62 protein-coding genes (1 of these 62 cut by a window edge) are annotated in these 56,005 nt (G+C 45.8%); 21 read left to right on the top strand and 41 right to left on the bottom strand.

What is annotated here, in order from left to right; translation table 11 throughout:
- Window positions 1-23 precede the first annotated feature (23 nt).
- The 3 genes from ICN43_RS06135 to ICN43_RS06125 are packed head-to-tail and all read right to left on the bottom strand — an operon-like array spanning window position 24 to window position 2,659.
- Complete coding sequence (locus ICN43_RS06135; protein WP_216197846.1) at window positions 24-1,241, bottom strand: aminoacetone oxidase family FAD-binding enzyme; 1,218 nt, start codon at window positions 1,239-1,241, stop codon at window positions 24-26.
- A 3-nt stretch (window positions 1,242-1,244) separates the two neighbouring features.
- Complete coding sequence (locus ICN43_RS06130; RefSeq protein WP_216197844.1) at window positions 1,245-1,760, bottom strand: hypothetical protein; 516 nt, start codon at window positions 1,758-1,760, stop codon at window positions 1,245-1,247.
- A gap of 41 nt (window positions 1,761-1,801) precedes the next feature.
- On the bottom strand, window positions 1,802-2,659 hold the full coding sequence (locus tag ICN43_RS06125) for an LOG family protein (protein ID WP_216197842.1): 858 nt from the start codon (window positions 2,657-2,659) through the stop codon (window positions 1,802-1,804).
- Window positions 2,660-2,853: 194 nt separating this feature from the next.
- On the opposite strand from ICN43_RS06125, the gene ICN43_RS06120 reads away from it, so the two are divergent.
- Window positions 2,854-3,066, top strand: a complete 213-nt coding sequence (locus ICN43_RS06120; RefSeq protein WP_216197839.1) for a hypothetical protein — start codon at window positions 2,854-2,856, stop codon at window positions 3,064-3,066.
- 92 nt (window positions 3,067-3,158) lie between these two features.
- On the opposite strand, the gene ICN43_RS06115 is transcribed toward ICN43_RS06120, so the two are convergent.
- Window positions 3,159-4,574, bottom strand: coding sequence for an MBL fold metallo-hydrolase RNA specificity domain-containing protein (locus ICN43_RS06115; RefSeq protein ID WP_216197836.1), 1,416 nt, complete (start codon window positions 4,572-4,574; stop codon window positions 3,159-3,161).
- A gap of 62 nt (window positions 4,575-4,636) precedes the next feature.
- Here ICN43_RS06115 and ICN43_RS06110 point away from each other — a divergent pair, with 62 nt between their 5' ends.
- The 3 genes from ICN43_RS06110 to ICN43_RS06100 all read left to right on the top strand — a co-directional run bounded on the left by ICN43_RS06110 (window position 4,637) and on the right by ICN43_RS06100 (window position 7,311).
- Window positions 4,637-5,518 carry an NAD(P)H-hydrate dehydratase gene (locus ICN43_RS06110; RefSeq protein WP_216197834.1) on the top strand — a complete coding sequence of 294 codons (882 nt, stop codon included), beginning with the start codon at window positions 4,637-4,639 and terminating at the stop codon, window positions 5,516-5,518.
- Window positions 5,519-5,524: 6 nt separating this feature from the next.
- On the top strand, window positions 5,525-6,505 hold the full coding sequence (locus ICN43_RS06105; RefSeq protein ID WP_216197832.1) for a DMT family transporter: 981 nt from the start codon (window positions 5,525-5,527) through the stop codon (window positions 6,503-6,505).
- Window positions 6,506-6,660: 155 nt separating this feature from the next.
- Entirely contained in the window at window positions 6,661-7,311 is a 651-nt protein-coding gene (locus tag ICN43_RS06100) for an FABP family protein (protein WP_216197830.1), read from the top strand.
- Window positions 7,312-7,338: 27 nt separating this feature from the next.
- Here ICN43_RS06100 and ICN43_RS06095 read toward each other — a convergent pair whose 3' ends face one another.
- The 6 genes from ICN43_RS06095 to ICN43_RS06070 form a co-directional block, all read right to left on the bottom strand.
- A complete protein-coding gene (locus ICN43_RS06095; protein WP_216197827.1) occupies window positions 7,339-8,487 on the bottom strand; it encodes an aminotransferase class V-fold PLP-dependent enzyme in 1,149 nt (382 codons plus the stop codon).
- A gap of 54 nt (window positions 8,488-8,541) precedes the next feature.
- Window positions 8,542-9,498, bottom strand: coding sequence for a tripartite tricarboxylate transporter substrate binding protein (locus tag ICN43_RS06090; RefSeq protein WP_216197819.1), 957 nt, complete (start codon window positions 9,496-9,498; stop codon window positions 8,542-8,544).
- 1 nt (window position 9,499) lies between these two features.
- Complete coding sequence (locus ICN43_RS06085) at window positions 9,500-10,438, bottom strand: fumarylacetoacetate hydrolase family protein (protein ID WP_216197817.1); 939 nt, start codon at window positions 10,436-10,438, stop codon at window positions 9,500-9,502.
- A gap of 17 nt (window positions 10,439-10,455) precedes the next feature.
- Window positions 10,456-11,601 (bottom strand): tricarballylate utilization 4Fe-4S protein TcuB, encoded by a 1,146-nt coding sequence (gene tcuB, locus ICN43_RS06080; RefSeq protein ID WP_216197815.1) that lies wholly within the window; start codon window positions 11,599-11,601, stop codon window positions 10,456-10,458.
- The gene (tcuA, locus tag ICN43_RS06075) at window positions 11,588-12,997 is read right to left on the bottom strand and encodes an FAD-dependent tricarballylate dehydrogenase TcuA (protein ID WP_216199947.1); all 1,410 of its coding nucleotides are present in this window, start codon (window positions 12,995-12,997) and stop codon (window positions 11,588-11,590) included. The genes tcuB and tcuA overlap by 14 nt, the downstream gene beginning before the upstream one ends.
- 68 nt (window positions 12,998-13,065) lie before the next feature.
- Window positions 13,066-13,989 (bottom strand): DMT family transporter, encoded by a 924-nt coding sequence (locus tag ICN43_RS06070; RefSeq protein WP_216197813.1) that lies wholly within the window; start codon window positions 13,987-13,989, stop codon window positions 13,066-13,068.
- 148 nt (window positions 13,990-14,137) lie between these two features.
- Between ICN43_RS06070 and ICN43_RS06065 the strand changes: the two genes are divergently transcribed.
- From ICN43_RS06065 to ICN43_RS06050, 4 genes are all read left to right on the top strand, one after another.
- Window positions 14,138-15,283: an L-lactate dehydrogenase gene (locus tag ICN43_RS06065; protein ID WP_216197811.1), complete on the top strand. Its 1,146-nt coding sequence runs from the start codon at window positions 14,138-14,140 to the stop codon at window positions 15,281-15,283.
- 85 nt (window positions 15,284-15,368) lie between these two features.
- Window positions 15,369-16,085: a hypothetical protein gene (locus tag ICN43_RS06060; RefSeq protein WP_370623160.1), complete on the top strand. Its 717-nt coding sequence runs from the start codon at window positions 15,369-15,371 to the stop codon at window positions 16,083-16,085.
- Entirely contained in the window at window positions 16,082-16,273 is a 192-nt protein-coding gene (locus ICN43_RS06055) for a hypothetical protein (protein ID WP_216197809.1), read from the top strand. The genes ICN43_RS06060 and ICN43_RS06055 overlap by 4 nt, the downstream gene beginning before the upstream one ends.
- 49 nt (window positions 16,274-16,322) lie before the next feature.
- Window positions 16,323-16,472 (top strand): hypothetical protein, encoded by a 150-nt coding sequence (locus ICN43_RS06050; protein WP_216200095.1) that lies wholly within the window; start codon window positions 16,323-16,325, stop codon window positions 16,470-16,472.
- Window positions 16,473-16,541: 69 nt separating this feature from the next.
- Here the strand turns inward: ICN43_RS06050 and ICN43_RS06045 are convergent, their stop codons facing one another.
- Entirely contained in the window at window positions 16,542-17,642 is a 1,101-nt protein-coding gene (locus tag ICN43_RS06045; RefSeq protein ID WP_216197807.1) for an alkene reductase, read from the bottom strand.
- A 273-nt stretch (window positions 17,643-17,915) separates the two neighbouring features.
- Here ICN43_RS06045 and ICN43_RS06040 point away from each other — a divergent pair, with 273 nt between their 5' ends.
- The 3 genes from ICN43_RS06040 (at window position 17,916) to ICN43_RS06030 (ending at window position 19,866) form a co-directional block, all read left to right on the top strand.
- Window positions 17,916-18,401, top strand: a complete 486-nt coding sequence (locus ICN43_RS06040; protein WP_216197805.1) for a rubrerythrin family protein — start codon at window positions 17,916-17,918, stop codon at window positions 18,399-18,401.
- A gap of 63 nt (window positions 18,402-18,464) precedes the next feature.
- A complete protein-coding gene (locus ICN43_RS06035) occupies window positions 18,465-18,632 on the top strand; it encodes a rubredoxin (protein WP_046330356.1) in 168 nt (55 codons plus the stop codon).
- Between the two features lie 64 nt (window positions 18,633-18,696).
- Window positions 18,697-19,866, top strand: a complete 1,170-nt coding sequence (locus ICN43_RS06030; protein WP_216197803.1) for an NAD(P)/FAD-dependent oxidoreductase — start codon at window positions 18,697-18,699, stop codon at window positions 19,864-19,866.
- Window positions 19,867-19,950: 84 nt separating this feature from the next.
- Here the strand turns inward: ICN43_RS06030 and ICN43_RS06025 are convergent, their stop codons facing one another.
- From ICN43_RS06025 to ICN43_RS06010, 4 genes are all read right to left on the bottom strand, one after another.
- On the bottom strand, window positions 19,951-20,544 hold the full coding sequence (locus tag ICN43_RS06025) for a urate hydroxylase PuuD (protein ID WP_216197801.1): 594 nt from the start codon (window positions 20,542-20,544) through the stop codon (window positions 19,951-19,953).
- 38 nt (window positions 20,545-20,582) lie between these two features.
- On the bottom strand, window positions 20,583-21,161 hold the full coding sequence (sodB, locus tag ICN43_RS06020) for a superoxide dismutase (protein ID WP_216197799.1): 579 nt from the start codon (window positions 21,159-21,161) through the stop codon (window positions 20,583-20,585).
- Between the two features lie 127 nt (window positions 21,162-21,288).
- A complete protein-coding gene (locus ICN43_RS06015; RefSeq protein ID WP_216197796.1) occupies window positions 21,289-22,065 on the bottom strand; it encodes a 3-hydroxybutyrate dehydrogenase in 777 nt (258 codons plus the stop codon).
- Between the two features lie 52 nt (window positions 22,066-22,117).
- A complete protein-coding gene (locus tag ICN43_RS06010; protein WP_216197794.1) occupies window positions 22,118-22,621 on the bottom strand; it encodes a YqaA family protein in 504 nt (167 codons plus the stop codon).
- Window positions 22,622-22,808: 187 nt separating this feature from the next.
- On the opposite strand from ICN43_RS06010, the gene ICN43_RS06005 reads away from it, so the two are divergent.
- Both ICN43_RS06005 and ICN43_RS06000 read left to right on the top strand, forming a co-directional pair.
- The gene (locus ICN43_RS06005) at window positions 22,809-23,978 is read left to right on the top strand and encodes an acyl-CoA dehydrogenase family protein (protein ID WP_216197792.1); all 1,170 of its coding nucleotides are present in this window, start codon (window positions 22,809-22,811) and stop codon (window positions 23,976-23,978) included.
- A 12-nt stretch (window positions 23,979-23,990) separates the two neighbouring features.
- Window positions 23,991-25,175 carry a CaiB/BaiF CoA-transferase family protein gene (locus ICN43_RS06000; RefSeq protein ID WP_216197790.1) on the top strand — a complete coding sequence of 395 codons (1,185 nt, stop codon included), beginning with the start codon at window positions 23,991-23,993 and terminating at the stop codon, window positions 25,173-25,175.
- Here the strand turns inward: ICN43_RS06000 and cls are convergent.
- From cls to ICN43_RS05985, 3 genes are read right to left on the bottom strand one after another with little or no spacing between them, the layout of a single operon-like run.
- Window positions 25,172-26,647, bottom strand: a complete 1,476-nt coding sequence (gene cls / locus ICN43_RS05995; protein WP_216197787.1) for a cardiolipin synthase — start codon at window positions 26,645-26,647, stop codon at window positions 25,172-25,174. The genes ICN43_RS06000 and cls overlap by 4 nt on opposite strands.
- Entirely contained in the window at window positions 26,644-27,396 is a 753-nt protein-coding gene (locus ICN43_RS05990; RefSeq protein ID WP_216197786.1) for an endonuclease/exonuclease/phosphatase family protein, read from the bottom strand. The genes cls and ICN43_RS05990 overlap by 4 nt, the downstream gene beginning before the upstream one ends.
- The gene (locus tag ICN43_RS05985) at window positions 27,396-27,596 is read right to left on the bottom strand and encodes a hypothetical protein (RefSeq protein ID WP_216197783.1); all 201 of its coding nucleotides are present in this window, start codon (window positions 27,594-27,596) and stop codon (window positions 27,396-27,398) included. The genes ICN43_RS05990 and ICN43_RS05985 overlap by 1 nt, the downstream gene beginning before the upstream one ends.
- 65 nt (window positions 27,597-27,661) lie before the next feature.
- Here ICN43_RS05985 and ICN43_RS05980 point away from each other — a divergent pair, with 65 nt between their 5' ends.
- Both ICN43_RS05980 and ICN43_RS05975 read left to right on the top strand, forming a co-directional pair.
- Window positions 27,662-28,357, top strand: coding sequence for an ABC transporter permease (locus ICN43_RS05980; RefSeq protein WP_216197782.1), 696 nt, complete (start codon window positions 27,662-27,664; stop codon window positions 28,355-28,357).
- A complete protein-coding gene (locus tag ICN43_RS05975) occupies window positions 28,350-29,060 on the top strand; it encodes an ATP-binding cassette domain-containing protein (protein WP_216197780.1) in 711 nt (236 codons plus the stop codon). The genes ICN43_RS05980 and ICN43_RS05975 overlap by 8 nt, the downstream gene beginning before the upstream one ends.
- Here ICN43_RS05975 and ICN43_RS05970 read toward each other — a convergent pair whose 3' ends face one another.
- The 12 genes from ICN43_RS05970 to ICN43_RS05915 all read right to left on the bottom strand — a co-directional run bounded on the left by ICN43_RS05970 (window position 29,061) and on the right by ICN43_RS05915 (window position 40,010).
- Window positions 29,061-29,330 carry a hypothetical protein gene (locus tag ICN43_RS05970; RefSeq protein ID WP_216197778.1) on the bottom strand — a complete coding sequence of 90 codons (270 nt, stop codon included), beginning with the start codon at window positions 29,328-29,330 and terminating at the stop codon, window positions 29,061-29,063. It lies immediately after the preceding gene.
- Window positions 29,331-29,340: 10 nt separating this feature from the next.
- Complete coding sequence (locus tag ICN43_RS05965; protein ID WP_216197777.1) at window positions 29,341-30,396, bottom strand: formate dehydrogenase subunit gamma; 1,056 nt, start codon at window positions 30,394-30,396, stop codon at window positions 29,341-29,343.
- Between the two features lie 47 nt (window positions 30,397-30,443).
- Complete coding sequence (locus ICN43_RS05960) at window positions 30,444-30,680, bottom strand: hypothetical protein (RefSeq protein ID WP_216197776.1); 237 nt, start codon at window positions 30,678-30,680, stop codon at window positions 30,444-30,446.
- Window positions 30,677-31,336 carry a formate dehydrogenase FDH3 subunit beta gene (gene fdh3B, locus ICN43_RS05955; protein ID WP_216197775.1) on the bottom strand — a complete coding sequence of 220 codons (660 nt, stop codon included), beginning with the start codon at window positions 31,334-31,336 and terminating at the stop codon, window positions 30,677-30,679. The genes ICN43_RS05960 and fdh3B overlap by 4 nt, the downstream gene beginning before the upstream one ends.
- Window positions 31,337-31,363: 27 nt before the next feature.
- Complete coding sequence (locus ICN43_RS05950) at window positions 31,364-34,348, bottom strand: formate dehydrogenase subunit alpha (RefSeq protein WP_216197773.1); 2,985 nt, start codon at window positions 34,346-34,348, stop codon at window positions 31,364-31,366.
- 62 nt (window positions 34,349-34,410) lie between these two features.
- Window positions 34,411-34,632 (bottom strand): formate dehydrogenase, encoded by a 222-nt coding sequence (locus ICN43_RS05945; protein ID WP_216197772.1) that lies wholly within the window; start codon window positions 34,630-34,632, stop codon window positions 34,411-34,413.
- A gap of 115 nt (window positions 34,633-34,747) precedes the next feature.
- The gene (locus tag ICN43_RS05940) at window positions 34,748-35,392 is read right to left on the bottom strand and encodes a molecular chaperone (protein WP_216197770.1); all 645 of its coding nucleotides are present in this window, start codon (window positions 35,390-35,392) and stop codon (window positions 34,748-34,750) included.
- Window positions 35,389-37,479, bottom strand: a complete 2,091-nt coding sequence (locus tag ICN43_RS05935; RefSeq protein WP_216197768.1) for a 4Fe-4S binding protein — start codon at window positions 37,477-37,479, stop codon at window positions 35,389-35,391. The genes ICN43_RS05940 and ICN43_RS05935 overlap by 4 nt, the downstream gene beginning before the upstream one ends.
- Window positions 37,480-37,489: 10 nt before the next feature.
- Window positions 37,490-38,050, bottom strand: coding sequence for a DUF3306 domain-containing protein (locus ICN43_RS05930; RefSeq protein WP_216197766.1), 561 nt, complete (start codon window positions 38,048-38,050; stop codon window positions 37,490-37,492).
- The gene (locus tag ICN43_RS05925) at window positions 38,050-38,589 is read right to left on the bottom strand and encodes a DUF3305 domain-containing protein (RefSeq protein WP_216197764.1); all 540 of its coding nucleotides are present in this window, start codon (window positions 38,587-38,589) and stop codon (window positions 38,050-38,052) included. The genes ICN43_RS05930 and ICN43_RS05925 overlap by 1 nt, the downstream gene beginning before the upstream one ends.
- A 6-nt stretch (window positions 38,590-38,595) precedes the next feature.
- The gene (gene apbC, locus ICN43_RS05920) at window positions 38,596-39,684 is read right to left on the bottom strand and encodes an iron-sulfur cluster carrier protein ApbC (protein ID WP_216197762.1); all 1,089 of its coding nucleotides are present in this window, start codon (window positions 39,682-39,684) and stop codon (window positions 38,596-38,598) included.
- Window positions 39,685-39,815: 131 nt separating this feature from the next.
- The gene (locus ICN43_RS05915; protein ID WP_216197760.1) at window positions 39,816-40,010 is read right to left on the bottom strand and encodes a heavy-metal-associated domain-containing protein; all 195 of its coding nucleotides are present in this window, start codon (window positions 40,008-40,010) and stop codon (window positions 39,816-39,818) included.
- A 75-nt stretch (window positions 40,011-40,085) separates the two neighbouring features.
- On the opposite strand from ICN43_RS05915, the gene ICN43_RS05910 reads away from it, so the two are divergent.
- Window positions 40,086-42,383: a cation-translocating P-type ATPase gene (locus tag ICN43_RS05910; RefSeq protein ID WP_216197758.1), complete on the top strand. Its 2,298-nt coding sequence runs from the start codon at window positions 40,086-40,088 to the stop codon at window positions 42,381-42,383.
- On the opposite strand, the gene ICN43_RS05905 is transcribed toward ICN43_RS05910, so the two are convergent.
- Complete coding sequence (locus tag ICN43_RS05905; protein WP_255533437.1) at window positions 42,376-43,152, bottom strand: DUF3047 domain-containing protein; 777 nt, start codon at window positions 43,150-43,152, stop codon at window positions 42,376-42,378. The two genes, ICN43_RS05910 and ICN43_RS05905, sit on opposite strands and share 8 nt — an antisense overlap.
- A 77-nt stretch (window positions 43,153-43,229) precedes the next feature.
- Between ICN43_RS05905 and ICN43_RS05900 the strand changes: the two genes are divergently transcribed.
- Genes ICN43_RS05900 through ICN43_RS05880 form a run of 5 tightly spaced genes read left to right on the top strand, consistent with a single transcriptional unit; the run spans window position 43,230 to window position 48,768 of the window.
- Window positions 43,230-44,726 carry a glycosyltransferase family 39 protein gene (locus tag ICN43_RS05900; protein WP_216197756.1) on the top strand — a complete coding sequence of 499 codons (1,497 nt, stop codon included), beginning with the start codon at window positions 43,230-43,232 and terminating at the stop codon, window positions 44,724-44,726.
- Between the two features lie 48 nt (window positions 44,727-44,774).
- Entirely contained in the window at window positions 44,775-45,818 is a 1,044-nt protein-coding gene (locus tag ICN43_RS05895) for a lysylphosphatidylglycerol synthase transmembrane domain-containing protein (RefSeq protein WP_216197754.1), read from the top strand.
- An 18-nt stretch (window positions 45,819-45,836) separates the two neighbouring features.
- The gene (locus ICN43_RS05890) at window positions 45,837-47,096 is read left to right on the top strand and encodes a glycosyltransferase family 9 protein (RefSeq protein WP_216197752.1); all 1,260 of its coding nucleotides are present in this window, start codon (window positions 45,837-45,839) and stop codon (window positions 47,094-47,096) included.
- A gap of 5 nt (window positions 47,097-47,101) precedes the next feature.
- Complete coding sequence (locus ICN43_RS05885) at window positions 47,102-47,899, top strand: phosphatase PAP2 family protein (RefSeq protein WP_216197750.1); 798 nt, start codon at window positions 47,102-47,104, stop codon at window positions 47,897-47,899.
- A 2-nt stretch (window positions 47,900-47,901) separates the two neighbouring features.
- Window positions 47,902-48,768, top strand: coding sequence for a 23S rRNA (adenine(2030)-N(6))-methyltransferase RlmJ (locus ICN43_RS05880; RefSeq protein ID WP_216197748.1), 867 nt, complete (start codon window positions 47,902-47,904; stop codon window positions 48,766-48,768).
- A gap of 158 nt (window positions 48,769-48,926) precedes the next feature.
- On the opposite strand, the gene ICN43_RS11165 is transcribed toward ICN43_RS05880, so the two are convergent.
- The 10 genes from ICN43_RS11165 to ICN43_RS05835 form a co-directional block, all read right to left on the bottom strand.
- On the bottom strand, window positions 48,927-49,058 hold the full coding sequence (locus ICN43_RS11165) for a hypothetical protein (protein WP_255533436.1): 132 nt from the start codon (window positions 49,056-49,058) through the stop codon (window positions 48,927-48,929).
- Between the two features lie 98 nt (window positions 49,059-49,156).
- Window positions 49,157-49,561, bottom strand: a complete 405-nt coding sequence (locus ICN43_RS05875) for a BLUF domain-containing protein (protein WP_216197747.1) — start codon at window positions 49,559-49,561, stop codon at window positions 49,157-49,159.
- An 81-nt stretch (window positions 49,562-49,642) separates the two neighbouring features.
- Window positions 49,643-50,212 (bottom strand): heme-binding protein, encoded by a 570-nt coding sequence (locus ICN43_RS05870; protein WP_216197745.1) that lies wholly within the window; start codon window positions 50,210-50,212, stop codon window positions 49,643-49,645.
- A gap of 72 nt (window positions 50,213-50,284) precedes the next feature.
- Entirely contained in the window at window positions 50,285-51,229 is a 945-nt protein-coding gene (locus ICN43_RS05865) for an LD-carboxypeptidase (RefSeq protein WP_216197743.1), read from the bottom strand.
- Window positions 51,226-51,681, bottom strand: coding sequence for a tRNA adenosine(34) deaminase TadA (gene tadA / locus ICN43_RS05860; protein ID WP_216197741.1), 456 nt, complete (start codon window positions 51,679-51,681; stop codon window positions 51,226-51,228). Before tadA ends, ICN43_RS05865 begins: the two co-directional genes overlap by 4 nt.
- Before the next feature lie 8 nt (window positions 51,682-51,689).
- Entirely contained in the window at window positions 51,690-52,154 is a 465-nt protein-coding gene (gene queD / locus ICN43_RS05855; protein WP_216197739.1) for a 6-carboxytetrahydropterin synthase QueD, read from the bottom strand.
- 41 nt (window positions 52,155-52,195) lie between these two features.
- A complete protein-coding gene (gene queE, locus ICN43_RS05850) occupies window positions 52,196-52,849 on the bottom strand; it encodes a 7-carboxy-7-deazaguanine synthase (RefSeq protein WP_216197737.1) in 654 nt (217 codons plus the stop codon).
- A 28-nt stretch (window positions 52,850-52,877) separates the two neighbouring features.
- Complete coding sequence (locus tag ICN43_RS05845) at window positions 52,878-53,606, bottom strand: hypothetical protein (protein ID WP_370623159.1); 729 nt, start codon at window positions 53,604-53,606, stop codon at window positions 52,878-52,880.
- Window positions 53,582-54,280: a hypothetical protein gene (locus ICN43_RS05840; RefSeq protein WP_216197735.1), complete on the bottom strand. Its 699-nt coding sequence runs from the start codon at window positions 54,278-54,280 to the stop codon at window positions 53,582-53,584. Before ICN43_RS05840 ends, ICN43_RS05845 begins: the two co-directional genes overlap by 25 nt.
- Before the next feature lie 46 nt (window positions 54,281-54,326).
- Window positions 54,327-56,005: the 3' portion of a radical SAM protein gene (locus ICN43_RS05835; protein ID WP_216197733.1), read on the bottom strand. It continues 217 nt past the right edge of the window; 1,679 of the gene's 1,896 nt are visible here — the last part of the coding sequence; the start codon falls outside the window, past its right edge; the stop codon is at window positions 54,327-54,329.

Below are 56,005 nucleotides of genomic sequence, written 5' to 3'. Positions count from 1 at the left end.
AGTTAATCTCAATACACTATAAATTAAATTGCTTGGGCGCAGGCAAAACCACTAGACCAAGCCCACTGGAAATTATGACCGCCAAGATGGCCAGTGACATCGACACACTCCCCAATGAAATATAAACCAGGATGATTGCGAGACATCATAGTTTGACCATTGAGATCTTTAGTATCTACACCGCCTAGCATTACCTCAGCCTTTTTCCAGCCCAGCGTACCAGCCGGCTTTACTGACCAATTAGTAATGAGTTCTTTGAGGGCTTGCCGGTCTTTTTTAGAAACCTCAGCCCACTTTTTACCCAATAAATTTTTCTGCTGAGCGAATGCTTTTGCTAAACGTAATGGCATGACTGAGGCTAAGATATTCTCAGTCAGTTTGAGGTGGTTACCTTCCATATTAAATAATTCATCACAACTAAATTGTCCATTAGCCTCAACTGCACCAAGCCAATCAATATGAATAAGTTCCCCCTCAGTCCAATAGCTACTAGCCTGTAAGACTGCTGGTCCCGAGAGGCCTTTATGCGTTAAGAGAAGATCTTCATTAAAACGACAAGCACCATAGCGATTACCTTTGGATCCAGCGCCAATGCGAACCGGCAAACTGAGGCCAGACAACTCAATCAGATTATCAAACTCACCTGACGTAAATGACAGGGGCACCAAAGCAGGACGAGGATCAACTACCTTTAACCCGAATTGCTTGGCAATATCTAAGGAATAGGCAGTTGCACCAATTGCAGGAACCGGCAAGCCTCCTGTTGCCATCACCAAAGAAGTGGATCTTTCTATACCCGAGCTAGTTTTAACGATCCATGTTCCAGCCTCATTGGAGATCAAATCTACTGTAATTGGATGTCGAATAACAACATGTCCTTTAGCGCACTCCCCTAACAACATCTCGATAATTTGTTTGGCAGAGTCATCACAAAACAGCTGACCTTGATGTTTTTCGTGATATGCAATTCGATAAGATTGCACCAGCTTGATGAATTCTTTTGCTGGATAGCGCGCCAAGGCACTTTTTACAAAACTTGGATTTAGAGAGAGGAAGTTCGCTGGGCTGCTATGCAGATTGGTGAAGTTACACCGACCGCCGCCACTAATACGAATTTTTTCACACAAGACATCAGCGTGATCTAGTAATAGGACTTTTTTTCCTAACTGACCGGCAACGCCAGCACAAAAGAGCCCAGCTGCGCCTCCACCAATCACGATGGCATCCCAAATTTTACTCATGATTTACTTGAAGCGCTCAATTACTTCGTTCGGTAACTTCAGCTTTTGCATATGTAAGTGGGTATAGGCTTGACGGAAATTCTTTGTCATAGAAATCATGACTGATGCGGTCCAAGCAAAAGCAAACATCCCAGAGAACGCGATGATGATGGCCAACATCTTCCAACCGCCTGGTAACGGGTCATCCATAAATCCCATTGCGGTATAGGTGCTGCCGCTAAATAAAATACTCTCACCCAAAGTCGGCAGAAGATTAAATACTTTTAGCGAGATACCCCAGAGAATGATCTCAAAAATATGAATTAGAAATAAACACAATATGCTGATATAAAATACAAAGGCAACTGAAGAGTACTTTTTCTCAGCAAGGTAGAGAAAAGACTTCACCTCATAACGTTTGGCAATTTGTAGCAAGGCAAGCCCATGCACCAACATCACAATTAGAAGCATAGTGATGCCAAACAAGTAGGCTGGTAAATCTAACTCAGAAGTAAAGGTATGGTTATTAGCAATAGTCATAGTATTTGTCTGGTATTTTACAGATCTTGTGATTCGGTCTCTTAAGCTAATTGATAGCAATCGCGAATTACCGCCCAAGCCTCTGGGGCAGTATCAACAAAGTGAATTAAGTCTAAATCGGCCTGATCTATGACTCCGTGGTCAAGCATCTGCTTAAAGTTGAAGACCTCCTGCCAGAATAAGTTTCCCACCAAAATAATCGGAAACCGCTCAACTTTTTTTGTTTGCATTAGGGTGAGCACCTCAAAAAGCTCATCAAAGGAACCAAAGCCTCCTGGATAGGCCACTATCGCCCTCGCCCTCAACATGAAATGCATTTTTCGAATGGCAAAATAATGAAAGCGAAAACTTAAGCCGGGCGACAGATAGGGATTCGGATACTGCTCCCTTGGCAAGCTAATGTTAAAGCCAATCGTTCTATCCCCCGCTTCAAAGGCGCCGCGGTTAGCTGCCTCCATAATTCCAGGACCTCCGCCAGTAGCGATGTGGAGTTTATTGCGACTCTCAGATTGTGTTGCATTGTAAGCAGCCACAATTGCACCAAATTCCCTAGCTGAATCGTAGTATTTGCAATGAAGCAATGCTTGCTTGGCTTGAGCAATAGCCTCTGGGGTGTTGGCGTTCTTTTCTAGCTCTTGTGCTTTATCGCAACTAATAAAGCGAGTGGAGCCAAAAACGGTAATCGTGTGTTCAATACCATGCTCATGCAAGAGGATATCCGGCTTTAGTAATTCCAACTGAAAGCGTAGACCTAAAGTTTCACGGCGAGCTAAAAAAGCTTGATCATCAAAGGCAAATCGATAGGAGTCTGTGGAATTATCTTCCGCCAATTGGCTCTTCTGAAGATTCAGAAAATCAGTGATAGTTTGAGAATTATTTAGAGGTAGTTTTAAACTCATATTGACACCGTTATTCCAAGCTTTCAAGCAGTCTACTTTGAATCTGGAACTTGATTAGGCCGAAGGATATACCCCTCAGATCAGTATTACTACCTAGAATATTCCATTAATTAGGGATCTAGGGCTTATTCGGATATACCAATAGCGCTTCAGGAGTTAATATGGGGATTATTAACCAAACCGAAGGAAATGCAATGAGCAACAGATCAATCATCATCATGGTACTAGTATTAATTTCTGCTACAGCCTACTTACTGATTAAAGGCGATGGCGATATTGATATGGGTGGCGAGAAGCATGGTGCTGAAGCGGTTCATATAGAAGAAGCGAAAAAAGATACTCCGGCAGCAGCCCCCGCTGCACCTGCAGAGGCTCCAGCAGCTCCAGCAACTGATGCTAAGAAATAATTTCTTTTAGGGAAAAATAAAGCCGCGGTTCGCCGCGGTTTTTTTACGGCTTTTTCATCTAGCTCCATTTTTACAAAGAAGAGCCTGCAAACTTAACAAGAATAAGTATGTAGGCGCTCTGGAATAATGACATTATTCCATTCCAGCTCTTCACGAATGCTTTGCGCTAAGACAGCAGAGGCCTCAGGTTCACCATGAACGACAAAAATAGATTTGGGTGGAGATTGAAAACTCCGCAGCCAATCTAGTAATCCCGCTTGATCGGCATGAGCAGATAAACCGCCAATCGTATGAATAGATGCGCGAACTGGGACCTCTTCACCAAAGAGGCGTACTTTAGTCGCCTTATCTACCAAGCGACGCCCTAAGCTGCCATAAGCCTGAAAGCCAGTGATCACAATTGCATTTTGTGCTCGTGGCAAATTATTCTGCAAATGATGAACAATACGGCCAGCATCACACATGCCACTTGCAGAAATAATGATGGCTCCGCCCTTAATCTTATTGAGCGCTTTGGATTCTTCTACGTCAGCAATAAATCGCAGGTCTACTGCACCAGGATTCTGTTGCAACCACGCCAAAGTTGACTGCGAATCTTTGTCTAGTTGAGAAAAGAATCGCTGAGTTAAATGGGTAGCTGAGGTTGCCATTGGGGAATCAACCCAAATACTCAGATGGGGTAATGCATTGCGCCTCACTAAGTCAATCAGTAAAAATAGTATCTCTTGTGTGCGGCCCACAGCAAATGCGGGAATAATAATATTTCCGTGGGCGTTCAGAGTATCACTTACCACCTCAATAAGTTCAGCCTCGGTATCCACTAGTGTTTTATGCAGCCTATCACCATAAGTTGACTCGACTACCACGATATCCGCCTGCGCGATCACGGCAGGATCGGGCATTAATAATTTGCCTTTCATACCAATATCACCAGAAAAAACGCAGCGCTTTTTCTTAGAATGATCTTCGGTGACGTCAATTACCGCAATTGCAGATCCCAAGATATGTCCTGCATTCTCAAATGTAAGGTCAATACCATTGCACAGCTCAACAGATTTTGCGTAGGGAAGAACTTGACATTGGCCAAGCGCAATCTCTACCTCCTCCAGCGAGTAGAGTGCAACCGGTACTTCGCCACGCCATTTCCCTGCTTTTTGTCTACGCAATGCTCTCTCTACATCAGAACGCTGCAAGTGCGCGCTGTCAGGCAGCATAATTTTTAACAGCTCAAATGTGGCTTCAGTGCAATAGATAGGCCCCGTAAAACCTTGGGCGCACAGCCTAGGCAAAAGACCGCTATGGTCAATATGTGCATGCGTCAGTACGACAAATGCAAGTTCATTAGGCGAAAACGGGAGTGACTCCAGATTCTTCACGCTAGCCTCGCGTCCACCCTGGAACATGCCAAAGTCGACCATGAACCTCAACTCTCGTTCACCAATAGTAGCTTCCACAGAATGTCTTGACCCTGTAACCTCACCTGCCGCACCAAGAAATTGTATTTTCATAACTTAAGCATACTCTCGATAAAATCTATTGTTAAGTCACATATTAGAGCGATACTGTCTTGATGAATCCCGCTACCGAATTGAAATCACTTGAGCTGATTACTCGCCTGAAGCGCTTGCCATCAGAACATAAAGGAAGCGCTGGCAAAGTATTAATTATTGGTGGTGCACCCGGTATGGCTGGCGCCCTCATACTGTCAGGGAGCGCCGCTCTTCACTTGGGCGCTGGCTGGACTATTTTAGAAATGCTAGACCCAACAACTGCCCATGCAATAACGGAACAACCCGAACTGATGGTGCGACTGGCTAGCTTTGAGGCACAAAAGCAATTAGAAACAACCATGCCTGATGTAATTGCGATTGGACCAGGACTGGGGTTTTCTGCATTGGCGAGAGACTGGCTAATGGCAGTGCTCACCTATCCAAAAATTCCACTAGTGATTGATGCCGATGCCCTCAATTTAATAGCGGATAGTTCTGAATTTTTAAATCTTCTCAAGCAGCGCAATGAAGCATTTCCGGGCATGACTGTGCTCACACCACACCCCGGGGAGATTGCACATCTCCTCAATACAACAGCAGCAGTTGTACAAGAAAATCGCCTTGCAGCACTATCAGACCTGATTCAATTAACCCATTCAATTGTTGTCCTTAAAGGACAGCATACCCTCATTAGCTCACCTCATCATTCGGCATTGCAATGCAAACAAGGAAATCCTGGAATGGCCGTCGGCGGCATGGGCGACGTTTTAACAGGCACTATTGCAGCAATTGCAGGCCAAGGTATAAGGCACAACCTGAATCTATGGGAAGCTACTTGTATTGGGGTGCAGCTCCATGCATCCGCAGCCGATAGTTTGGTGGCTAAGCAGATTGGTCCTATTGGACTCACTCCAACAGAGGTCATCTTAGAAATGCGGAGCCTCTTAAATAAGCTGTTATAAAACAGCATGCGATCAGCCAGCGAAATTCTTCATCATCGTCGTTACCTATATGGCCTCTTGATGGCCAGCATTGGATCTGTGCTTTTTTCCGGTAAGGCTATTCTGATCAAGCTTGGTTTTACTTATGGCGCCAATGCGGAGACCCTCTTAGCACTTCGAATGGTGATGGCACTCCCCCTCTTCTGGGGAATTTATTGGTGGCGAGCTCGCAGGCAAGTCATGGACCCCCTCGCTTGGCAAGATCAAATCAAGATATTTGCACTAGGATTTATGGGCTATTTTCTTTCTAGCTACCTTGATTTTCTGGGACTTCAATATATTTCTGTTGGACTGGAACGTATTGTTCTCTACCTCACACCAACAATCGTGCTATTGATTTCTTATTTTGTTTTAAATAAATCCATCAGTCGCTTGCAATGGTATGCACTGGCTGTGGGCTACCTTGGCGTGATCGTAGTGTTCATCCAAGACGCGAGCTCAACAGGGACCATGGCTGCACTGGGCATGCTACTGGTCTTTGCTAGCGCCTGTTCGTATGCCATCTACATGATTGGATCCGGAGAAATGGTAAAGCGGGTTGGAAGCGTACGCCTAGTTGTCTATGCCAGCTCTGCATCAACACTAATAAGCGTCATGCAAATTCTGATTTACGATCCTCAGGCAATGTTTACGCAGGTACCGCAGATTTACTGGCTCAGCCTCCTCAACGCAAGTCTATGCACCGTTATTCCGATGTTATTAATCATGATTGCAATTAGTCGGATTGGCTCACCCCTAGTTGCTCAATCGGGAATACTAGGCCCAATCTCAACATTGTTTATGGGTTGGCTTGTATTGTCAGAGCCCATTACCTGGATTCAGCTTGGCGGGATGAGTTTGGTTATAGGAGCCATGTGGTTGCTAGTGCGCAACGATGCACCGAGCAAACAAAAAGGGTTTAAGTCCAAAAAGCTCTCAGAACTTGAGGGCTCCGACCCCTTAAATTAGCGTCGCAGTAAAACATGACGCATTGATTGCTGAGGTACCACACAATCCCAATGAGGTAGAAATCAACTTTCCTTTATGACCCCAGTTAGATTGATGAGTGGTTTAATAATGCTCAATGCACTGAAATAAAAACTTTATTTAATCAAGGCTTCGACATGCACTCTTTTCCGAACGATATTTATACAGAGCCGCAGGGGTACTCCATTAATACCCTGGAAAATTTAGGCCCCCTCACCCATCTTGCTGGCATATGGGAAGGTCAACGTGGTTTGGATATCAAACCTAAGGCCGAGGGTCCAAAAAAGCAGGTTTATAACGAACGTATTGAGATGCAGCCAATTGATCCGCAAACCAATGGGCCACAGTTATTTTATGGTTTGCGCTACCACCTCCACATCACCAAACCAGATCAAGTAAAAACCTATCATGATCAAGTTGGCTATTGGCTATGGGAGCCCGCGACGGGAGCGATTGTTCATACTCTCACCATTCCTCGCGGCATGGTCACCATGGCAATAGGAAATGCATCTGCCAGTGCAACGCAATTTGAGTGCGTTGCCAAAATCAATGATCCGACGGCCGGAATCTCTTCCAGTCCTTTTTTAGACTACGCTTTCAAGACCATTGAGTTTCGCATTAAGGTAGCCATAAATGAGAATGGTACTTGGTCGTACGAACAAGATACGGTAATGATGATTAAAGGTCAGACTGAACCCTTCCATCACATAGATACCAATGTATTGAGTAAGGTGGGTGAAGCAACCCCCAACCCACTTGCATTGGAGGCAATAAAAAAGCCGTCCTAAGACGGCCTTTGAATGAAGTTCATCACTTCAAGCTGGCTGCGCTTCAGTCTCTGTAATCTTTTCTAGGGCGGCTTCAAGATGTCCAACCGTACGATCAACATGAGCCAACTTCTCTAGTCCAAATAAACCGATGCGGAAAGTGCGGAAGTCTGGACGCTCATCACACTGCAAAGGCACTCCAGCAGCAGTTTGCATACCAAGTGCAATAAACTTTTTACCTGACTGAATATCGGGATCTTTGGTGTAGCTCACGACAACGCCAGGAGACTGAAAGCCTTTTGCTGAAACTGAGTGATAGCCATTAGATACCAATAATGCGCGAACCTTATCACCTAACTCCTGTTGCTTTGCTTTGAGTGCAACAAAACCTAAAGACTGAGTTTCTTTCATCACATTACGCAAGATTTTGAGTGCATCAGTTGGCATGGTTGTGTGATAAACATGTCCACCTTTTTCATAGGCTTCCATAATTTGGAGCCATTTCTTAAGGTCCATGGAGAAACTGCTGCTTTGAGTACTTTCAATATGCTCACGCGCTCTATCGCCCATGGCAATCAAGGCACAACAAGGTGAGCTACTCCAACCTTTTTGAGGTGCAGTAATTAAAACGTCGACATTACAAGCCTTCATGTCTACCCACATTGCACCTGAGGCAATGCAATCGAGCACAAATAAACCATTGACTGAGCGTACAGCTTCACCAACAGCCTTCAGGTAATCATCAGGCAAAATAATTCCAGCAGAGGTTTCTACGTGGGGAGCGAAAACCACCGCTGGCTTTTCTTTCTTAATGAAGGCCACGACCTCTTCAATCGGCGCTGGTGCAAAGACACCCTGCGCAGAGTTTTCTAATTGCTTGCCTTTGATAACGGTAACATCCTGAGTGATATTGGCTAAATCAAAAATCTGGGTCCAGCGATAGCTAAACCAGCCATTGCGCAATACGAGACACTTTTGATTGTTGGCGAATTGACGAGCAACGGACTCCATGCCAAATGTCCCACTACCAGGCACGATCACGGCTGAGCTAGCGTTATAAGCATCCTTCAAAACACTAGAGATATCAACCATGACTTTTTTAAACTCTTCAGACATGTGATTTAAAGATCGGTCGGTATAAACAACTGAGAACTCTAGCAATCCGTCTGGATCAACATTCGGGAGTAAGCCTGGCATAGTATTTTCCTAGGGAATCAATTTAATGAAACTAGATGATACTTAAATAGATTTTTATTGCACTGCAATGTTATTTTCTTTGATCAATTTCGTCCATTTAGCCTGATCTACCTTCAAAAAAGCCGCAAAATCATCAGCACTACCAGTAGCAGGGTCACTTCCGCGCTCCATCATCGCCTTACGAATCTTGGGTTGCGCCATGGTTGCCATCACTGCTTGGTTCATTTTTTGCACAATTGGTTTAGGCGTTCCTAATGGAGCAAAAAGGCCAAACCAGCCGACTGCACTATATCCCGGTAAGCCAGACTCAGCGACAGTGGGTATGTTTGGTAAGGACTCAGATCGTTTTGAGCCAGTCTCGGCTAAAGCCAATAATTTTCCCGCCTCCACTTGCGGCATGACCGTTTGAGCAGGAGCAAACATGATGTCAATGTGACCAGCCAATAAGTCCGTTAAAGCTTGGCCAGTCCCCTTGTATGGAATATGCATTAAGTTAACCCCAGCCATGGAAGCAAATAATTCGGCCGATAAATGGGATGCGGAGCCCGGACCAGAGGAGCCATAGCGGAGCTTTCCTGGATTAGTCTTTGCATACGCAATCAAACTGCGAATTGAAGAAATATTGAGTGCTGGATTCACCGTGACCACATATGGCGATGCTGATACAAGTGCGACTGGTGCAAACTTGGCAATATTCTTATCGGTAACAGCTGCCGTAGTACCCATCAATAGTACATAACCATCTGGTGAAGCTTGAGCCACTACCTCAGCGCCAATTGAGCCACTAGCGCCTGGGCGATTCTCGACTATTAGCGACTGCTTCCACGACTCTGTCAAAGAAGGAGTTAACAAACGAATCAGAGTATCCGCCCCTCCACCAGGAGGAAAAGGCACAATCACCTTCACTGTCTTTGATGGAAACGTATCTGCTGATTGAGCAATTGCGAAGTTAGATGTCAATAAACCAATCAGCAGAAAGCACTGGATGAAAATTTTCTTTGCATTGAACATATTAGGCTTCATCAATAATCGTAGTTCTAATTGAGGAAAATCCATCGATTGCGCAGTCGACAACATCGCCGGGCTTTAAGTACAAAGCCTCGGCATTATCTTTGCCAACCGCCACTCCACCAGGGGCGCCAGTGGAAAACATATCCCCTGCTTCGATGGGAATATATCTAGAGAAGTGCTCGAGAATATCGGAGATTTTCCAAATCTGATCGGAGGTGTTGACTCTCATTCTCTCGACTCCGTTGACAGTGCAAGTCATCCACAAATCATAGACATTAGGAATTTCATCAATAGTCACGATCTCAGGTCCTAAAGGTCCAAAGCCGGGAATATTTTTTCCGGTCCAAAAGCGTGAACCAGAAATCACTTCACGTAACTGCGAATCACGGCAAGTAAGATCATTCAGGATTGTTACTCCCGCAACATAATTCATCGCCTCATCTTTTTTTGCACCTAAGGCACGTTTACCAATCACAAAAACTAGCTCCGGCTCATAGTCAAGCTTTGTAATGCCTTTGGGACGAACTACTTCAGCTAGATGCCCGGTTAAACAAGAGTTCAACTTAATGAATGAAGTGGGCTCCTGAGGATTTTCTTTGATTAAACCATTTCGCTCTAATTCAGCTAAGTGGGAGCGATAATTTTTTCCTACGCATAGAAACTTTTCGGCATCCATGATTGGCGGCAAATACGTAATTTCTGTAGCGGGTAACAAGATGGCGCCAAAATCCTCATGGGCAGTCTGGACCCAAGATTTAGCCTGACTCATCGTGGCATCGCCAGCGCGTAAAAATTCTTTCATGCTCGCAGGAAATTGCGTAATATTTTTGAGTTTGGCGCAATCCGCAAAAGGCAGAATCAGGTCGCCAGTAGGTTTAGCTAACCTCGCGCCAATTTCCGGGTGATGAGCGCCTTTGCGCGTAAAGGTAATGAGTCTCATTTTTTCTTACTTTCTATTTAATCAGAACCAAACAACATGGTATTTTTTTGACGCTTCTCAATTGAATTCTTGAGCAGCGCAACTAGACGATAAAAACCATGCCCAAATTTTCCGTAGGGCATTGTTAAAAAGAAGCCCATGACCACGCCGAGGTGAATTGATAGCAAAACCGGCATGCTAGAAGTTTCACGGTAAGCAAGCAGCACAAGACCAGACAAGCTAATCAAAAATAAGAGCACGATGAACGCTCGATCCATTGGCCTCTGACTCTTTTCACCATGATCCGCATTGCGCATCAAATTCAAATAAAGCAATCCTGCTGGTCCGATCAAAAGACCGATGCCACCTAGCGTTCCCAACACAACCGGCAAGCTCGTAAAGGCGTATGGCGCCTGTAAACCCAGAAGGTAGTGGTACAAAGTCGCCACACTCGTTGCAGCAAAGCAAAGCATGAAGCCGTAGAAGGTGAAATGATGGAAGCGCCTTCTCCACAGAGAAAAGCGATCATCATCATTATTACAACCTTCGCCATGTCCACCGCCAAGATACTTGAGCGTCAGCGCATCGTGCACCGCTTCAGACCCAGCCGCAGGTGAAATAGTGCCTGGAACAATGCTTGACCAGAAACGCAACAATCCAATCCCCAATGCTGCAATAGCAAAGAGAAAAACAAAGCCAAATACAATTGCTAAGGTGTTGTGAGAATAGACTTCATAGAAGTTTCCGGTTTTTGATGTCGTTGTTAAGCTGCCACTCAGTAATTGCGTAAATAACAAAAAGGCGATCAAGCTCAATGAGCTTGCCATAGCTACAAAAAGTCCATTCTTTTGATACGCTGACCCCATGAATTTTGGCCATGCGTACTCAACGTAGGTCACACCTCTTACCTGAGCCATTACTCTAGGTATATTCACAGCAAATTCATGTGGGGGAGCATATTGGCAAGCATGCAGACAAGCGCCACAGTTGTGACACAAATTTGCAAGGTAGCGCATATCGACTGGGTTGAAATCAATACGGCGGGTCATTGCCGGGAAAACAGCACAAAACCCTTCGCAATATCGACAGGCATTACAGATAGTCAACATCCGGGCTGCCTCTACTTCAGGAGCTGGAGATCCGAGTGCCGCAGCCTCTTGAATTAGACCTTTAAGCAGCTGCATCTTCTTGAACCTCCTCACCGAGTGCTGATTTTGCAGCTTCAGCACCAGCCACCATTCCAAACACCGTACCAATCGCCATCCCTACTCCGGCAGCATAGCCTTTGCCCAACACATTTCCTGCCATCATTTCTCCAGCTACAAATAAGTTTTCACTGGCGTGATTCTGAAAACGCACTGCTGCAGTTTCGTCAGTCTTTAAGCCTAAATAAGTAAAGGTCACCCCAGGTTTTAAGGTGTAGCCATAAAAAGGTCCCTGATTAATTGGTAAGGCCCAATGGGATTTTGCTGGCTCTATTCCCTCGGTATGGCAATCATCCATGATGGTATGGTCAAAGGTTCCCTCTTTACAAGCGGCGTTGTACTTAGCAACCGTTGCTAATAAAGCATCACGATCCAAGCCAAGTTTGTCAGCTAACTCCTCAAGCGTATCAGCCTTTTCGCCTGGAAATACTGGCGGCATAAAGCGCCCTAATACCTTCGAATCAATAATGCAATATCCAATTTGATTGGGTTGATGAGCAACCAATCTTCCCCAAAATGCATAGCGCTTTGGCCAGAAATCCTCACCTTCATCGGAAAAGCGTTGTGCATGTTTATTCACAACAATGCCAAAAGACACACAATCGACTCGAGTGCAAATGCCACCATCATATAAAGGAGCACGCGCATCAACGGCGACCATATGGGCTTGCAAGGCATCACTAACAGAGTCAGCGCCCATATCTAATAGCTGCCTCAACAGAACGCCATTATTGAATCGAGTTCCCCTGATTAAGAAATTCTTTGCAGGGCGCTCGCCATACTCATTTTCGCCCCATACCTCATCGAGCCATTCACGATTAGACTCAAATCCACCAGCAGCCAATACGCATGCCCTCGCCTCAATTCGGTTTCCGCCTACATAAGCAGCCAAAAATTTTCCGTCTTTAATTTCCAATGAATCTACAGGAGAGTTATACCGAATCTCAACACCCAGTTGCTCGGCGCTGCGGAAGTAGGCGTTGACTAAAGCTTTACCGCCACCCATAAAAAATGCATTTGTTCTAGAGAGGTTGAGGGTTCCGGAAAGAGAAGGTTGAAAACGCACCCCATGCTTTTGCATCCATCCTCGACAATTGGAGGTAGCGCGGATCACAAAACGGGCTAAGGTTTCATCAGTTAAGCCACCAGTAACCTTCAGCATATCCTGCCAATACTCTTCCTCGGGATAAGCCTCGAGCAATACATCCTGAGGAGCATCATGCATCGAGCGAATATTGCGCGTATGAATTGAATTACCACCTCGCCACTCTTTAGGGGCAGCCTCAAGAAGCAGAACACTTGCGCCAGCTTCCCTGGCAACCAAAGCGGCGCAAAGTGCAGCATTTCCGCCACCAATGACAAGAACATCAACCATAATCATGACTCAACGAATTGGGAAACACTAAATGTACCGTTTTTTTAAGATTTCTACCTAGACAGAGGTCAAGAATATCGATTTAGGGACCGCTTAGGCCTCATAGAGGAAGTGATAATTCCACCGACAATCAACATAAAGGCAAGGCCGTGAAACAGTTTTGGGGAGTCCCCAAGCATAGCTGTCGACAATAGAGCGGTGAATAGTGGGATTAAGTTGGCAAAAAATGCCGCAATGGTTGGCCCAGATTCACTAACGCCAAGACCCCAACAGCGATAAGCCACCAAGGATGGGCCGATTGCGGTAAATACTATTAAACCTGCAGTCCAGTAATTTAGAACGATGAATGCATGGCCGGCGGCAATCTCTGCCCCCTCAAATAACATCGTCCACAGGAACCCAATGAGCACCTGTGCCATTAAAAACTCGGCCCATGGCCACTGCCGCTCAGGACTCTTACCAGGATGGCTAATCATCCAGCTGTAGAAGGCCCACAAAATGGTGGCCAACATAATGAGCAAATCACCCATCACCGCATCCATACTCAGCAAGCTGGTGGGTTCTCCACGCGTTAAAACAATAGTGACCCCGAATAAGGAAATAATCGCGCCTACCAACTGCAAGAATCGTGGTTTCACCTTGAAAAAAAGAGCACCAATTAAAAGCATCCAAATTGGCATGCTAGCCCCAATGAGGGTCACATTAATAGCCGTGGAAGTTTGCAAGGCTAGATACAGTAGAGCGTTATAGCTACCCACCCCCAAAAGCCCCAAAACTAAGAAGCGCGTTTTGTGATGCCAAAGCGCACTACCCGGCCTCAAAATCCTCCACCCTAAGGGAAGCAGCATGAGGGCAGCCAAACCCCAACGAACTGCACTTAAGGTTATCGGGGAAATGCTCCCCACCAATGCCTGTCCGGCTATCGCATTACCAGCCCAAAGGATTGTTGCTAGCGATAAGTAAAAAACGGTCGACAGTGGTAAATGAGGCATTCAGGAGTATTTGAGTGGGTAAATGGGTCATTTCGATGACCAAAATGGGTTTTGCCTTGGCATTGTAGAAACAAATGTCGGGTATTGCTAAGATATAGCTTAAATCAGTGCCAGTGATCCAGCATTGGCAACATACAAAGGGGTTTTAGTGACAATCATCACCAATATTGAAGATTTACGAGTTTTACATCAAAAGCGCACCCCGAAGATGTTCTATGACTACGCAGACTCTGGGTCATGGACCGAATCCACCTATCGAGCTAATGAATCCGATTTTCAGAAGATCAAACTGCGTCAGCGCGTTGCGGTGAATATGACCAACCGCACCACCAAAACAACCATGGTGGGACAAGAGGTTGCAATGCCGGTAGCGCTGGCACCAACTGGATTAACTGGCATGCAATATGCCGATGGTGAAATTCTCGCTGCCCGCGCGGCTGAAAAATTTGGTGTTCCCTTCTGCTTATCTACCATGAGCATTTGCTCTATTGAAGATGTGGCAGAGCGAACTACGAAACCCTTTTGGTTTCAGCTCTATGTTATGAAAGACCGTGGCTTTATTGAACGTCTGATTGAGCGCGCGAAAGTAGCCAAGTGCTCAGCACTAGTCCTCACCCTAGATTTGCAAATTTTGGGGCAAAGACACAAAGACTTAAAAAATGGTTTATCTGCACCCCCTAAGCTCACCATTACCAACATCATCAACATGATGACCAAGCCACGTTGGTGCATGGGTATGGCAATGACTCCCCGTAGAACCTTTCGCAATATTGTTGGCCATGCTACTGGCGTTGGCAATATGTCCTCCCTCTCCTCTTGGACCGCCGAGCAATTTGATCCAGGCTTAAGTTGGGATGATGTAGAGTGGATTAAAAAACTGTGGGGCGGAAAGTTAATCATCAAAGGCATCTTGGATGAAGAGGATGCTCGCCTTGCCGCCAACTCTGGCGCCGATGCTTTGATTGTCTCCAATCACGGTGGCCGTCAATTGGATGGCGCCATCTCAAGCATTAAAGCCTTGCCTGGTATTGTCAATGCTGCAGGTAAAGATATTGAGGTTTGGATGGATGGTGGAATTCGCTCAGGGCAAGATGTTTTGAAGGCCTGGGCACTCGGTGCGCGTGGTACGCTAATTGGTCGACCCTTCCTTTATGGCTTGGGTGCCATGGGCGAAGCTGGCGTCACCAAATGCCTCGAAATTATCCACAATGAATTAGATATCACGATGGCGTTTACAGGTCATCGCGATATTCATAATGTAACTAAAGATATCTTATATCCAGGAACCTTTTAATATTCCACATTTAGCCAATTACCCCGAACTAGTATTTGTCATTTCTGCTGTAGCCCTCTCGGGCTCAGTATGGTTTGGCAGTGCAGTGCTGAGTAAGTACCGCACCAAAGATACTGAGACCTCAGCGGACCTCGGCATTATTCAGTCAGCAACACTGACCTTGCTGGGCTTGATCATTGGCTTTACCTTCTCAATGGCGATAGCTCGATATGACTTAAGGCAGACCTATGAGGAGGCCGAGGCAAATGCCATTGGCACTGAATTCTTAAGAGCAGACCTTCTGCCGAGCAAAACTGCAGAAAGCATCAAAGAGCTTCTCAATGAATACTTAGATCAGCGTATCTTGTTTTACTCCAAGCAAAATCAGGAAACTGCAAAGCAAATTACACAGCGCACTACGGCTATTGAAAATGCAATGTGGAATGAGATACTCCCTGTGGCACGAACACAACCGACACCCCCTATTACGCTAGTGGTATCCGGAATGAATGATGTGATTAATGCCCGGGGCTATACTCAAGCTGCCTGGTGGAATCGTATCCCGACTGCCGCTTGGTGGCTAATGGCGGCAATCGCAGTTGGCGCCAATATATTAGTAGGTTTTGGTGCGCGAAACTTTAAACACAATGTTGGTCTCTTCATGATTTTTCCAACAATGATCGCAATCGCTTTCTTTTTGATTGCAGACATAGATAGCCCTCGTGGTGGTGTTATTCGTATTGATCCCCGAAATTTGATTGATTTAAAGCAAAGTATCAGCTCAGTAAACAACTCCTTACCCACCATAGGCCTCAACAAATGAAGCGTGTTGTAGATGTATACAAAGATAGAGGTCGCGAGCTCGTGTGGACTTATGTCATCCATCTTGGTAATCTGGAGTTTCATCCAGCGCAAATTGATTTTGAGCAAGAAGCGCTCAGACTCTCTCAGCTAGATAAACGCGGCCCACCAAGCGAGCTCAGTGCTAAAGCTAGAATTACCGTTCGATAATTTTTCACTTCAATTCTGATATATGAAACCCTTAAGTAAAAAAGCCAAAATGGCAATTGGTTGGACCATCCTCATGACCGTGATCGGCACAGCAATGCTAAACCAATGGCAGTTCTTTGCCATGGGTTTAGCATCTATTGCCATGCTACTGATTGCAAATCACTACGGCCTCCTAAAGGATCCGGAAGATAAAAAATAAGACCCCCATCTTTCGATAGAGGTCCTTAGGGAATTTTTCTAGATCAATGCTCTGTAAATCTTCTATAGCTTATAGTGTTGGGTAGTCGGTATACCCCACTTCTCCCCCGCCGTAGAACGTAGCACGGTTATAGGCATTGAGAGTTGCGCCCTTCTGGAAGCGCTCAGCTAAATCTGGATTAGAGATATACAAACGTCCATAAGCGACTGCATCTGCCAAGCCAGCCTCGAGAACGGCCTCCCCCATTGCTTGATCGTATCCACCAGCGCTAATAAATTGACCTTTGTATGCTGACCGGAAAATCTCGGAGGTAATTGGAGCCCCGGAGTTAACCTGATCATCACCACCAGCACTTGTGGAGCGCGGCTCAATCATATGCACATAAGAGAGCTCATAGCCATTTAGTTTTTGAATAAGCGCATTAAATAGTACGACTGGATCGCTATCAGCGATATCATTAAAGCTGCCATATGGCGACAAACGTACACCAATTCGATCACTTGAGTAGATCTTAGCAACAGACTCAATAACCTGACCCAATAAGCGAATTCGATTTTCAATAGAGCCGCCATATTCATCGCTTCGTTGATTGGTTTTATCTTGTAAAAATTGGTCTAGCAAATAACCATTAGCAGAATGAATTTCAACACCATCAAAACCTGCCGCCTTTGCATTACCAGCAGCCAATTCAAAATCCTTTAAAAGGCGGGCAATATCCTGAGTGGTCATGGCTTTCGGAGTTTCATAGTCATGGAGTTTCCAATCGGCACCATAAGTTTGACCGGCGGGCGTTACTGCCGACGGCGCTTCTGGAGCAGCCTCCTCTGGATGCAAAGAGGAGTGGGAGATGCGACCTACATGCCATAACTGAGCAACTATTTTTCCACCCTTTGCGTGCACTGCGCTGACAACCTCTTTCCAGGCTGCAGTTTGCTCAGCAGAATAAATCCCAGGAGTTCCTGGATAGCCTTTTCCAATTGGCGAAATCTGCGTAGCCTCGCTAATGATCAGACCGGCACTTGCTCTTTGCTCGTAATATGTTTTTGCCAGAGGATTTGGTACATCCCCATCGATAGCGCGCATTCTGGTGAGTGGCGCCATTACAAGACGGTTCTTTAATTCAATAGCGCCGAGCTTGATAGGGGTAAACATGATTTCTTTTCCAGACATGAGACTCTTTCTTATTTACTGATGAATAATTGAATTTGAACTGTAGCAAGTATGATCCCTTCTTGCTGTCTTACACCCAATATTGATGCAAACCTCTCCCGCATTCCTCCTCCAGCCAAAAGTAGTGCAAAGATAAAGTAGAAAAGTCTTTATAATCGATTTATTGGATAACTAATATCATTATTATTTACTGGACTGATTATCATCAGGGGTCCAGAATTCATTCCATGGCGCTTAAACGCCTCTTACCAATCAAAACACAAAGGAATGAAAATGGCCCGTCCAGAAATTAAAACTATCCAAAACTTGGAATCTGCATTTGCAGGTGAATCCATGGCGCACGTTAAGTATCGCTATTTTGCAAAATTAGCACGTGTAGTCGGCGATGTAGAAACCGCTGAGATCTTTGAGGCTACGGCAGATCAAGAGCTCATGCATGCCTTCGGCCACCTCGACTTACTCTACCCCGCCAATACAATCAGCCCAGCTCGAGCCTTAGAGATTGCAATCGAAGGTGAAACTTATGAATACACAGAAATGTACCCAAGCTTTCGTAAAACAGCCATAGACGAAGGTAATGCGGCGGCAGTAGCAGAAATTGATGAGCAAATTGCTGAGTCAAAAGAGCATGCAGAGCAATTTGAAGCGATGCTAGTAAAAGCAGCGAAGCGTTTTGCAGCCCTAGCTAAGGTAGAGGAGCGTCATGCAAATCACTATAAGCAGGCTCTCGAAAAAGCACAAGCATTTGCTGCAGTCTGAGTAGACTCAGAAATAAAATGGAAATAAATTTAAACTGATCAAATTATCTATTAAGGAAACATCATGAAATCATGGCAATGTATCGTATGCGGTTTTATCTATGACGAAGCAAAAGGCTTACCGGAGGACGGTATTCCTGCTGGCACCGCTTGGGCTGATGTCCCTGAAGATTGGGAGTGCCCAGACTGCGGCGTATCTAAATCTGATTTTGAAATGGTTCAAGTCTCTTAATTTCAGCAACATATAAATCGCTTAATAGCCTAATCGCATAATCGCATTACTAGGGAGTCCAGCCTTGGATCATCAGAATCAACCAGCTTCATCAGGAATTGTCATCATTGGTAGCGGCTTAGCTGGATACACTGTCATTCGCGAACTTCGAAAACTCGACAAGACAATTCCAATTACGCTGGTCACCAAAGAGCCAGGCTATTTTTACTCAAAGCCGATGCTCTCTACGGCGCTAGCGAGCAATAAGTCTGCTGAGCAGCTAGTTTCTACCAATGCAGAAGGGATGGCAACGCAGCTAGAAATGACGATTCTGAGTGAGGCAGCTGTCACTGCAATTGATACTGTTGCCCAAACAATTACAACATCTAGAGGAAGCATTTCCTATGGAAAGTTAGTTCTCGGATTAGGCGCAGATCAGATACGCCTTCCTTTGCAGGGTAATGCTGCGAATGAGGTCATCACCGTCAATGACCTTGAAGAATATGCCCAGTTTCGTAAATCGATTGAAGGTAAAAAACGAATTGCCATCCTAGGGGCTGGCCTAATTGGATGCGAGTTTGCAAATGATTTGGTTTTAGGATCCTATGAGGTTGATGTGATTGATTTAGCTCCGCAAGCTTTGGGTCGACTTCTTCCTGAAGCAGCGGTCCAGGCACTTCAAACCAAGTTAAGTGAAGCAGGTGTTCGTTGGCACTTTACAACTACCGTACAGTCAATCGATCGCAATGGTGACGCACTCACAATTACTCTTGCCAATGGAACAATCATTACAAGTGATGTATTTCTATCAGCCGTTGGTCTAAAGCCCCGCTTAGACTTAGCTAAAGCAGCCGGTATTGCAACGGCAACTGGCATTACAGTCAACCGTCAGCTTGAGACTAGCGCCAGTAATGTGTACGCCATTGGAGACTGTGCTGAGGTCGATGGCTTGGTTCTACCCTATGTCATGCCCATCATGCAGGCAGCACGCGCTTTAGCGCCAAACCTACTAGGACAAGTGACCACCCTCACCTACCCAGCCATGCCTGTAATGGTCAAGACCCCCGCATTACCAACAATTGTTTCTCCGCCAGCCAAGGGCGCGCTTGGGGAATGGAAAATCAATCCTATTGAAGGAGGCCTAGAGGCGCGTTTCGAATCGAGTGATGGCAAGTTATTAGGTTTTGCTCTTCTGGGGGCGGCAACAGCACAACGCGCAGTACTCACCAAAGAACTACCGCCGATACTGCCATAACAGGCATCTTGCATTGATCGTCAGTAGTTTGATGAATTAAAAAGGCCCGCGAAGCGGGCCTTTTAACATTCTGTTAGGGCTTGCTTATGAGACGACGACAAACCAAGTGGAGTTGTGAGATTGAGCCACCATCAAAAACAGCATTGGTACAGAAAGCATCGTATTGAATCGTGAAGTTAACATGGCAACACGTGCAGACTTCGCTTTGACATCCGGCCCAACTGCGACGATACCTAAGGCACGTTTTTGATTGGGCCAAATAATGAACCATACGTTGAAAGCCATCACCAAAGCAATCCACATACCCAAACCAATTGCGCGGAACGGGGCTTGCAAAGTAAATGCTTGATGAGCGTAGCCATTCAATACAGCCAAGACTACGCCACTCACAACTGTAAATAATGCTGCCCAACGAAACCAAAACAAAGCGGTAGGTGCGATGACTTTTCCAATAGCCGGCTTTTGCTCATCTGGAATTTTTGACATCGATGGAATCTGGACGAAATTAAAATACCAAAGCAATCCAACCCACATCACACCAACCATGATGTGGATCCAGCGGAATAAGAATGGTAATTCAATTGAGCCTAAGTTTGCACCCAAAGCCAAAACAATTAAAACCAAGAGCACGAAGCCAGCTAAAACTGTACGCCCCAAAGATGTAAAGATAGATGACATGAAAGCTCTCTTGATAAAAATAAATGTATCAGCGAGAATTAAGCAAAATTCTTACTTGCAAAATCCCAGTTGACTACATTCCAAAAATTTTCCAAATATTTTGGACGAGCATTACGAGTATCGATGTAATAAGCGTGCTCCCAAACATCACAAGTCATCAAAGGCTTTGCATCGGTAGTTAATGGCGTAGCTGCATTGCTTGTTGAAACTAGATCAAGTGAACCATCAGTCTTCTTAACCAACCAAGCCCAGCCTGATCCAAATGTACCTACCGCACATTTTGCAAACTCTTCTTTAAATTTATCAAAAGAACCCCACTTTGCATTGATCGCATCTGCCAAAGGACCAGTTGGAGCACCGCCGCCATTTGGCTTCATGCTATTCCAGTAAAAAGTATGGTTCCAAACTTGAGCTGCGTTATTAAAAACACCGCCTGCTGATTTTTTAACAATATCTTCTAGGGAAGCATTCTCAAACTCTGTACCTTTTACCAAGTTATTTAAATTGGTAACATAAGTTTGGTGATGCTTGCCATAGTGAAACTCAAGCGTTTCTTTTGAAATGAATGGTGAGAGCGCATCCAATGCGTAAGGGAGTTGAGGTAATGTATGTTCCATTATTTTTTCCTTGTAAGTCGTGTTAATAGTGCGCTAGAGCGGCCATATTTGCCATAACTATAGACGATTCTGGCATTTTTGTTTGAGTACCGGCAAATGGGGGCGCAAGAGAGTTACCCCCACCAAATTACTGGGCCGTCCAGCCACCATCCATATTCCAGGCCGCTCCGCGAACTTCAGAAGCATCTGGACCGCAGAGGAAAATGGCTAGTGCTGCCAATTGCTCAGGGGCGACAAATTCCCCTGAAGGTTGCTTCTCGGAAACTAGTGCTTTTTTGGCAGCCTCATTCGAAATCCCTTCACGCTCTGCGCGTGCGTCTACTTGCTTCTGCACCAAGGGAGTTAGAACCCAGCCAGGGCAAATCGCGTTACAGGTAATACCAGTTTTTGCATTCTCAAGAGCGATTACCTTGGTTAAGCCAACAATGCCATGCTTGGCAGCTACATAAGCCGCTTTTTGAATCGAACCGACCAGACCATGAACAGAGGCAATATTAATAATGCGACCCCAGTTGCGACTCTTCATTCCAGGCAATGCGTGATGAGAAGTGTAAAAGGCTGAGCTTAGGTTAATGGCAATGATGGATTCCCAGCTATCAGCAGAAAAATCTTCAACATTAGCCGTATGCTGAATACCCGCATTATTTACTAATATATCGAGAGAGCCAAAACGTTTTTCAGTTTGTTTAATCAGATCCTCAATCTCGGCAGGCTTACTCATATCGGCGCCGTGATAATCCACCTCGACACCACAGGCTTTGATTGCGGCAATGGCAGCATCTTTCTCACCAAATCCATTCACCATAATTTTGATACCCTGTTTGGCCAAGCCAATAGCCATCGCTAAACCAATGCCACTGGTTGAGCCAGTGACAAGAGCGACTTTACCTTTTAAATGAGACATGATTGCCCTCGTAAGATATTCATCAGAAAAATATAGGATACAACGGAACTATTTAAATTAAGCGAAGCCAATGGCCCAACTGGTGCCAAACGCTTGTGGGAACAAGAGTCAGCAGCCAGGTCATCGTGAGATAGCGAAGTAGTTTGCCAATGAACATATAAACCAAGCAAGGGGCCCAAGCTAGCCTCAACCAGCCCGCAGCCAAACACAGGGGATCACCAAAACCGGGGAGCCAGGACAAGAGGAGCATTTTGGGGCCGCGCTCTTCAAGCCAGCGCTGCATCCTACTGTTAGAGGGGCCTTTTAGGGACTCGAAGCTATTACGACTGAGTAAGCCAAGCCACCAATCAAACATGCCACCCAAAGTGTTACCTATAGTGGCAACAATAATAGCAACCCAATACAAATGGGGGTTAACTGAAACATAGCCGAAGAGGATAGGCTCAGAACCTACGGGTAGCAAAGTTGCCGAGACAAAGGCACTGATAAATACTGCTGGCAAGCCAACCGATGGCATTCCCAAGTAGTCGAAAAGCTGACTCAGAATTTGCTCCATTAAGCCATGACTCCAGGGGGGCTAGAAAGTAAGGATATGACCATCCCCTAAGTATGCCCCAATAGGCATTTTGAGCGGCTATACATCTGAGGGCCAATGTCTTTTTGAATTGCCCGCAATTCTGAATTCTTGCTTAAACTGTAGGTGTCTCCATATTCATTAATCCCCCCTATTTACAGATAGCCACATGAATCACCCCATCCCCAAGCCAGATCAATATCAAGACATGCGCGAAGCATTGCGCGACCTTTGCGGTAGCTTTGACTCCGCCTATTGGCAAAAGGTGGATCATGAAAGAGTGTATCCAGAAGCCTTTGTTGATGCGATGGCTCAGGCTGGTTGGTTAGCCGCTTTAATTCCGGAGGAGTTTGGTGGCTCTGGCCTAGGTCTTGCTGAGGCCTCGGTCATCATGGAAGAAATTAATTTCTCAGGGGGCAATGCGGGGTCATGTCACGGCCAAATGTACAACATGAGTACTTTGCTTCGCCATGGCTCAGACTTCCAAAAAAAGCTCTACCTCCCCAAAATTGCTACCGGAGAATTGCGTCTTCAGAGTATGGCGGTTACCGAACCCACTACAGGCACTGACACAACCAAACTAAAAACTACTGCCGTTAAAAAAGGTGATAAGTATGTTGTCAATGGTCAGAAAGTTTGGATCTCTCGTATTCAGCATTCCGATTTGATGATTCTGCTTGCACGCACTACCCCACTGGCAGAAGTGAAGAAAAAATCAGAGGGTATGTCAATCTTCATCGTTAACCTCAAAGATGCTATTGGCAAGGGGATGGCGATTCAGCCGATCGCCAATATGGTGAATCATGAAACCAATGAAGTCTTCTTTGACAACTTAGAGATCCCTGCAGAGAATTTAATTGGAGAAGAAGGTCAAGGATTTAAGTACATCCTGGATGGCCTAAATGCGGAGCGAGTTCTCATTGCTGCGGAGTGTATTGGTGATGCCTACTGGTTCGTTGATAAAGCACGTCGTTATGCTAATGAGCGGGTGGTATTTGATCGCCCAATCGGTAAGAACCAGGGTATTCAATTTCCAATTGCGGACGCCTATATTGAGACTGAAGCGGCCAACCTGATGCGCTTTAAAGCATGCGAGCTTTTTGATGCCAAGCAAGCTTGTGGCGCTGAGTCCAATATGGCCAAGTACTTGGCTGCAAAAGCATCCTGGGAAGCGGCTAATGTTTGCCTACAAACTCATGGTGGCTTTGGCTTTGCCAATGAGTATGATGTCGAGCGCAAGTTCCGAGAAACTCGCCTCTATCAAGTGGCGCCTATTTCAACCAACTTAATTTATTCCTATATGGCGGAGCATGTCCTTGGTCTACCACGCTCCTTTTAACAGGCAACAATTATGAGTATTCGTCCATTGGATGGCATCACAGTTATTGCGCTAGAGCATGTCATTGCCGCACCTTTTTGCACCCGTCAGCTAGCCGACTTGGGAGCGCGCATTATTAAGATCGAGCGCCCTGAGGGTGGAGATTTTGCTCGAGGCTATGACACACAAGTGGAAGGAATGTCTTCTCACTTTGTTTGGGTCAATCGATCGAAAGAAAGTCTGACGCTCGACCTTAAGCAAGATTCTGCATTGGCAATATTAAGGGCCCTATTAAAAACAGCTGATGTTTTTATACAAAATCTTGCCCCTGGCGCAGCAGCCCGAATGGGACTCACTGCTGAAATATTGCAAAAAGATAATCCTGGTTTAATTCTTTGCTCTATCTCTGGCTATGGTAATGATGGCCCCTACCGCGATAAAAAAGCTTATGACCTGTTGATTCAGAGTGAAGCAGGCTTCTTGTCAGTCACTGGTACACCAGAAACCCCTAGCAAGGCTGGTAACTCCATTGCTGATATAGCGGCAGGGATGTATGCCTACACCAATATTTTGGCCGCACTACTACAAAGAGGGAAAACTGGAAAAGGAACAGTAATCGATATTTCCATGCTTGAGGCCTTGAGTGAATGGATGAGCTTCCCTATGTATTACGCTTATAAAGGTGCAAATCCACCATCTAGAAATGGGGCATCCCATGCCACCATTTATCCATATGGTCCATTTAAGACTGGGGATGGAAAAACAGTGATGCTGGGATTGCAGAACGAACGGGAGTGGGCACAGTTTTGCGAAATTGTTTTAGAGAATCCTACCCTTGCTCAAGATGATCGATTTGATAAAAACTTCAAGCGAAATGAAAAGCGCACCGAACTTCTTGAAATCATTAACGCCTGCTTTAGCCAGATTACGGGAGAACAATTAATTGCGCGATTAGATAAAGCTCAGATTGCTAACGCTCGACTGAACGACATGGATGGTCTTTGGAAGCATGAGCAATTAAAAGCTCGTCAGCGTTGGACTGAAGTTGCCACTCCAAATGGCAATATCGCAGCAATACTGCCGCCGGGAGTCAATGATAGTTACGACTATCGTATGGATCCGGTTCCAGCAGTAGGAGAGCATACCAATGCAATCCTCTCGGAACTAGGGATGTCATCTTCTGAAATTGCAGCCCTACGGTCTGAAGGTGCGATTTAAAGCAAAGGTGACGTTAAGTGAGCTGCATTCTCTAGAAGCACTCGCCAATGCGGTCGCTTAGACCAAGACACCGGGTCAACCATATCAGATTTAGCCAAATATGTCTCAATCAAAGTCTGGAGCTTGGCACAAAACTCATCGTTGTATACGATTAAGCTAATTTCAAAATTGAGACGCAAACTTCGTTGATCAAAATTTACAGATCCAAAGATAGCAACTCGTTTATCTATCAATAAGCTCTTTGTATGCAATAAGCCTCCATGAAATTCAGCGATCTTGACGCCGGCATTCATGAGGTCGGTATAAAAACTGCGGCTACTCCAAGCAACTAATGTTGAGTCGTTTAATTTAGGAACAATGAGGGTCACTTTTACACCACGACCCGCTGCAGCCATCAGCGCCTGAATCAATCCATCATCCGGACCAAAATATGGCGTAGTGATGGTGAGCTCTTCACGCGCATCCATGATGGCGGAGAGTAATACCTGATAGAGGATATCGTCGCGATATACAGGTCCAGAAGAAAACTCTTGGGCCAGCACATTTCCCTCGATCGGCATTAAAGCTGGTGCTGCCTTATTAAAGTGCGTAATCTTAGGGTTATCGACACTCCAATCAAATGAGAATGTCAGCTCAAACGGAGAGGCAACTGGTCCTTCAATCCTGACCATTGCGTCGACCCACTCACCCACACCAGAATCCTGTTTAAAACTACGTGGGTCAACCATATTCATGCTGCCAGTCCAAACAATGGCGTTATCAATCACAAATATTTTACGGTGTAGTCTGAGATCGGCGCGACGGAACTGGAGGCGGCCAATTTGGATTGGCAAAGCCTCGCCAACCTGAATACCGGCTTTTCTGAAGCGATTAGGCCAGCTTGATTTAAACCAATCATTACTTCCTAGAGAGTCCAAGAGCACCTTGCAAGCTACTCCACGCTTAGCGGCCGCAATTAAAGCCTCACCAACACGGTCAGCATCACCGCCTAATGCCCAAATATAAAACTCCAAATGCAGTGTTTTCTTGGCTTGATTAATCTCATCAACGAAGCATTGCAAGATCTCCAATGAACTTGTGAAAAGCTCTAACTTGTTACCAGCAATGACGGGGGATCCGTTCTTTGATTCCGCCAATAAACTGAGCGCCCTCCCCTCAATAGGAAGTAACTGTCTATCAGCCTGATAGTGCTTGCGCATATCCCCAGTAATGGCGGCATACTCTTTATCCATCCGAATAATTTTTCGAGTGAGCTTACGACCCACTGGGCGCTCACCAATTAAAATGTATAAGCTAACACCAATCAACGGAAATAAAACCACAATCAAAAACCAGGCAATCGAAACTGCTACCGGTCTTCTGACAGAAATCATATGAAATCCAAATAGGATCACAATCGCAACATGCAATATCGGCGCCCAAATAAATGAGACGCCGAAAATAGATCCTGATAGGTAATTTAAAAAGTTCATACGATTTCCAGTTCAGCAGTGATGCCTAAGTGATCAGATAGTTTCAACCATTCATGCAACACTTCTGCAGAATGAATTTTTATGCCCCGCACATAAATCCGATCCATCGGAAGTATGGGCTTCACACTCGGAAAGGTTTTTGCAGGAGAGCCAGTTAGAGCTTCGAAAACTTCATTAAAACCAGCGGCGCGCATTGGGGCGCTCACACGATTGCGCCAATCATTGAAGTCCCCCGCCACAATCGTTGGACAACCCCCTGCCAGTGAATCAATGTAATGAATAATTTCTTCTAATTGACGCTCTCGCCCTCTTTCAAATAGCGCTAGGTGAACACAAAAACAATGGATCGGGATTGCCACACCTTCTAATTGAGTAATGCTGTGGAGCAGGCCACGTCTCTCAAATGGATAAGCAGAGATATTGTAGTTCTCACCCTTATGTAAAGGTCTTTTAGAGAGAATCGCATTGCCATGATGACCATCTGGGTACTCGACATTCTTACCGTAGTGCCAGTCGTGCCAAAAGTCTTCAGAGAGAAAATGGGTGAGCTCTGTTAATGGCCATTGGCCAAATCGTTTCATCCGGCCACGATGCTCCTGCTGCAGCTCCTGCAAAAAAAGTAAGTCTGGGTGATGGCTACGCATTTTCTGACGTAGTTCGTAGATAGTAGATTTTCTGTGTAAAGGTGATAAGCCCTTATGCACATTCATACTCATCACGCTAAAGCGACCCACCTTACCTTGCATCATTAAAACTGTCCAGCTGCACGCTGTCGTCTAACGCGTGCTAAATAAATTTCACCCTCAACTAAATCTTGGCATTGCATACATTTATTGCAGACGGATGCCTGATCACGCAGCTCATCAATAGAGTCGATTGGATGGGTATCGAGATATTCCCGAAGATCAACATCGAGAACCTCATTACAGAGACAGATGACTTCGGCCATGAGCTAAAAAGGGGAAATTGTTTGCATTAATGCCATTTTGCCATCCCCTTGCTAGAATCGAGCCCATGTTGACGACCTTTCAGGATGCCTTAAGTCTCCTTGCGCATTTAGATGCCGGGGTAATGGGTATCGTCCTAGTCTCACTTCAGGTAAGCCTAACAGCGCTACTTTTGGGCACAATCATCGGACTGCCGCTGGGGGCGGTTTTAGCAACCGAGGAATTTAGCGGTAAAAAAGCAATCACCATCGCCCTAAATACCCTCATGGGTGTCCCAACAGTGATTGTGGGTGTAGTTGTATACCTTCTACTATCCAGGACAGGGCCTTTAGGGGTATGGGGCTGGCTCTTTACACCCAAGGGTATGATCCTTGCCCAAACACTGCTCACAACCCCTCTCATTGCCGCTTTGAGCCGCCAAATCTTAGAGGATTCATGGAGAATTCATCGAGACTCCTTTATGGCACTTCGCCTACCCAGAATTTCTGCCCTGAAATGGCTGATTTGGGACTGCCGTTTTTCATTAACCATTGCAGTCTTGGCTGGACTGGCCAGAGCAATATCCGAGGTTGGCGCAGTAATGATCGTCGGCGGCAACATTGACCGCTCAACCCGCACCATGACTACAGCAATCGCTCTGGAAACGAGTAAAGGCGATCTCCCCTTGGCTCTAGCCTTAGGTATTGTTTTGCTAGGTATTGTGCTGTTGGCAAACCTATTTACGTTTGTAGTTCGTCAAATTGCGGAGCGTCGCTATGGTTAATTCCTCCGAGCAATTTAAGCAATTCATCGAACTCAAGGACATCATTGTCAAAAACGATGGGCGAATTATTTTAGATATTCCTCATGCGATTATTCCCGCTGACCGGATTTGTGCCTGCATTGGTCCTAATGGTGCTGGAAAAACGACCTTCCTAAAACTAGTTGATGGTTTGATTAAACCGAATTCAGGCACAGTCACTCACTCAAACCGCGCGATCAAATCATCTCTCGTATTGCATCACACACCAATGATCAAGGCCTCGGCTAGAGCCAACATTGCAATGGTTACAGACTCCGATCCCTCGATTCACTCTAGCGCTATTGATGTAGTGATGGAGCAGATCGGATTAAGCCATCTTGCTAACAGCCCAGCACATAAACTCTCGGCAGGAGAAAGACAAAAATTATGCTTAGGGCGAGCTATCTTGCAAAAACCCAATTTAGTCTTACTCGATGAACCCACCGCGAATTTAGATCCCAATACTACAGAGCAGGTCGAAGAAATCATTCGTCAATTTAAGCTCGAGGGATCAGATGTAATCTTCACATCCCACCAGCTTGCACAAGTCCAAAGACTGGCGGAGTACATTGTGTTTATCGACCAAGGACAGATCAAAGAAAAAGGACCCGTAGGTCCTTTCTTTACCAATCCTCAGACACAAGCAGCTAAACGCTACTTACATCAAGAATTACTAGCCGACTAATTACTTTGCCGCAGGTGCTGCAGCTACAGGCGCCACAAATGGTGGCGGAGCCACACATGCGGCTGGAGCAGGCGTTCCAGAAACTCTGAAGCGATCAGCTACCTTATTTTGAGCCTGGCATAGCTGGAATGCTCCAACCCTGTCGCCATAGGCAGATTTTGCTTTTGCTAAATTTGCAGCCTCTTGAGCTTCAGGTGTGAGGGGAGGCAAAGCAGCAAATACAGCCGTGCTGGCGAATGAGCAGAGTGTGAGAGCAATGATTTTTTTCATAGCCATGTCCTTATTTATTAACTTTGTCATACCAGAGCTCATGGTGCTCTTTAGCCCAAGTAGCATCAACGTAACCAGTCATCATGCCGTCCGAGGAACCTTGCATACCAATAGAACCGATGTAAATGTGACCCATTGCCATTGCAGTCATCAAGATAGAGGCAGTGCTATGAATGATGTTAGCTAATTGCATGGTACCGCGCAGATATTGCACGTCCATGAATGGCACAATCATATCAAGCACGAATCCAGAAGCGGAGATGGTGAGACCCAGAACAACCATACCAAACCAGAACCAGATTTTTTCTCCCATATTAAAGAAGCCTGCAGGTGGATGCTTGCCAGTTAAAGCCCCACCAAGAGACATCAACCAGGTGAGGTCACCCTTGCCTGGGATATTACGAGTGGCAAATAGCAAGAAGAAAATGACAACGCTCAGAGTAAACAGTGGTCCAGAATAATTATGGATGTTCTTACAAATCATTAAGAATGATCCATAAGCTGCTCCGCCGATCAAAGGCATTACAAAAAACTTACCCCACAAAATCAACATACCGGTTAACGCTAGGCCGATAAAGCTGGCAGCCATTACCCAGTGGGTGAAACGCTCAAAACCATTAAAGCGCTTGATTTTTTGACCTGACATAGGGGCATGTAGCTTAATTGGACCCTTGACCAAGAACAGCCCAGCAATAGCAAAGAAAGCAATGGCCAAGATCCATGCACCGTATACAGTGATGACCCCATTACGAATTAAGCGCCATTGTTGTCCAGCACGTTGAATCAATACACTAGACTCTTTGTCAGGAATGCTCACGTAGTTGTAAGGATCGCTATTGGCTGTATCCCAAATTGCACCCTCTTTTGGAGCTGTATTCGCCGGTTGTGATTGAGCCTGAGTTCCATTAGAAATCGCATTGAGATCCTTTGGGAAATCAATTCCGCTTGGGCTAGGCAGAGGCGGCATTGGCGCACGATCTGCCATGCTCACACCGCTTAGCAAGCTGAGTGATACACCCAGTGCTATTAACCAAGAGCGGCTAACACTTGAAAATGATCGATTCATACAAATATCCTTAAACGTTTTCGTTTTATTTATTGTTGTTTAACTGATCACTTAGCGCGTGAATACTCAGATTGCTTCTGATTGCGCTTGTTAATCGCTTCCGTCCAACTTGCTTGATCGCCGGGAGTCCACCCTTTGGTCATAAACCCATTATCAGCACCCATGTATGGTGCGACATCCGGACGCTTGGCTGCATAAGCTGCAACTTCAGGCGGTTCGGAGCAAGCGGATAAAAGCGTGCCTGCTGCCAAACCAATGGCGAGAATTTTGAAATTCAATTTCATGATTTCGCTCCTGGAATTTTGTTAGCAGGCGTTGGCTTTGGCGCAGGCGATCCTGAAGGACCATAAGCAGTTGACCAACCAAAGATATCGTTACTCGGGTATCTACCATTCGCCTCACGAATTGAGACACGTTTAGCGTAGATAGAAGAAATTACTTCGTCATCTCCACCAATCAATGCTTTAGTCGAACACATCTCAGCACATAAAGGCAACTTACCTTCTGCTAAACGGTTACGACCATATTTCTCAAACTCAGCAACGCTACCATTGGCTTCTGGGCCACCACTACAGAAAGTACACTTGTCCATCTTGCTGCGTGAACCAAAGGCACCTTGGCTTAAGAACTGAGGTGCGCCAAATGGGCAAGCAAAAGAGCAGTAACCGCAACCAATACAGATATCTTTGTCATGCAAGACCACACCTTCATCAGTACGGTAGAAACAATCTACTGGGCAGACGGCCATACATGGCGCATCGGAACAGTGCATACATGCAACTGAAATAGACTTTTCTTTACCAACAATGCCATCGTTAACCGTAACAACACGGCGACGGGTAATGCCCCAAGGTACTTCGTTATCGTTCTTACAAGCAGTGACACAGCCGTTGCATTCAATGCATCGCTCTGTATCGCAAATAAATTTCATTCTTGCCATGGTGTTCTCCTGACTTTATTTTTTAACTTAGGCAAATTTTTCGATTTGGCACATAGTGGTTTTAGTTTCTTGCATCATCGTTACCTGATCGTAGCCATAGGTGGTTGCAGTATTCACAGCCTCACCTAAAACTACCGGGGCAGCGCCCTCTGGGTAATATTTACGCAAGTCGTTACCCTGCCACCAACCAGCAAAGTGGAATGGGACAAATGCTGTATCTTGGTCAACCCGCTCAGTAACCATTGCGCGCACCTTGATCTTGGCACCTGTTGGTGACTTGACCCATACATAGTCCCAATTCTTAATACCACGAGCTTGAGCGGCCTTCGGATTGATCTCCACAAAGTTCTCTTGTTGCAACTCTGCCAACCACGGGTTGGAACGTGTTTCATCCCCTCCACCCTCGTACTCAACTAAACGACCAGAGGTCAGAACAATTGGGAACTTCTCGTAGAGCTTCTCCTTCAAGTTCTGATCTTGAACTGTTTTGAACAGTGTTGGTAAGCGCCAGAAATTCTTCTTATCTGCAGATGTTGGGTACTTACGCATCATTGGCTCGTTGGTGCTGTAGAGAGCCTCGCGATGGACCGGAATCGCATCTGGGAAGTTCCACACTACTGCACGTGCCTTAGCATTACCAAATGGATGGCAGCCATTCTTCATGACAACACGTTGGATGCCGCCTGATAAGTCAGTTTTCCAGTTTTTACCGTCTGCTGCTTTTTGCTCACCTTCAGTCAACTGATTCCACCAACCGAGTTTTTTCACGAGTACATGATCAAATTCTGGGTAACCCGTAGTGATCGCTGAGCCCTTAGAGAAGGAACCATCTTCAGCCAATAAATTCTTGCCGTCTCTTTCCACACCAAAGTTTGCGCGGAAATTACCACCACCTTCCATGACGCTCTTGCTGGTGTCATAGAGGTTTGGTGAACCAGGATGCTTGATAGCGGCAGTGCCGTAACAAGGCCAAGGCAAACCATAGTAATCACCTGTTGTGTCGTAACCAGTTACCGGATCAACACCACCACGTGACTTCAATGTTTTCGGATCAAATACGCCAGCCATTCTCATGTGCGCTTTTAAACGCTCAGGAGTTTGACCTGTGTAACCAATAGTCCAAACAGATCGATTGATTTCCCGCAGGATGTCTTCAATCTGCGGCTCTTTCCACTGCTTACCCGCAAACTTCGAGTTCAGCATCTTGTAATTCTTTGATAGCTCTTGACCAAAGCCAAGGCGATCAGCTAATGCCTGCATGATCACATGGTCTGGCACAGACTCAAATAATGGATCAATCACTTTCTCGCGCCACTGTAATGATCGGTTCGAAGCGGTGCATGAGCCCGTTGTCTCAAACTGAGTTGTAGCTGGCAATAAGTACACATTACGATTTTTATTTACAGACTGGCCTTCAGCAGGCGGCATTGCTGCCATTGCGGCAGTCGCACTTGGGTATGGATCAACCACAACCAATAAATCCAACTTATCCATCGCGCGCTTCATGTCCAAGCCGCGAGTTTGTGAATTTGGTGCATGACCCCAGAAGAACAAACCTTTTACATTGGTTTGTTGATCAATCATGTCATTCTTCTCGAGCACCGCATCAACCCAACGAGAAACCGTAGTACCGGACTTCTCCATCATGTCAGGAGCGTAGCGACCTTTGATCCACTCGTAGTCAACGCCCCATACAGTTGCGTAATGTTTCCATGAACCCGCTGCAAGACCATAGTAGCCAGGTAATGAATCAGGGTTAGGACCAACGTCAGTTGCGCCTTGAACGTTATCGTGACCACGGAAAATGTTAGCACCGCCACCGGACTTACCGATATTACCAAGGGCTAATTGGAGGATGCAAGAAGCGCGCACCATAGCGTTACCAATGGTGTGTTGTGTTTGACCCATACACCAGACCAAAGTGCTTGGACGGTTCTTTGCCATTGTCTCAGCAACTTTGTACATCTGCGCTTCTGGAACACCACAAGCCTCTTCGACATTCTTTGGAGTCCACTTTTCCATCACTTCTTTGCGGATCTCGTCCATACCGTAAACACGGTCATTGATGTATTTCTTATCTTCCCAACCATTGTTGAAGATGTGATACAGAACACCGAACAAGAATGGAATATCAGTACCCGAACGAATGCGAACATACTGATCAGATTTAGCAGCAGTCCGGGTATAGCGTGGGTCAACTACGATAACCTTGCAACCATTTTCTTTTGCATGCAATAAGCTGAGCATAGACACTGGATGTGCTTCAGCAGCATTAGAACCAATGTATAACGCTGCCTTGGAATTCATCATGTCGTTGTAGCTATTGGTCATAGCACCATAACCCCAAGTGTTTGCCACACCGGCAACTGTCGTGGAGTGACAAATTCGAGCTTGATGGTCTGTATTGTTGGTTCCGAAGAAAGAAACCCACTTACGCAATAAATAAGCTTGTTCGTTATTGTGCTTTGAAGAACCAATAAAGAAGAGTGAATCTGGGCTGTACTTGGTACGCAAATCTTTCATCTGCGCAGAAATTTCAGTCAAAGCCTGATCCCAAGAAATACGTTGATATTTGCCGTCAACCAACTTCATTGGGTAACGCAAACGGAAATCGCCGTGACCATGCTCGCGCAAAGATGCACCCTTAGCGCAGTAAGCGCCCAAGTTAATTGGGGAATCAAATGCAGAATCTTGACGAACCCAAACACCGTTCTCAACAGTCGCGTCAGTTGCGCAACCTACGGAGCAGTGGGTACAAATCGTTCTCTTCACCTCAATCTTGCCCTTGCCGTCCAGCATCGCTTTGCTTGGCTCAGCAACCGCTTTTTGCACTAAGCTCAACTGGCTTGCCGCGATACCAGCACCAACGCCAACTCCTGAGCGCTTGAGGAAGGTACGACGATCCATCGTCGGCACAGCGGATTGAAGTCCACGTGACAAGCTACCGATGAGGCGGGATGCAGGTGTAGAGCGACCGCTCTGTGGGGTATTGGATTTACGAGTCAGACTCATATGTTGTCCCTGAAAAATATTTTTATTTAATTATTTGGAAACGACTTCGCTAAAAACTGAATTCAAAGCATGGTGGTTTCGTAGTACTTACGAATGTGGGCAGATAACTGATAACCGTCATCTTTGCCCTGAACTGTACTGCCGATTTCTTGAATGACTGCCTTACCAATAGAAGTTTGCGAGGCAACGGCAACTGCGCCAACAGTGGCACCAGCTCCGATGAAAAACTTTCTCCGTGCAGGCTTATTTTCTTCGTTTGCTACGGCTGTAGATTTGGTGTTCATCTAATGCTCCTGTTTAGTGCAAATTTGATATGTATTGAGTGTAATTGGTAAATGTATTTTTTGCATATTTAGAATTTTTATTTTTATAGGGATTTCCCTCTTGTGCAATGCAACATTAAATCATGTCGAAACTCTGCCCCTCTATCGCCAGAAATTCTCTCGTTAAAGCGGCTACTGGATGGTAGAGATGCATATCAGCAATATCTTCTATGGCATTACAGAGTTCGTCATACCAGGGACGAATATGGTCATTAAAAAAAGTGCGCTGATTAGTAAGGTTGGAGACCTCTACATCGTCACCTGCTATGAGATAGCGCATAACCTCACAGAGCGCTGAGAGATGATCTTCAGTCTCAGTGACCTCTTCAGCCGACTCCAAGCCATAAACCTCTAAAGCACGTCGAATCTCGACAAGCGGCTTTTCATTCAGATGACCTGCCATATAAAAAGAGCCGTTCAGAATCACATTGGGACGACCCACGCTAATAAAGTTACGATCAAACTCCTCACGCCAAGATGTTGCAGGATTATGTTTGGCAACCTCGACGACGCTATGCCAAACCTTAGCTAATGGAGCATCCTCAGGCTTCGCCTCCTCCCCATCTGGGATAGAGGCGGCTATTTGATCTAATAATTCCTGATCTGGCGGCTGATGAAAGAATCTAGCAATCAAGCCATATAGATCGGCCCTAGCCAAATCCTCTGGCAAACCGACATCACCAACCTCAGTAGAGGTGCCCTCTTTTATCTGCTCACTCATAATTCTTTCTTCGCCATATCCACAACACGGCAGTCGCCGCACATCTTTAACCTATCAAGCGCTGCCCCTGCAAAGGCACCATGGGCGCCTAACTTCAGCAGCATCAAATCCACCATCTTTGCTGTTCCAAAGACCTTGCCACAGCTAATGCAATGGAATGGCTTAGTCTCGTTAAGCTCTATTTTTTGCCTACGCTCTTCCACTGTCTGTAAACGAGGAGCTAGAGACAAAGCTTGTTCGGGACAAGTTGTGACGCAGATGCCACATTGAACACACTGCTTTTCAATAAAGGAAAGCTTAGGCTCGTCTAAGTTATCTAACAAAGCGCCCTCGGGACAACTGCCCACGCAAGACATACAGAGTGTGCAAGTATCTTGATTGATATTCAGGCCACCCAAGAGAGAGGACTTGGGCAAAGCAATCCCACCAGCAGGAAGCGGTGTCTTTGCTTGCTTTTGTAAATGCTCTAAAGCCATTTCAATGGTTTCGCGCTTTTGGTTGCTCAAACCAAAGCTTGCAGGCGTGCATATTGCTGACAAAAAACCACGCTGACGAAGCTTACCCATTGCAGCCGATGCAAGCTGGAGATCTTCAACAGAGTTGAGTTGAATTAGGGAGAATCTGGCATCGAATCCATAGGCGGCCAAAATCGCATTACCCAAATCGCTTTGCGTTTCTAGTGCAGCTAGGTAAGCAGGATCCTCATCGCCCGTGAGTAGAAGAATGACCTCACCAAAACCATAGCTCAGTGCGCCTAGCCATAAATCTAAGCCAGTCGAGGCAATATGTTCAACTCCATAAGGCAAGACAAAGGATGGTAATCCTTCAAACTGATTTGGTCTTAAGTGAGCTAAGCGTCCGAGAGAATCTAAAGCTAGGGTGCCGACCTTCAGATTGTGCAGTAGCAAAGCAGGTGCTTGCGTTTGTTTAACCTTTGCGCTCTCAGCAGCAAAGATATTAGCAAGAGTTTTAATCTCCCTGCCTTGATGGGCCACACTTGGATAGTTGTAGCGCATCGCGCCCGATGGACATACGGTCGAGCAGGCTCCGCAACCCATACATAAATTGGGATTAACCTCTACAGTGCCCTGCCCGCTTTTAAACAAAGATGAGATTGCGCCGGTAGAACACACATCGATACAAGCACTGCAGCCCACTTTGCCATTGCGGCCGTGAGCGCAAATCTTTTCTGTATAGGCAAAGTATTTAGGCTTTTCAAATTCACCAACTAAACCTAATAATTGATTTGCTGCCAATGCTTGCTCAAGTGGATCTTTTCCAGGAGCAAAGTAGCCTTGCGGAGTCTGACTCATACGCATTTTGGGATCGGCACGCAAATCCATAATCAAATCAAACTCAGCATTACGCTGGCGCTCTACTCGATCAAAATTAATCGCACCGATACCAGCGCAAGCCGTAATGCATGCTCGATGCGATTTACATTTATCTAAATCAATCTGAAACGAATCATCAATTGCACTTTCCGGGCAAACCTCAACACAGGCGCCGCAGCGCGTACACATCTCTGGATCAATTGGATTTTGCAAATTCCAGTCAACAGAAAATTGCCCCAAATACCCATCTAACTTTGTTATTTCACCGGTATAGATGGGAAAGTTTCTTGCAATTGGCAATGCGCCTGGCTCTGTGCATAGAACTGAGACATCAAGAGAGTCACTGAGTTTTTCAGCCCAAGGGAAAGCTTGATCGCCAGCACCCACAATCAATAGTCGACCTTGGCTCTCATAATTGACAACAGGAACAGGTTCTGCCTCGGGTAAATCTGCTAAGGCGAGTAGTGCAGCGATCTTCGGTGTAGAGGCTTTAGCTTCTTGCGTCCAACCAGCTAACTCACGAATATTGATGAAGCGTAATGGTGCCACCAAAGGTTTTGATGATTGTTCGGCTAATTCACTAAATAAAGCACTCTCCTGGGTGCATGCGATCACAATCGAGTCGCTGCCATCGAATGCTTTAATGACTGAACCAATTTCCTGTCTGCATAAGGAATTATGCACAGTGAGACCCAAAGCCTTACCATCCAAAGGCATGGTTCCGTTGCAATTGCAGACTAATTTTTGACTCATTGGTTTCTTCTTAACTGGTTTTCTTGTCTACGGGTAATGGGTCTTTATTGCCCACTTCCTGAATAGGTGCTTGTGTGGATATTAAATCAGTCTGTGAAGCTAGGGGTAAAGCCCGCTCCTCTGCCTCGGGAGCTTTATTGACAGCGGTTTGCGTGCTTGGGCTTTTCTCATCACTATCTTTGCTGAAAATATTTAGCATGTCAGATTGCACCATGCGTTTGAGCATTTCCATGGGAATGGGATCTGGCTTAGAGTAGTCATCAATATAGATGTCTAGACCATCCATCACATTGAAATGGGGGTCTGAAAACATTTTCTTCATAGCTGCCTGCTGAACTGCAGGATCTACATCCGGCTTCATAAAGGCAGAGAAGTCAGGTGCAAAGCGATCTATCTTCTCCACATCCTCTAAAGTGGCAGAAGGTAGTGTTTCTTTAGCATCATCCGATTCCTGCTTGAGCTCAGAGGGAGTTATTAATTCTTGTTTAGATTGATCAAGTGCCTTTTTCTCAGGCTCGACTTGCTCCCCAGACTTGAGCCGTGACCAACGATTTAGAAAGCTGCCAGCCATTAATCTTCGGCACCACGATTGGCGCCCTTAAAAGATTCAGGGCGATGACGCTTCTTAGGTTCTGGGCGGTAATGTTCATTCACAAACTCTTGTAGCCAAGAAGCGTGCTCTGGGGATAAAGGGATGTTATCTACTAATTCACCACCATCTAACAAGCGCCCTGCCTCGTTGTAACTCACACTAATCCGATGAGGAACAGCAATCGTAGCCTCAGCCTTTGCCATCTCAATAGACTGGGCATCCACATAGCGCTCAATATCATCCTCTGGGCGCCACATTATGAACCAGCAGGGTTGAGGGGCAGACAGGTTGAGATAGTAACCTTCACATTCATCCGGAAAGAGATTGAGTTCGTAACCAGTAAATAACCAGGATTCACCCCCATCATCGAGCCCCAGAAACTGCCCAGTGATTCCACTCTCTTCACTCAGTGAATTACTAAATTGCCCATAATCTGGCAAGACCTCTTGAGGCGCCCACCGATAGGAAATCCAGGGGTTATCCACAAACTGCTTACGTATGAGAACAGCAAAACGCATAAGGCCTTAGGTGTTCTGAACCACGATGTTAGGAAATTTACTGCTCATATCTTTCGAGAGCGCAGCAACCTTGATGGCGACTTGTCTTGCAATCGTCTTATAAATTGCACTGATCGCACCATCAGGATCAGCCACCACGGTTGGGCGTCCTGCGTCAGCCTGCTCACGAATAGATAAATTGAGAGGTAAAGAGCCCAAAAAGTCGACGCCATATTCTTGGCACATCTTCTGACCACCACCGGTGCCGAACACATGCTCCTCATGGCCGCAACTAGGGCAAACATAGGTACTCATATTTTCGATGATGCCCACAATCGGCACCCCAACCTTCTCAAACATCTTCAAGCCCTTACGCGCATCAAGCAAGGCAATGTCTTGCGGAGTAGTCACAATCACCGCACCTGTAACGGGCACCTTTTGAGCAAGTGTTAGTTGAATATCACCAGTGCCAGGAGGCATATCTACAATCAGGTAATCCAAATCACGCCAACGGGTTTGACGCAGTAATTGCTCCAAGGCAGAGGTCACCATTGGGCCACGCCACACCATAGGTGCATCATCATCAATCAAGAAACCAATTGAGCTCGCCTGAATACCATGACCTTCCATGGGCTCCATCGTGTTTTCTTCAACAGATGTGGGCCTTCCGGTAATGCCCAGCATCATCGGTTGGCTGGGGCCATAGATATCTGCATCCAAAACGCCAACTTGTGCGCCTTCAGCAGCTAAAGCCAAAGCTAGATTCACTGCGGTAGTAGACTTTCCAACTCCGCCTTTGCCGCTAGCAACCGCAATAATATTTTTTACATTAGGTAATAGCTTGACTCCACGCTGAACAGAATGCGCAACGATTTGGCTACTGACATTGACGCTCACGTTCTTCACTTCTGGTAATTCGCGGAGCACTGCAATAACGGATTTACGAATTGCATCAAACTGACTTTTTGCTGGGTAGCCCAAAACGATCTCTAAGCTAACGTCACCGCCATCAACGCGTAAATTTTTAACACTCTTTGATGTTACAAAATCAATTTGGGTGTTTGGATCAATCAGACCCTTTAATGCTGCTTGCACAGCCTCTACAGTAAGCGACACAACCTTCTCCTATTAAGATGAGTAAGCTCTTGAATACTCGCTCAACCTCTTTTATTAAGTCTTTTGATGAAAAATCAAATAGTGCGTAGATTAACCGCACATGCAAAAAATTGCTAAAGCCAAATTTAGGGCTATTGTGAAACTGGAAACCCAGCATCTGTTATGAGCCCCGCAGCCAATTGCGGCGTGAGTGTTGTCTCAAGTGTGACTAGCTGAGTCGTCAAGTCTGCCTGAACTTGAGCCCAGGGGTCTTGGGCCTGAACAGCCCGAGTGACTGCATTAATGCAGCCGCCACAAGTCATCCCTGAAACCTTTAGTGTGAACATAGCCACTCCTTAAAAAAACGGTCAAAATACAATTGTTGATGGTATTTTTTCACCTTACGGTAGATTATCTTCTACATGAGCCCCGAAGAAGCCAGTAATTCTCAGTTTTTTACGCTAGATATAAGCGGAATGACCTGCGCATCATGTGTCAGCCGGGTAGAAAAAGCCTTGAATAAGATTCCCGGGGTAGAAGCAGCAAGCGTCAATTTAGCCACAGAGCAGGCAAGGGTGCGAGTACAAAAAGGTGCATCCAACCTAGATGAAATCATCGCCTTAGTCCAAAAGACAGGCTATGAGGCTAAAGAGGGCTCGATTGGAGGCAATCTAGATCGGAAGGTAGAGAAATCCTTTTGGGCTGCAGATGGCTTAGGCCGCGTCATCCTCAGCTTCTTGCTTTCAGCCCCCCTATTCTTACCCATGTTCTTCATGCCATTTGGCATTCATTGGTCTTTATCGGGTTGGTGGCAGTTGGCTTTAGCAACGCCCGTGCAATTTATTTTGGGATGGCGCTTCTACAAGGCGGGCTATAAGTCCTTAATGGCAGGTGCCGGCAATATGGACTTGCTGGTTTCTCTAGGAACAAGCGCTGCCTATGGGCTAAGCCTCTATATCTTAGTTACCTCAAGTCATGCCCATGAACTGTACTTTGAGGGCTCGGCAGTCATTATTTGCATGGTCTTGTTAGGCAAATGGCTAGAAGCCCGCGCCAAGCAACAAACTAGCGAAGCGATTCGCACCCTACAAAAACTCTGGCCCGAACAGGCAAAAGTGTTAAACGCCGATCTTGAGCTGCAGGGCAATGTAGGTGTGGGCGCAGATCAATACCGCAACTTACCTTTAGATCAAGTGCTGCCTGGAGATCGCGTTTTGGTGCTACCGGGTGAACGTATCCCAGTTGATGGCGTCATTCTTTTGGGTGCTAGCCACGTTGACGAGTCCCTTCTGACTGGTGAAAGCGAGCCCGTTAAAAAGACACTTGGCCTCAAGGTAATCGGTGGCGCTTTAAATGGTGAGGGTGTTCTTGTCGTGATGGCGCAAGCCGTTGGCATTGAAAGCGTGCTCTCGCAAATAATTAACTTAGTAGAAGAGGCGCAAACTCAAAAAGCACCAATTCAAAAATTAGTAGATCAGGTGAGTGCGATCTTCGTACCTACAGTGATTATTCTTGCACTCATTACAGGTATCGGTAACTGGCTTTATTTAGATTCGATCTCCGTTGCTATTTTACGTGCCGTTTCAGTTCTAGTGATCGCCTGCCCTTGCGCACTAGGCTTAGCTACTCCAGCCGCCATCATGGCTGGCACTGGCGTTGCGGCGCGCTTTGGTATTCTGATTAAGGATCCACAAGTATTGGAGTTAGCCCACAAACTCAATATTGTTGCCTTTGATAAGACTGGTACATTAACCGTCGGCAAACCACGTATGCTTGCCCTCCTCCCTTTTGATCATTGGCTCATTGATGTTGATCAAATCCTTGCTACTGCTGCAGGTTTGCAATTAGGAAGCGAGCATCCTTTGGCTAAAGCCTTGCTTGATGCTGCCAAAATAAAAGGTATTACACCATTTACCACTTCATCAAGCAGAGGTCTTCCTGGTATTGGCATTGAAGGCACTCCAAGTAATGGTCCTTTGACAGGTCAAACACTTCGCTTACAGAGCATTGCCTCTCTAGAAGAAGGCACTCAGCACAATCTTATTTTGCAAAAAGCTCAGGCTTGTTTTGAGCGAGGTCAAACTGTTTCCGTCTTGATGGACTTAGGTAAAGAAGGTAGTCAAGCACCAAAGCCAATCGCCGTGATTGCTTTTGGAGATGAGCTTAAACCCAATGCAAAGTTAGCAGTTGATGCATTGCATGCATTACATATTCGAATAGTGATGCTCTCTGGTGATAATTTAGCTGCTGCTAACCGGGTAGGAAAAAGCATCGGCATTGATGAAGTATTTGCTGAAATTATGCCTGGCAATAAAGCGGAGATTATTCACAAACTACAAATTACAAGTACTGGCACTAAACACTTTGTAGCCATGATTGGTGATGGTGTAAATGATGCGCCAGCATTGGCAATAGCAGATGTAGGAATGGCGATGTCTACTGGGACTGATGTGGCAATGCAGGCTGCCGGAATTACTTTAATGCGGGGTGATCCCACTCTAGTGGCAGATGCAATTGATATCTCTAAAAAAACTTGGGACAAGATTCGTCAGAATTTATTTTGGGCATTTGCATTTAATACGATTGGTATACCGATGGCAGCTTTGGGTTATTTATCACCCATGCTAGCTGGAAGCGCGATGGCGCTATCTAGCTTTTGTGTACTAACTAATGCTCTACTCTTAAAGCGTTGGCAACCTGGGCATTCAAAGCTTATTTAGGATTTTTACGAACCAACTCAATATCACCGTAAAGGGCACGCGTTTCTGATTTCGTATTGTCAGTATCAGTCAGAAGGGCAATACCGATAACATTGCCTGGCACCTCTCCATAGGCTAATTTATAGTCAGCCACTAGATCGCGTTCGTGCTTGCGCCATTCGCCCAAGCCATCCCAACCAGAGTCAACCACAATCATCTTCACGCGAGAAGTGTGGGCATTATTCAAAACCGTATTCACTGAATTCTTGCCTGACCATACATACATTACTGTGGCGTAAGGCATCTCTTGACCACTAATTAGGCTAGCCATCTCAAAAGTCAGCTTTTCTTTTAGTGGTAGCTTTGATTTGTTGCCATCAAAAGCCACCAAGATTCGGAGTGGGGCATCGTCATACTGGCTTTGTGCATTGTCCGCCTGAGGTATTGCACCTACTGCCTTCCACTCCCATTGGAGCCACAAGTTGTGCGCTGAGCGGGGGCGAAGTTTTACTGCTAAGCCAGATGCTGATGTTTTCGAGTTGGCAGCTAGTACTGTGCGACCCTGGTATTTCTCAAGTCGATAAATCGTATTCTTTTTGTAAGGTGCTATGCGATAGAAATGCCAACCATCTGGCATTCCATTTTTTGGCTTCTCGGCAGAAAATTTTGGTAAATCCTCCTGAGGGGGCAACTGGTCTGCATTAAATGCTTGGCCTGCCTCATTCTCGACAGAATTACCAGTCAAGCCTGCGCAGCCAGCCAAAGAGATGGCTATAGCAGTCAATAGCAAGAGGGATCGAAAGCATTTTTTTATACACATCATTTGAATTGTCCCAAAGAATGAGTCTCTAAGTCTAAAATCATGATATGCGCCATCAATCTCCCTCAAGCTGGGCTGTTATCAGCGTCTGTATTGCTGCAGTGGTGCATTTTGCTCTCGGCTTTCTGGTTGAGTTTTCCGTAGACGAGGCGCATTACGCTTTATATGCAAAACATCTTGCTTGGAGTTACTTTGATCATCCACCACTGGTAGGTTGGATTCAGTGGCCGCTAGTTGCATTGACCTCATCCGAGGGGATCATTCGTTTAATTCCAGAATTGTTGTGGATCATTTCTGCCTTCTTAGTGTATCGAGTGACGCTAGAGATTCATCGCTTGATACTGGGGCGTAATTCAGGCTACTTAACCACCACCCTCCCTGCGGCAAATCTTTGTGGTCTCATGGCTGTCCTAGCAATCATTGCAGCTCCATTACCCCATGTATTGGCAATTGGTCTTCTGCCAGACACCCTACTTACCCCCCTCAGTTTGAGCTTGATGTTGATGGCTTTAAGATGGACTCGAAAGGATCACTTCACGATTGCAGACTGGGTTATCAGTGGATTACTGCTTGGTTTGGCAGGTCTGAGTAAGTACACCGCTGCATTTACCGCCTTTGCCTTGCTTGCGGTATTTTTAGCTTCACCCAAAAAAGCTTGGATTACTAAGGTAGGCTTCTGGTTCGCAGTAGTCATTGCTCTCATTGTCATTAGTCCAGTGCTGTACTGGAACTGGATCCATGATTGGATCTCCTTCAAATATCAAATCGCCCACGGTAGCGGCGGGACTTGGGCATGGCGCAGAGTTGCTGCCTTTACAGGTATTCAAATTGCGTGTTTTGGACCACTACTGCTCTTCGGTGTTTATATATTCCTTAAGCATTGCCTCCACTCGCAGAAGATGATTCTCATTGCCTTGCTCAGCTTCTTCTTGATCCCCTTCATGATTTTTGCCTCACTTTCTGGAGGCGGTAGCCTACCGCACTGGACTACACCGGCTTGGTTTTGTCTCGCACCATTTGCAGGTATCGGCCTGGCTAAGGCGTGGGCCATGCATCGTCGCTTGGCGATTCGCATTTTGCTGATTGGACAGATACTTATTTGCTTACTTGGTTTTGGCTTTGTTTTGGCGGGAGGTATTAGTAGCTCAGCCGTAAAATCAAATCCAATTGCCGACCTGTATGGATGGAAATTGGCTGGCCAAAAAGCCGCTCAATTAGCACAGACTAATAAAGTTAACGCTATAGCAGTTCAAAACTGGACGCTGGGCAGTAGAGCGGCCTGGTATGCAAGCCCCTTGCCGACTTTCATTCTAGATCAGAGGCAAGATCAATTTGACCTTTGGTCTGGGCAATTACCAGCTGGCGGCAGCGTCCTGCTCATTAATTGGTCAGGCATGGCCTTTAAGCCTCCTGTGGGCAGTAATCTCGCTTTTGAAGTCTGTGACCCCTTGGATAGCTTAGAAATCGTCCAATTTGGGAGGGTTTTATCCAAGTTTGACTTCAGCCTCTGCCGCAATTGGCAGGCTGCAAGTGCGGCACCTTAATTCCCCAAATTCAAGACCTTAGGAGCCGTAGGCATTATCCTTACGCCTATGAGTTCACAACCCCAAACCACCCCAAAAGCCACATCCGGGTGGAAAGCAATCCTCAAACGGGCCTGGCCCACGATCCGTATTTTGTTATCCGTCGCACTCCTCTGGAAAGCTACTAGCGGAATTGATTGGTACGCCCTTTTAGAATCTGATATCCAGATGCAGCCTTGGTGGTTTTTGGCTGCCGCCCTGATGATGCTATCAGCATTTATTTGCGGTGGACTGCGCTGGGGTTTTCTGATGCGCAAAGTTGGGTTTCAGGGCAGTCTTACTGACTTCGTAGCACTCTATCTTGCAGGCGGGCTCATTAATCAAGGGTTGCCAAGCACCCTTGGTGGCGACAGTTATCGAGCAATTACAGCGACACATTTAAATAGCAGTGGGAAGCTAATCGAAGAAAAAGAGCTTGATGAAGAACTGCATCACTCCGTTGATTTGGCGCATGCAACCCCAAAGCTAAGATTGAGCTTTTCTATGGTTCTTGTTGATCGCTTACTTGGTTTAGCAGGAAATAATTTACTAGGTGGGATTGGCCTCATTCTTGGAGGCGCAACGCTAGCTGCCTGGGGAACAGATTTAGGTTATGCAATCACCGGCATCATGATTCTTGCAGGCTTAGTGATTGCTGCAATTTTGGCCTGGGGTCCTAGCTGCAATCTTTTGCAGAAGTTATTGGACCGCGTCAAAATGAACCAAGCTTTACCTGGCATTAAGCTCGCTTTTTCTTGGCCCATGAATGTGGCTCAAGCGGCATTTGCAATTGGTATTCATGCTTTCACTATCTTGACGCTCCTTTTTTGCTTAAAAGCGTATGGAGTTGATGCTCCTATTGAGGCGCTTATGATTGGCTTGCCAGCACTCAGTCTCCTCTTGATGCTACCCATTAGCATCTCTGGCTGGGGATTGCGCGAAGCTACACTCTCTTCTGTATTGGCATTATGGGGAGTAAGTCCATCCATGACGGTACTAGCATCCATTAGTTATGGCGCCATTACCGTCTTATCGGTATTGCCTGGTGCTTACTTTTTATTAAAACGGAAATAATTTTTTTAAAGTCCCTCTATGAGTATTAGCGTCAACACCATGCGTGCTATCGACCATTGGGTTGGTGTACCGCTTTGCGCAGTAGCAAGCCCGATAGTCGCCCTAATTGATGGCTTCAAGAATATCTTTAGCTCTAGTCCGGATGAACCACGCAAATTACTTTTCATTGAGTTATCGGAGATGGGGAGTGCGATTCTGGTTGATCCAGCTATGCGCAATGCGCAAGCTCGTGGCGCTGAATTATTTTTCCTAATCTTCAAAAGTAATCGCGCTAGCCTCACTTTATTAAATACCGTCAAGCCTGAAAATATTTTTACAATTGACTCCTCGAGTTTGGGTGGCTTAATTAAAGACACGCTCAAATTTTTACTAGTGGCGCGCAAGCATCGTATCGATACTGTTATTGATCTAGAGCTGTTCTCTCGATTTACGGCACTGCTCACTGGTCTATGCGGCGCACGCCGTCGCGTGGGTTATCACATTTTTCATGGCGAGGGATTGTGGCGTGGCTATATGCTGACTCGCAAAGTCCATTACAACCCGCACATCCACATTACGAAGAATTTTCTATCCTTAATTCATGCGGCATTTGCTAAACAAACAGAGGTACCATTTAGCAAAATTCAGATTGCGGATTCTGAAGTTCGTTTAGAGCAAGCAGTAATTGATCCAACGGTATTAAGCAAAGTTAGCGAGCGCATAGAGAAACTTAGCGCGACTTTTGGTATAGCGTTTAAGCAAGGTCAGCAACGTCTGATTTTGGTGAACCCCAATGCCAGTGATTTATTACCGCAAAGACGTTGGGCACAGCAGCGCTTCTCAGAACTCATTCAGGAATTAAATCAACGCTACCCAGATGATCTGATTTTGATCACTGGATCCCCTGCTGAATTTGAATACGTTGAAAAAGTACGCGCTGTTGCTAATGTTAAAAATGCCTTGAATTTTGCAGGTCAAGTGAGTTTTGCGGAATTACCACCGCTTTACACCCTCTCTGACGTGATGGTGACTAACGACTCTGGGCCTGGCCACTTCTCCGCCGTTACTCCATTGCGAACAGTCGTCCTCTTCGGACCAGAAACGCCAGCACTGTATGGCTCTATTGGTAAATCAATTGCAATTACCGCCAATCTGGCATGTTCACCCTGCGTTAGTGCAGCCAATCATCGTAAAACACCGTGTCATGACAATGTCTGTATGCAAGCCATCACGGTTGCTCAGGTACTAGAAAAGATGACGCATCAATTAAATGAAGCCGATCAAGAGCGGGCACGTTAATTCGTATGACTGAGCAGCGCAAATCCGTTTTTGCAATTGCATCAATTTGGGTTTGGTGCATTCCACTTCTGCCGCTGAGTTTAGCTATCGCACTTTATTTTGGTGAACTACAAACACCAACATTCTTATTCATCAATCGCCATACACAGATTCTGCCTGACACCCTATGGACTTGGTTTACTTTCATTGGCAATGGCTGGGGCGTCTATGCATTATGCTTTCCACTCCTACTTCTAGCGCCGCGATTACTCTGTGCTGGACTGTTCGCATCTCTCATTGGTGGCGCATGCAGTCAAATCGTCAAACCCTTTTTAGCGCTCCCTCGCCCTGCTGGAGTATTGGCCATAGAGGACTTCTATCGCATAGGTGAGCCCCTGTTACATAAGGCGATGCCATCTGGCCATACGATCACTGCTTTTGCAGTTGTCTCTGGAATTTACTTTGCTTGCGATCGCGATAAAAGAGCTTCTTTGTGGTGGATCTTCATCATTGCCGCCTTTGCTGGCATCTCTCGAAATGCACTGGGCGCCCACTGGCTAACCGATGTTTTAGCAGGTTGTGCCGTTGGATTATGGTCGGGGATGCTTGGAGCTGGATTATCTAGATTAATTTCAGAAACACAGTTGACGCCCAGTAAGATCGGGCCTCGCTTGCTTGCGCTGGGCGGGTTAGCGACTATTTATGTCCTGCTCACCCAAACCCTAGACTCCGAATTGAATCAGTCTTTGCAATATGCTTGTGTAGCCTTAATTAGTATCACTCTCACATTGTTTATTCATGCGCAAAAAACCAAGGCAATATAAAGATGTTTAGTTACCGCCATGCTTTTCATGCGGGTAGTCATGCGGATATTCTCAAGCATCTTGTCATGATTCATCTGCTTGAATACCTCCAAGAAAAACCGGGCGCCCTAACCATTGTTGATACCCATGCTGGTGCTGGCATCTATAGTCTGATTGATGGCTTTGCAACTGTCAGCAAAGAGGCGGATCAAGGTATTTATCGCCTAGCTCAATTTGCAAAAAATAATTCTGTAAGTCCTGGTATTGAGAACTATCTTGCGTGTATTCACTCCGAAAATACTGCTGACGAGATCACAATCTATCCTGGCTCCCCATTTATCTTGGCGCGCTTACTAAGGTCACATGATCGTCTTAAACTCTTTGAACTACACCCCAAAGAGATTGATATCCTGCGCCACAATATCAACCAACTCAAGCAAACAAAGCAAATTGATGTTTACGCAGAGGATAGCTTTACCAGACTGAAGGGCTTGATGCCACCTCCCAGCAGACGTGGACTTGTTTTAATTGATCCTTCTTATGAGGATAAGCAAGATTATCGTTATCTCGAAAATACAATAGAGGAAGCACTACACCGCTTTGCTACTGGCTGTTTTGCCATCTGGTATCCATGCCTCTCCAGAAGAGAATCTGCTTCTCTACCGGATCATATAAAAAAGATTGCAACAACCCACAAGCGCTCTTGGTTACAAGTTGAGCTAAGGGTAGAGAATGCACCTAAAGATCGTCGTCTTCAGGCCAGTGGTATGTTCATTATTAACCCGCCATGGACACTAGAAAAGCAATTGGCCGAAAGCATGCCTATTCTTGTGAGGGCACTAGGTCAAGATGGTGGTGCCGGGTTTGTATTAAAGAGTTTTGAGGCCTAGAGTTCAGAAATTAAGGTTGAACTTTTAAATCATCACCTCATTGCGACGCATAAAGGGGCAAGGACCATAGCTCACAAGGGGCTGTATTCGTAACTAGCTAAATTACAATTCAAGGAACGTAATACCAAAACCCCGTTTAAGAGGGGCGCCTTACAAACTCAAAAATTGAGTGCGGACACAAACCAAACGCAAGCAGAGATGGTTGTGAAAATGCCGGTAAAGATCAGGATGCCTGTCAGATAGATACTTCTTGTTTTGTCACGTAGCAGGGTTGCGCGCTTTTGATTCATTTTCATGCCTATATATTTAAATAATGCATCAATATTAATGCATTTGACTTAAGGGTGCATGGTACCTAGATCAACCACCCTAGGGGCTGCTTGCTAATTCAGTTTTTACCCTCACCCCTTAAGGCAAGCAAGAGGGGGTGGTCAACTGGAAAATCAACCTCTTCAATCGCTCCACTAACTTCAGGTAAACCCTTGAATAATTCTTTATCGCCCTGAAAAACCATCGTCCACTTTTGAAAACTTCTGGAGCTAATTTGTTTCCGCTCAATCAATCGAATGTTTTTATGCCGATTATCTTGTTGAATTTTTTCCCACATCAACTCAATAACATCCTCAGGGCCTTCAATGACTTGACCAAATTGATTATTCTCGAAAATTAAGGCGCCAGTGATTTCTAAACGGAGGTTTCTTAAATAGGAGTGGTAAAGGAGTCGCATTAGTCCCAAAAAGGACATGCCCTGTGCTGGTTCACTTACATAAGTTAATTCAATGAGTTTCCACATTTCTCCATACTATGGAGGAATAATGATAGTTTCTGTAGGCATATACCCTAAAGCAAATGCCAGAAAGATTTGTACCTTCGATCAATCCCGAACTGTTATCAAAATTTCATTTCGGCGCATGAAGGGCAGTGACCACGGGGGGTTATAGCGTGCAAATTGAGGGGCGCCAATTGCCTGCCATTGCTTACTCTTAATCCACTCCTCTAAGGCCTTGGTTTTTTCATTAACTTTATCCTCGTTATAAAAACCAGAAAAGGTGATTGCTGCGCGCTTTTGTGCCGGCAACTCTCGTATGCTAACCAAAGGATTCATAGGTTTTGGGAGCGTCGCCAAGGTATATTCAGCAGGCATGACAAATGAGAATATCCATTCATTACTTGAGCCTTTGCTAGCCTCAATACCTACGGGGACAGTCATTGCAATCTTAGTGCTTTGCGTTGCCTCTATTCCCACTGGGGTAGTCATTGAAATTTTTTCGCTAACTTGATTCTGCCCAAAGATAAAAGCAGCGATTAAGCGAAATCCTTGGTTAGAGGCTGCATCTAAATCACCCTCCACCTTGACCTCAGCAATTAATTGGGGTGCATAGTTGCGAAGCTCAAAAGACTCTGATTTTTCAATCATAGAAAATTTAGGTTCTTCGGTTGCCATTGCAGTACTCGCAATCAATAAGCTAATTAGAAATGCTAAAACTCGCACAAGGAAATCCTTAATGTGAAGGGGCTACCACTGAGACCGAATAGTAAACCCCGTTGCATCATATTGAATGTGGGCTTGCGCACCTACCGGCAAAGTGAGTTTCTCGGCTTGATGCCCAAATGGTAAGCCTGTTAATACCGGAATATTCTTAGGTAGGCGCTGACTAATAGCCTCGATAGCACTTTCAATTGTGTAACCACGATCATTGTCATAAAGACGATAGGCTGAGAATCCGCCTAACAGAATCACGCTTTGATTTTCTAATATACCGGCATCCAATAATTGCATCAGCATGCGCTCAATTCGATAAGGGTGTTCATTCACATCCTCTAAAAATAGAATCCCGCCTTTAGTTTGTTGCTTACTAGGTAAATACGGCGTACCAATTAATCCAGCCAAAACCGTTAAATTACCACCCCAGAGCATGCCTGAGACTTGTCCTACAGCGGGATCTCTTAGGTAGGGTTGCGTAGCCTCAATAGTGCAATCCAATTGACGCTCTTCAATTGCTTTCTGAAAATACGCCCACATAAAGGCGTTGGGATTAACGCCATCACCCTGTTCACCTTGAGAAGCAAAATCAAAATTGAGCATAGGCCCAGCCAGAGTGACTGCACCAGTTTTAGCCAATAAGCCCAACTGAAACACTGTGAAATCACTATGCCCACAAATCTGCAAACCGCCTTTAACAGCCTCTGCAATTTCAGGCCATTGAATATTTGGGAGCAAGCGATGTAATCCATAGCCACCACGCATGGCTACAACAACAATATCGGGAGGAAGCTTAGTGAGTTGATTAATTTCAGCCACACGCTCTGCATCTGAGCCAGCAAAACGTTGCTCAACTCGGCCCACGCAATCTGAATTCAGAATCTCAATACCTTGCTTCTTGAGCCACTCAATTCCAGCCAATGGACTGCGATTATCTAAGCTAGCCCCCGAAGGAGCAATCAAATGAATTTGCTTCAACGCCGCTCCTTAAAAAAATCACGCAATATTTGCCCGCACTCTTCGCCCATAATGCCACCTTCAACTTGAGTCTGGTGATTAATTTGCTTCTCTAAGAATACATTGAGCACACTTCCTGCAGCGCCCGTCTTAGGGTCGGTTGCGCCAAATACAACCCGCTCAACCCTAGCATGGAGCATCGCTCCAGCACACATTGTGCAGGGCTCGAGAGTCACATAGAGAGTTGTGCCAGGTAGGCGGTAGTTTGATTCATCATGTGCTGCAGCCCGTATCGCCATCATCTCGGCATGGGCGCTAGGATCGCTATTGCTAATCGGCTGATTAAAACCAGTTGAAATCACTTGACCATCTCTAACCAATACAGCCCCAACAGGCACCTCACCAGCGGAAGCAGCGAGTTTGGCTTGATCCAAAGCTTGCTGCATAAATTGGCGATCAAGCTCTGCTTGCATATTATTTCTTACGAATGAGAAACGTCAGCCCAACAATTGGGAGTTTCATAAAGACGAATAGATTCCAACTTGAGTCGGCCATCAAAGGCTTTTTCAAAAACAGGCTGCAGCACTCTAAAGGCTGCACTAGCTAAGTTTTCTACAGTAGGTACATGCTCCAACACTACTGTCTTGTGATTGGGGATGGAGTTTAAATACTCTACCAATCCAGCATCCTCTTTAGCCACGAGAAACGCATGATCCCATGGCTCCACAACATATTGATTAGTGAGGCGCTTAATGTCGCCAAAATCCAAGACCATGCCATCATCCGGCTTACCAGGATGATCTGCAATTACGCCGGTGAGTGTAACCTCAATCGCATAGCGATGACCATGAAGGTGGCGGCACTGTCCATCATGATTAGGAATCCGATGACCTGAGTCAAACTCAAGTCGACGGGTAATAGAGATGGCTTCGTGCTTGGTGGTCATGATTACTTTTCTAAATACTGAAATATCGCTTGATGGAACTATTATCGAATACCGATGATTTTATGAGTCTGAACGCTCAAACGCCATAAAGGCCGCTTTTGACATAGGCCAACTGCTAGAGCTAGGTTTTCTTGAAGGTTTGGACCATCCATTGCCTGCAAGAAACGATTGCGATAATCCATCTTCTCAAATCGAGCTAATAAGGTTTCGATAGAGGTATGTCCAGCTTGAGGTATTACTAACTTAATCTCATCAGCCTGCAACACAATGAGTTCAGACCCGGCCTTGGGGCTGACGCATACCCAATCAACTCCCTGGGGCACCTTTATTGTTCCATTCGTCTCAATCGCAATAACAAAACCCTTGGCATGCAAGGCATCTATTAATGCAGTATCCAGTTGCAATAATGGCTCGCCACCAGTAAAGACAACATAACGTTGCTGCGGTCCAGCTGAAGTGCTTCTCCAGACCTCTTCTATGGTATCTGCCAATAGAGAGGGTGTCTCAAACTTCCCCCCACCGGCACCATCACTACCAACAAAGTCGGTGTCGCAAAATTGGCAAACTGCTGTTGCTCGATCCTCTTCGCGGCCGCTCCACAGGTTACAGCCGGAAAAACGACAAAATACAGCTGCACGACCAGTGTGGGCGCCCTCACCCTGAAGGGTTGGAAAGAGTTCTTTAACGGTATACATAACTATCTGCTGATTTTAAGCGCTTTGCTTACTTCCAGGACACAAGCTCCCACTCCAGATAATCTTCCCAGAGAGCGCCGCTCCAATACATACCGGGCCATATATAGCGCCCAACACTGCGCCGAATAACCCAGCGACCAACCTCAGGAGAGAACCAGACGTCTTCATTGCGGATGCTGGCTAATCTGGAGACATCATTACTCGTAAAGTATGGTGCCTCATTTTGATACTTAAGAACTTGAAATTGCCCAGCAGGGACGCTAACACTCTCCCAACTAAGCGCCGATATATTTAAGCCCCAATAGTAGTCATTGTCAGGGTAGCCAACTACCTGATAGCGATTGCGATAGAAGCCAGACCAACCCGTAACCAGTTGCTCGGGCCACAAGGGGATTGGCTGTATAAACTTTTGCGGGGGATTCCAGTGTGGGTCCTGAAGGATATATCCCCAAGGCTCCTGAATTTCATCGGGGAGTGGGCCTACTTTTAATCCACTGCGCTGAATACGAATCTGGGGTCCAACATAAACCACTCTCTCCGTAACAACATCAACCAGCTCCTGATTAAAGACATTACGAACGTTGTAGACCCACTCCTGCCCCATCTGTGGCGCCCTTACCTTAGGTGGATTCATGGGTTGTGGCAACGGAATTGAGACTGGATAAGGCTGCGAAGAGATGCAGGCCACCAGCAAGGCTGGTGGCAACAATAAAAGGATTCTACGTAGAGTATTTATTTGTAAGAACTTAATTGCCACTGGTAGCTTCCCTCTAAGATAACTGCTCCAATTTGCCCTTGAATTTGATAGGAGCCAGATGCCTCACGAGCAACCCAGCGGCCAATTTGCGGAGCGAACCAAACTGTTTCTTTGCGGATGCAATCAATCTTATTTGGATCTTCGCTCTCATAATTGATGAGCGTCTGAAAACGTAGTGCAATAAATTCTCCAGCGGGAACAGTAATTTTTTCCCAGCTCTGCACACTCATATATTCCTGCCAATTCATTCTTGAATCTGAGTAGCCGGCAATACTGTACTTTGTATTGAACTGCTTTGACCAGGTGGTAGATAGTTGCTCAGGCCAGAGAGGTAGGGATGGGCTGAAGTTTAGCAAACGTGACCACTGCGTATCGGTAGCAACCATTCCCCATGAAGTCTGGATTTCGCTAGGCAAGCGAGTGCCATCTGCGGTCGAGCGATCAATCACAATAGTTGAGCCTATATTAGAAATACGCTCAGTAATTACATCCAAAGTTTTTCCGTCAAAGATATTTTTCTTGATATATGTCCACTCTTGCCCAATCTGCGGAGGACGAACCACGGGTAACGGCTTTGGTTGAGCAACTGGAACACCGTGCTCATAAGAAAGTCCGCCGCAAGCAATTGGAGTTAAAGCGGCTGATACGATGAAAGTGCGGCGAGATGAATTCATATTACTACTCACAGTGATTTAATGAAATACATTAGATATACCTAGTTTATAGATGCTTCAATGCTTTAGCTATTTTATTGCGTCCTACTGAAGCTTTTGGTACAGAGGGTATATCGAACCACTTATGGACATCCTCCTCAAAGCCTAGGCCATGCATAAAGTTGTAAATCGCTTTCTTTAGACCAAGGCCGAGAAGATCGTGATCTACTCCAGTGGGGTCGATAAAAGCAACATCGTTCTTAGCAAAGCTAATAGGAGGCAATGGCACAAGCTCGATTCCATAAGCTTCTGGGTCAAGCCCTACCGGAGAATGTACCGTACAAGTAAAGCGATGGAAGAATCCACTTTGAATACAGCCATTTTCAAAAAGCTGGCGCACATACTCGAGCGAATCAACAGTTTCTTGGACGGTTTGCGTCGGGAAACCATACATTAAATAAGCATGCACCAAGACGCCGGCACTCGAGAACGCCTTGGTCACCTGGGCTACCTGCTCTACTGAAACACCTTTTTTCATGAGGTCGAGAAGCCTATCAGAAGCCACTTCTAAACCACCTGACATTGCTATACATCCACTTTCAGCAAGTAATTCACATAACTCGGGCGTGAAAGTCTTTTCAAAGCGGATATTTCCCCACCAAGAAATCACTACCTTGCGACGTATTAATTCCTCAGCAAGGGCTTTTAAGATTTTTGGGGGCGCCGCTTCATCAACAAAATGAAATCCCGTCTGACCAGTCTCAGAAACAATTACTTCAATACGGTCAACCAAAAGACTTGCTGAAGCAGTTTCATATCGAGAGATGTAATCCAAGCTAACATCACAGAAGCTACATTTTTTCCAATAGCAACCATGAGCAACAGTAAGCTTATTCCAGCGCCCATCACTCCACAAGCGATGCATGGGATTGAGCATATCTAGCAGGGATAAATAGGAATTAAGTGGTAGCCCATCCCAGGTAGCAGTACCCACCTCCTCAAAAGCAATATCAGGCTCCTGCCAATTAATATACAGAACCTCATTACCAGTGGTTGGGATAAATGTACGAACCAGCCTTTCTGCAGAGCGTTTACCATCTAAATGCTCTAAAAGAGCAAGCAAGGGTCGCTCACCAGAATCTAGTGTGATGTAGTCTACAAAATCAAATATACGTGGATCAGTTAGTTCACGTAACTCAGTATTCACATAACCACCACCAAGACCAATTTTAATGTTGGGGTAATTATTTTTTATGGTTTGGGCAATTCGTAATGCAGCATACATTGCCCCAGGAAATGGTACTGATAACAATACTAAAGTGGGTTGATGCTTTTCTATGGAAGACTTTACAAGCTCCTGCAAATGCAAGTCCATTAATGTGGGTCTTGCCCCTAAGGCATCAGCCAAGGGCGTAAACGTAGGCTGACTGCCCGCCAAGGATTCTGCGTAGCGGACAAACTCAAAGCGTTCATCTACTGCGTCACGTAAAACATCAGATAGATCATTGAGATACAGAGTGGCTAAATGACGCGCCCGATCATGGGAGCCTAGCGCACCAAATGCCCACGCCAATGAATCACCGCCCTCTTCCTCATCATATACATCTAAGGATGAAAAGCGTGGCCCCTCAGGCAATAAAGTACGGCTGTTGATGCGGTGGGCAAGAGTACTATCGCGCCCCTGCAAAAATGCAATAGCTAAAGCAATAGTGACTTGATAATCCGAAAAGTAATCAAGAAAGAAAT

The organism is Polynucleobacter sp. UK-Mo-2m-Kol15 (assembly GCF_018881505.1).
In the GTDB taxonomy this organism is placed as follows: domain Bacteria; phylum Pseudomonadota; class Gammaproteobacteria; order Burkholderiales; family Burkholderiaceae; genus Polynucleobacter.
The sequence above is the reverse complement of the archived record's forward strand: the minus strand, read 5'-3'. Positions and strand labels throughout refer to the sequence as shown.

Excerpts from the sequence above, each read along its gene's own strand:
- ICN43_RS06135 (WP_216197846.1), bottom strand. The coding sequence starts at position 1,241 with ATGAGTAAAATTTGGGATGCCATCGTGATTGGTGGAGGCGCAGCTGGG.
- ICN43_RS06130 (WP_216197844.1), bottom strand. The coding sequence starts at position 1,760 with ATGACTATTGCTAATAACCATACCTTTACTTCTGAGTTAGATTTACCA.
- ICN43_RS06125 (WP_216197842.1), bottom strand. The coding sequence starts at position 2,659 with ATGAGTTTAAAACTACCTCTAAATAATTCTCAAACTATCACTGATTTT.
- ICN43_RS06120 (WP_216197839.1), top strand. The coding sequence starts at position 2,854 with ATGAGCAACAGATCAATCATCATCATGGTACTAGTATTAATTTCTGCT.
- ICN43_RS06115 (WP_216197836.1), bottom strand. The coding sequence starts at position 4,574 with ATGAAAATACAATTTCTTGGTGCGGCAGGTGAGGTTACAGGGTCAAGA.
- ICN43_RS06110 (WP_216197834.1), top strand. The coding sequence starts at position 4,637 with ATGAATCCCGCTACCGAATTGAAATCACTTGAGCTGATTACTCGCCTG.
- ICN43_RS06105 (WP_216197832.1), top strand. The coding sequence starts at position 5,525 with ATGCGATCAGCCAGCGAAATTCTTCATCATCGTCGTTACCTATATGGC.
- ICN43_RS06100 (WP_216197830.1), top strand. The coding sequence starts at position 6,661 with ATGCACTCTTTTCCGAACGATATTTATACAGAGCCGCAGGGGTACTCC.
- ICN43_RS06095 (WP_216197827.1), bottom strand. The coding sequence starts at position 8,487 with ATGCCAGGCTTACTCCCGAATGTTGATCCAGACGGATTGCTAGAGTTC.
- ICN43_RS06090 (WP_216197819.1), bottom strand. The coding sequence starts at position 9,498 with ATGTTCAATGCAAAGAAAATTTTCATCCAGTGCTTTCTGCTGATTGGT.
- ICN43_RS06085 (WP_216197817.1), bottom strand. The coding sequence starts at position 10,438 with ATGAGACTCATTACCTTTACGCGCAAAGGCGCTCATCACCCGGAAATT.
- tcuB (WP_216197815.1), bottom strand. The coding sequence starts at position 11,601 with ATGCAGCTGCTTAAAGGTCTAATTCAAGAGGCTGCGGCACTCGGATCT.
- tcuA (WP_216199947.1), bottom strand. The coding sequence starts at position 12,997 with ATGGTTGATGTTCTTGTCATTGGTGGCGGAAATGCTGCACTTTGCGCC.
- ICN43_RS06070 (WP_216197813.1), bottom strand. The coding sequence starts at position 13,989 with ATGCCTCATTTACCACTGTCGACCGTTTTTTACTTATCGCTAGCAACA.
- ICN43_RS06055 (WP_216197809.1), top strand. The coding sequence starts at position 16,082 with ATGAAGCGTGTTGTAGATGTATACAAAGATAGAGGTCGCGAGCTCGTG.
- ICN43_RS06050 (WP_216200095.1), top strand. The coding sequence starts at position 16,323 with ATGGCAATTGGTTGGACCATCCTCATGACCGTGATCGGCACAGCAATG.
- ICN43_RS06045 (WP_216197807.1), bottom strand. The coding sequence starts at position 17,642 with ATGTCTGGAAAAGAAATCATGTTTACCCCTATCAAGCTCGGCGCTATT.
- ICN43_RS06040 (WP_216197805.1), top strand. The coding sequence starts at position 17,916 with ATGGCCCGTCCAGAAATTAAAACTATCCAAAACTTGGAATCTGCATTT.
- ICN43_RS06035 (WP_046330356.1), top strand. The coding sequence starts at position 18,465 with ATGAAATCATGGCAATGTATCGTATGCGGTTTTATCTATGACGAAGCA.
- ICN43_RS06025 (WP_216197801.1), bottom strand. The coding sequence starts at position 20,544 with ATGTCATCTATCTTTACATCTTTGGGGCGTACAGTTTTAGCTGGCTTC.
- sodB (WP_216197799.1), bottom strand. The coding sequence starts at position 21,161 with ATGGAACATACATTACCTCAACTCCCTTACGCATTGGATGCGCTCTCA.
- ICN43_RS06015 (WP_216197796.1), bottom strand. The coding sequence starts at position 22,065 with ATGTCTCATTTAAAAGGTAAAGTCGCTCTTGTCACTGGCTCAACCAGT.
- ICN43_RS06010 (WP_216197794.1), bottom strand. The coding sequence starts at position 22,621 with ATGGAGCAAATTCTGAGTCAGCTTTTCGACTACTTGGGAATGCCATCG.
- ICN43_RS06005 (WP_216197792.1), top strand. The coding sequence starts at position 22,809 with ATGAATCACCCCATCCCCAAGCCAGATCAATATCAAGACATGCGCGAA.
- ICN43_RS06000 (WP_216197790.1), top strand. The coding sequence starts at position 23,991 with ATGAGTATTCGTCCATTGGATGGCATCACAGTTATTGCGCTAGAGCAT.
- cls (WP_216197787.1), bottom strand. The coding sequence starts at position 26,647 with ATGAACTTTTTAAATTACCTATCAGGATCTATTTTCGGCGTCTCATTT.
- ICN43_RS05990 (WP_216197786.1), bottom strand. The coding sequence starts at position 27,396 with ATGATGCAAGGTAAGGTGGGTCGCTTTAGCGTGATGAGTATGAATGTG.
- ICN43_RS05985 (WP_216197783.1), bottom strand. The coding sequence starts at position 27,596 with ATGGCCGAAGTCATCTGTCTCTGTAATGAGGTTCTCGATGTTGATCTT.
- ICN43_RS05980 (WP_216197782.1), top strand. The coding sequence starts at position 27,662 with ATGTTGACGACCTTTCAGGATGCCTTAAGTCTCCTTGCGCATTTAGAT.
- ICN43_RS05975 (WP_216197780.1), top strand. The coding sequence starts at position 28,350 with ATGGTTAATTCCTCCGAGCAATTTAAGCAATTCATCGAACTCAAGGAC.
- ICN43_RS05970 (WP_216197778.1), bottom strand. The coding sequence starts at position 29,330 with ATGAAAAAAATCATTGCTCTCACACTCTGCTCATTCGCCAGCACGGCT.
- ICN43_RS05965 (WP_216197777.1), bottom strand. The coding sequence starts at position 30,396 with ATGAATCGATCATTTTCAAGTGTTAGCCGCTCTTGGTTAATAGCACTG.
- ICN43_RS05960 (WP_216197776.1), bottom strand. The coding sequence starts at position 30,680 with ATGAAATTGAATTTCAAAATTCTCGCCATTGGTTTGGCAGCAGGCACG.
- fdh3B (WP_216197775.1), bottom strand. The coding sequence starts at position 31,336 with ATGGCAAGAATGAAATTTATTTGCGATACAGAGCGATGCATTGAATGC.
- ICN43_RS05950 (WP_216197773.1), bottom strand. The coding sequence starts at position 34,348 with ATGAGTCTGACTCGTAAATCCAATACCCCACAGAGCGGTCGCTCTACA.
- ICN43_RS05945 (WP_216197772.1), bottom strand. The coding sequence starts at position 34,632 with ATGAACACCAAATCTACAGCCGTAGCAAACGAAGAAAATAAGCCTGCA.
- ICN43_RS05940 (WP_216197770.1), bottom strand. The coding sequence starts at position 35,392 with ATGAGTGAGCAGATAAAAGAGGGCACCTCTACTGAGGTTGGTGATGTC.
- ICN43_RS05935 (WP_216197768.1), bottom strand. The coding sequence starts at position 37,479 with ATGAGTCAAAAATTAGTCTGCAATTGCAACGGAACCATGCCTTTGGAT.
- ICN43_RS05930 (WP_216197766.1), bottom strand. The coding sequence starts at position 38,050 with ATGGCTGGCAGCTTTCTAAATCGTTGGTCACGGCTCAAGTCTGGGGAG.
- ICN43_RS05925 (WP_216197764.1), bottom strand. The coding sequence starts at position 38,589 with ATGCGTTTTGCTGTTCTCATACGTAAGCAGTTTGTGGATAACCCCTGG.
- ICN43_RS05915 (WP_216197760.1), bottom strand. The coding sequence starts at position 40,010 with ATGTTCACACTAAAGGTTTCAGGGATGACTTGTGGCGGCTGCATTAAT.
- ICN43_RS05910 (WP_216197758.1), top strand. The coding sequence starts at position 40,086 with ATGAGCCCCGAAGAAGCCAGTAATTCTCAGTTTTTTACGCTAGATATA.
- ICN43_RS05900 (WP_216197756.1), top strand. The coding sequence starts at position 43,230 with ATGCGCCATCAATCTCCCTCAAGCTGGGCTGTTATCAGCGTCTGTATT.
- ICN43_RS05895 (WP_216197754.1), top strand. The coding sequence starts at position 44,775 with ATGAGTTCACAACCCCAAACCACCCCAAAAGCCACATCCGGGTGGAAA.
- ICN43_RS05890 (WP_216197752.1), top strand. The coding sequence starts at position 45,837 with ATGAGTATTAGCGTCAACACCATGCGTGCTATCGACCATTGGGTTGGT.
- ICN43_RS05885 (WP_216197750.1), top strand. The coding sequence starts at position 47,102 with ATGACTGAGCAGCGCAAATCCGTTTTTGCAATTGCATCAATTTGGGTT.
- ICN43_RS05880 (WP_216197748.1), top strand. The coding sequence starts at position 47,902 with ATGTTTAGTTACCGCCATGCTTTTCATGCGGGTAGTCATGCGGATATT.
- ICN43_RS11165 (WP_255533436.1), bottom strand. The coding sequence starts at position 49,058 with ATGAATCAAAAGCGCGCAACCCTGCTACGTGACAAAACAAGAAGTATC.
- ICN43_RS05875 (WP_216197747.1), bottom strand. The coding sequence starts at position 49,561 with ATGTGGAAACTCATTGAATTAACTTATGTAAGTGAACCAGCACAGGGC.
- ICN43_RS05870 (WP_216197745.1), bottom strand. The coding sequence starts at position 50,212 with ATGGCAACCGAAGAACCTAAATTTTCTATGATTGAAAAATCAGAGTCT.
- tadA (WP_216197741.1), bottom strand. The coding sequence starts at position 51,681 with ATGCAAGCAGAGCTTGATCGCCAATTTATGCAGCAAGCTTTGGATCAA.
- queD (WP_216197739.1), bottom strand. The coding sequence starts at position 52,154 with ATGACCACCAAGCACGAAGCCATCTCTATTACCCGTCGACTTGAGTTT.
- queE (WP_216197737.1), bottom strand. The coding sequence starts at position 52,849 with ATGTATACCGTTAAAGAACTCTTTCCAACCCTTCAGGGTGAGGGCGCC.
- ICN43_RS05840 (WP_216197735.1), bottom strand. The coding sequence starts at position 54,280 with ATGAATTCATCTCGCCGCACTTTCATCGTATCAGCCGCTTTAACTCCA.